This window comes from Gilliamella sp. wkB171 (assembly GCF_001693755.1).
GTDB lineage: Bacteria > Pseudomonadota > Gammaproteobacteria > Enterobacterales > Orbaceae > Gilliamella > Gilliamella apicola_F.
Genome location: NZ_LYST01000053.1, coordinates 57,672 through 115,342 on the forward strand (window position 1 = coordinate 57,672; position 57,671 = coordinate 115,342).

Here is a 57,671-nt window from a genome sequence, read left to right on the forward strand (position 1 = left end):
TTCACCAAAACCTTGATAAGCAATATCCATAAAGGGAATCAAATCTCGGTTTTTCAATACTGTTATAACTTTATCCCATTGATCGTGAGTTAAATCAGCACCTGTTGGGTTATGGCAGCAAGGATGCAGTAAAACAATGCTTTTAGCCGGTAATTGGTCTAAAGTTTGAAGCATAGCATCAAATTTTACGCCACAGGTTTTATCATCGAAATAAGGATATTGATTGACCTTAAAACCTGCCCCACTAAAAATGGCAATATGATTTTCCCAAGTAGGATCACTTACCCAAACCTGAGAATCTGGGAAATAGCGGTATAAGAAATCGGCACCAATTTTTAATGCACCCGATCCACCTAGTGTTTGAATAGTTGCAATTCGCTTATCTTTATAAGCACTGTGATTTTCACCAAAAAGCAAAACTTGAATAGCTTGACAATAAGCAGGCAATCCACTCATCGGTAAATAAAGTTGCGCACCTTGATTATGCTGATAGATATAATCGCGAGCAGCTTTAATACATGATAATTGTGGGACGACACTGTTTTCATCATAATAGTAGCCAATACTTAAATTGGTCTTGTTTTCTCTATTATCATTATTAAATTCTGCGACCAAAGATAAAATTGGATCGCCCGCATACGAATCGATTTTTTCAAACATATTGACTACCTACTAACACAATCAACACTGACTAATAGTTGTAGATTATTACATCAACTTAATTGTCAATCAATCACTAAATAAAAGTTTAACAACAAATAATTAGAGCGATATTTACTGGGTGAATAAAGGCAAAACATTCATTCTTAAACTATAAAAATAGACCAATCTATACTAAATTAGCTCAATCTATTAGTTATAGTTTATTTATCATAAACATTAGCACCTTAAGGTGCTAACAGAATATATCACGCCTATTTAACTGCAATCACTTCAATTTCTACTTTTGCATCTTTAGGTATTTTAGCTACTTGTACGCAAGAACGAGCTGGAAATGCCGCATTGTTCTCAGTAAAAAACGACTCATAAATAGCATTCACTGCGGCAAAATCATTCATATCAGCTAAAAATATAGTTGTCTTGACAATATTATTGATCTGATAACCCGCAGCTGTCACGATTGCTTTAACATTAGCTAAACTTTGTTTGGTTTGTTCCTCAATAGACGTTGCCATTTGACCAGTTACAGGATCGAGTGGAATTTGCCCAGATGCAAATAACATATTACCTAAATCAACCCCTTGAACATAAGGACCAATTGCAGCAGGCGCTTTATCGGTACTAATCACTTTTTTTACCATGTTTGATTTTCTCCTTTTTCATCTTGTCTGGTTAATCATTCGTCTCAATACATTCATTTATTTTATCTATTGCCATTTCAACAGTAACCTAATTTACTGTCAAGTTTGTACTAAATTATGATCGTGGGACTTCTTATAAATTTCTGATATGATAAACATAATTTTTTTATTTATTGAGAGTAAACATGTTTGAGAATTTAACCGACCGTTTATCACAGACATTTCGCAATATCAGTGGGCGTGGACGTCTGTCTGAAGATAATATTAAAGAAGCACTACGCGATGTGCGCATGGCACTACTAGAAGCCGATGTTGCTTTGCCTGTTGTTCGTGAGTTTATAAATCAAGTTAAACAAAAAGCTGTCGGCTTAGATGTTAGTAAAAGCTTAACACCAGGCCAAGAGTTTATCAAAATAGTCCAAGATGAACTCACCAGTGCCATGGGCGAAGTCAATAGCTCACTGAATTTGGCAACCCAACCCCCAGCAGTCATTTTAATGGCGGGTTTACAAGGTGCAGGTAAAACGACCAGCGTCGCAAAATTAGCGAAGTTTTTAAAAGAAAAACAGAAAAAGAAAGTACTCGTCGTTTCTGCCGATGTCTATCGTCCTGCTGCGATTAAACAATTAGAAACCTTAGCTAAAGCAATTGATGTTGAATTTTTTCCTTCCGATATTAACGAAAAACCAGTAAATATTGTTAATAAAGCAATTAGTCATGCTAAATTACAATTCTTTGATGTACTGATTGTCGATACTGCGGGTCGTTTACATGTCGATAATGACATGATGGACGAAATCAAAGCACTACATCAAGCAATTAATCCAATTGAAACCCTGTTTGTGGTTGACGCAATGACAGGTCAAGATGCGGCTAATACAGCTAAAGCTTTTGATGAGGCTCTGCCGTTAACCGGCGTTATTTTAACCAAAGTCGATGGTGACGCGCGTGGTGGTGCTGCGCTATCAATTCGGCATATTACAGGTAAACCAATTAAATTCTTAGGCATGGGTGAAAAAACTGATGCTTTAGAGCCATTTTATCCTGACCGTATAGCCTCTCGAATTTTAGGCATGGGTGATGTGATTTCTCTGATTGAAGAGTTGCAAAGCAATGTCGATCGAGAAAAAGCAGAAAAAATTGCTAAAAAACTTAAAAAGGGAGACAAATTCGATTTCAACGACTTCCAAGATCAACTCAAGCAGATGCGTAATATGGGTGGAATGGGCGCCATGTTGGCTAAACTACCGGGTGTTGGTCAATTACCAGACCATATTAAAGCTCAAATGGATGATAAGATTACTATCAAAATGGAAGCCATTATTGGATCGATGACACTAAAAGAACGAGCCAATCCTGAAATTATTAAAGGATCGCGTAAACGCCGTATTGCCAATGGTTCGGGCACGCAAGTGCAAGATGTCAACAAACTCTTGAAACAGTTTGAAGATATGCAAAAAATGATGAAGAAGATGAAAGGCGGTGGCATGATGAAAATGATGCGCCAAATGAAAGGATTAATGGGTGGAGGAATGGGCTTACCAAGACGCTAATGCGCAATTATTACAATATATAATTGCGTCTAATCTATTCAATTTTTCAATCTAAACACATCGCACCCAATATTAGTTTTGCGATGTGTTCTCTGTGCTAATGACTGACTTGATCGATTTAATCTTAGCCGGTCGATTCATCGCTAATACCGTTCCTATTGATGAGATAATTATTAAACCAATAGCAAACCATTGATAATGAGTTAATTGTTCATGTAACACAATTAAACCAGAAAATGCTGCAAATACTGGCGATAAACTCATTAACGTACTAAATGTTTGAGCTGGTAACCTTGGTAAAGCAACCATATCTAAGGCATAAGGTATAGCTGACGCTAACAAAGAAACCACAAAAACTAACGGTAATAATTCTATGGAAAACATAGTGCTACCACTTTGCCACACCCCAATTGGAAATAGCAAAAATGACGCAATAATGGATCCAATTGCAACACTTGATGAACCGTGAATAGCACCGGATTGACGCCCAAAGAGTATATAACATGCCCAACATGCTCCAGCAGATAATGCCAACAAAATACCCAGCGGATCTAAATCATTTGATGCTTGATGAATCGGTAATAACATAGCTAATCCGACAACCGCAATAGCTAACCAGACAAAATCAGTCAAACGACGACCAGAAAACATCGCCACCATAATAGGACCGGTTAATTCAATGGCAACGGCTATACCTAACGGAATACGAGCAATAGCATTATAAAAGCTCAAATTCATACAGCCCATTGCAACACCATAGAAAAAAATATATTTAAAAGCTTGTTTAGTAATTGGTTTTCGCCAAGGCTTGAAGATAATAGATAACATAACCGATGAAAAAGTCAGTCGCCAAGCAGTCATCCCTTCTGGACCAAGTACAGGAAACAAGTATTTCGCCATAGACGCACTACCTTGAACCGAAATCATCGAAATAAATATTAAAAAAACAGGCCAAGTACGGTTAAACATAAAGTATTACTCTAATAAAATTCGACAATGATTATTCAAATAGTGAATATCAAAAAGTTCAAAAAAACGATACTGCTAAGCATCAAACACAAACATGCTCAGCCAGCTTAGTTTTCTCTTTTAACAGATAGCAAAGCAAGATCTTGCAGCGCTTTTTTGTAAGGCGAATCAGGTAAAATTGCAATAACATCAAAAGCTTTTTGGGCCTCTTGCTGTGCAGTTTGTAACGTAAATTCAAGAGATCCACAGTCTTGCATAATCTGTAAAATACGATCTAATAAATGTCGGCCATTACCTTGTAAAATAGCTTGACGAATTAACTCAGCATCATCACTGTTGCTCGCATTATGCATAGCGTGTAACAACGGTAATGTTGGTTTACCTTCATTAAGATCATCACCTAAATTTTTACCCAATTTTTGATTACTATCAGCACTATAGTCCAATAGATCATCAATAATTTGAAATGCGGTACCTAAAAATTTACCATACTCTTGCAAGGCTAATTCTTGCTGCTCATTGGCGCCAGCCAATACCGCAGCTGAATGGGAGGTGGCTTCAAATAAACGCGCGGTTTTACGATAAATAACTTCCAAATATTGCTCTTTAGTAATGTTTGGATCATTACAATTAATTAACTGTTGTACTTCACCTTCAGCAATAACATTTGTTGCCGCTGACATGATAGTCAAAACTTTAAATGATTCGGTGCGTACCATCATTTGAAATGATCGTGTATAGATGTAATCGCCAACTAATACGCTAGCGGCATTACCAAAAAGTGCATTAGCGGTTGATTTTCCACGCCGTAAATCAGATTCATCAACCACATCGTCATGTAGCAACGTCGCTGTATGAATGAATTCAATAAAAGCAGCAGCAATAATGTGTTTATCGCCTTGATAGTTAAGCGCCTTAGCAATTAATAATGCAATAACAGGGCGAATACGTTTGCCTCCGCTACTAATAATATAATTACCTAATTGATTAATTAAAGCGACATCAGAGCTAAGCTCTGCTTGTATTGCTGCGTTAACTTTTACTAAGTCATCTTTTATAAGATCGAGAATTTGATTCATTGATGGATTATTCATCAGCCTAACCGCTAAAAACAATAGAAATTTATTGACTATTATCTGATAAATCTTTTTTCGCAACAAGTTATTGATATATCATATTTAAAAAAAAACTACAAATGATAAGCATTTTCATTTAAAATGCCCCCCTTAAGTAAAAAATGATAATTGTTATGAAGATTAACTTTGATATTGATATCAATACTGAAAAAGATCCACAAATAGTTGCTCACAAAAAGCCGAAAGGTACTTATTTATTTACCTCCCTTTCGGTCGCTTCACACTTATGCTTATTCGCATTATTATTTAGTTCTGCACTATTTGCCAAAGATATCATTGTTGAAGAAGGAGACAATTCAATAAAAGCTGTGATGGTTGATTTATCACAATTAGCAGCGCCTGAACAATCTTTAGTTGAAGACAAACCTGAAATAAAAGGTGACAATAACAGTGATGTTATCGACAATAAACCTATTGAAGAAACACCGGTAGAACCAGTTGTTGAGCCAGAAGTTATTGAAGAAAAAAAACCGGAGCCAGAACCCGTTAAAATACCTGATAAACCCGTTATCACACCTGAAAAAGAAGTGGTGAAACCACAACCCAAACCAAAGAAAAAACCGCAACCTACACAAAAATCATCGCAACAACAAGTTAGGCAAGAAGTTGCAAGTGAAAATATTGCTAGCACTTCGGTCGCACCTAAAATATCTGATAATCGCCAATATTCGGCAAGTGCTTCTCCAATTAGTCGAAATCAACCAGAATACCCTAGACGAGCACTCGATATGCGTTTAGAAGGATATGTGATTGCTATGTTTGATGTTAATAGCGAAGGACGTGTTGAAAATATCAGAATTATTGAGGCGCAACCCAATAATATTTTTAACCGATCGGTAATTAATGCCATGAAGACATGGAAATACAAACCTATTGCTGCACAAAATTTAAAAATTAAAATTGTATTTAATCGGGATAAATCAATTAATTTAGACTAATAATTGAAAACCAAACTATATAAATTCACTCATAATGATTAAAAAGCGCCATAATCTTTTTAAACAATGATTATGGCGCTTTTTATCACTCAATAACGGATACTTTATTGGCCATCAGCTTTTCAATTTCACTAGGCTCTTTAGGTACAGCAGAAGTGAGTACTTCGTTACCCGATGAAGTAATTAAAATATTATCTTCAATACGAATCCCAATGCCTTTATATTGATCAGGTACATCGGCATTTTGATTAATATATAATCCCGGTTCCACAGTCAACACCATACCTGGTTTTAAAAGATAAAGGCGATCACGTCCTACATCGTGAACATCAATACCTAACCAATGCCCTAAACCATGCATATAAAATTCAGTATACGCCTTATCAGCGATCAATTTATCTACATCGCCTTGCATAATACCTAATTTTACTAATCCCTCGACCATAATTTTAATCACGGTCTGATTAACTTGGTTAATTGAGTTTCCTGGTTTTAATAGCTTAATTGCTGCATATTGTGATGCCAGAACAATATCATAAATTTCACGTTGAGCCTGACTAAATTTACCGTTTATAGGGAAAGTTCGCGTAATATCTCCCGCATAATGATGATACTCACATCCGGCATCAATTAATACCAAATCACCCTCTTTCAATGGTGCACTATTATTTTCGTAGTGTAAGATACAGCCATTATTACCGCTTCCAACAATAGTATTATAAGCAGGATATCGGGCACCATTACACGCGAATTCATACAAAATTTCTGCCTCTAGGTGATACTCATACAAGTTTGGCTTACATTTCTGCATAGCCCTTCGGTGAGCTTGAGCACTAATATCACAAGCCTGTCGTAAAATATTTATCTCAAAATCTGATTTAAACATTCGCATTTTATGCACAACATGCCGCCAATCACTGATTGAAATTGGCTTTAAACCAGTGGATTTACCTTCTTTGATTACAGCTCGTAATGCTTTTTTAATAATTTTATCCGCGTATTCATACTGCTCATCAGCATAATAAACGATATCTTTTCCCTTCAAGATTTTAGGCAAATTAGCATTAATGCTGTCAAAACAATAAGCCTCATCGACCCAAACTGTGTCTAAAGCAAGCTCTTGTCCTAAACGATAACCGGTCCATGTTTCAGCTAAAGGATCTTTTTTTCGATTAAATAAGATATAACGAGCCTGATTATCATGTTGTTTAATTACTGCAAAAACCGCCTCTGGTTCATTAAAACAAGTGAAATACCAAAAATCACTATTTTGCCGATAAGGGTAATGCGTATCGTTACTACGAACAACTTCTGGCGCCGCAAAGAAAAGTGCCACACTATTGGTTGCCATTTTAGCGAGCAATTTTTCACGACGATTACACAGTTCAGTTTTAATATCTGTATCTATCATTTTAATGATCCTAAAAAGAAATTATTATTCCAATTAATGAATAGTCGGTACAATATCTGATTCATTAAATTCATCGTAGCACAACATTGAAGTGATACGTACATACTCTTTAATTTCTTCAAAAGCAAAACCAAGTTCTTGTTGATCCTCATTTTCATCATAACCAAGCTTGACTATTTGACGTAAATCATAAATCGCTTCACCAACATCACCTTTTAACCGATTAATCGTTGGTTGAACTAAACCAATTCCCAGTAAAAAATGATTAACCCAACCAACTAATTCATCGATCTGCGAAAACAGATCATGCTCACTAAGTAATAACTCAAACTCAAAATTTTCATTAGAAAATTGTTGTTTGGTTAAATCATAAAGCTTTTTAATTTGTTGCTCTAATGGTTCAGCAATGGCCTCTCCGTTATTCAACATATCTTTGACTAATGGACGCCAACTTTCATCATGATTACCACCGGCTAAAATTCCTGATATGAAACCATGTAGTTCAGCAGCATTAATCCCAATCTTACATTCGATTAATTGACGATTTAATTCGTCATAGTTAATAGTATCAGTCATTACCCCACCCTGATCTTGTCATGTCAATAAAATGCACCCTGCACTTTCACTAATAATTAGTATATAATTCATACCTAACTATAAATAATAAACAGGTTACCAAGCTTTATAAAGGAATTATTTTGAACATTGCAAGTTTATTCATCAAATTTCCCCTGCTATTTTTCATGTTTGCTTTAACATTAACTGCCTGTAGTTCATGGTCATCAAACCAAGGTGTCATTATTCTTGATCTACGCGATAAAACCCATACCTATGTAAAAAGCCAAGATTTACCAAACTATTATAAATTAGGAACAAGTGAACAAGAACTGCAACGATTTGAAACCTTTTGTGAGCAAGAAATTAAAATTTCAAAGCATGATGGTAGCGAAGAGGCCGTTTTTGAAAACATTAAACATGGTATTCATGGGCAAGTTGAATTCAAAAAGTGTAGTGATAGGATCACTCGAATTTACCAATATTGATAAAATATGACTTATCTTGAGATATTACTAAGAATAATATTAACTGTTTCAAAGTTCTATTAAATCTTACTAGCGTTTCTGACAGTTTTTATTTATATTGTTCGCGTAAATGATAATATTTTTGGGAGTAAAAATAACTATGTACAAGCAAGATGTCACAATTACTGCATCGAATGGTCTTCATACCCGTCCTGCTGCACAATTTGTCAAAGAAGCCAAAAACTTTAATTCTGAAATTACAGTTACATCCAATGGCAAGAGCGCAAGTGCTAAAAGTTTATTTAAATTACAAACTTTAGGTTTAACACAAGGAACAACAATTACAATTTCTGCTGAAGGCGAAGATGAAAAAGAAGCGGTACATCATCTAGTAAAATTAATTCCAGAATTAGAATAATAACTCCCAATTAGCTATGAACAGTTTTAAAATTGAATAAGGATCAAATGTTATGGTATCAGGTATACTTGTTTCTCCCGGTATCGCTTTTGCAAAAGCGTTATTATTAAAAGAAGAGCCTATTGTTATTAATAATAAACAAATTCTTGATAACAAAATCGATGCAGAAATTGAACGTTTTAAAGAAGCTCGTCAAAAGTCTAGCGAGCAACTTAACGCTATCATGGAGCGAGCTAAATCAACATTAGGTGAAGATAAAGCGGCTATTTTTGAAGGACATATTATGCTTCTTGAAGATGAAGATCTTGAGCAAGAAGTTATTTCACGAATCCAAAGTAAACACTCAAGTGCTGATGCCGCAGTACAATCTGTATTTGAAGCACAAGCAAAAGAGCTTGAAAATTTAGACGATGAATATCTCAAAGAACGTGCGGCAGACATTCGTGATATCGGTAAACGATTACTGAAAAATATTTTAGGCATCGAAATTGTCGATTTGAGTGCAATTAGTCAACCTTGTATTTTAGTTGCAACGGATCTTACACCGTCAGAAACCGCTCAATTAAATTTAGAAATGGTGTTAGGCTTCATCACTGATGCAGGTGGACGCACTTCACACACATCAATCATGGCTCGTTCATTAGAAATACCAGCAATCGTAGGGACATCTAATGCAACACAAGAAATTAAACAAGGTGATTTTGTTATTCTAGATGCCATCAATAACGCAATTTACATCAATCCGGATCATTCAACTCAAGAAAAACTAAAACAAGTTCAAGCAAAATATCTTGCCGACAAAGAAGAACTCGCTAAATTGAAAGATTTACCAGCTGTTACCCTTGATGGGCATCAAGTGGAAATTTGTGGCAATATTGGTACCGTACGCGATATCGCTGGTGCAGAACGTAATGGTTATGAGGGTGTTGGTCTTTATCGTACTGAATTTTTATTCATGGATCGTGAAAGTTATCCTGATGAAGAAGAACAATTTAAAGCGTATAAAGAAGTAGCACAAGCGACTAATGGTTTATCTGTCATTGTCCGTACTATGGATATTGGTGGTGATAAAGATGTTCCTTATATGCATCTTCCGAAAGAAGAGAATCCATTCCTAGGCTGGCGAGCGATTCGTATTTGCTTAGATAGAAAAGAAATACTCCATGCTCAGTTGCGCGCTATTTTACGTGCATCAGCATTTGGTAAACTTCGTATTATGTTCCCAATGATTATTTCTGTTGAAGAAATTCGTCTATTAAAATCAGAAATCAATATTCTAAAAGAACAATTAAATGCGGAAGGTAAAGCATTTGATAAAAATATCGAAATTGGTGTCATGATTGAAACGCCAGCTGCTGCGGTAATTGCACATCATTTAGCGAAAGAAGTTGATTTCTTTAGTATTGGTACTAATGATCTAACGCAATATACATTAGCTGTTGATCGTGGTAATGAGCTTATTTCACACCTTTATAATCCACTTTCACCATCGGTATTAACTTTAATTAAGAAAGTTATCGATGCGTCTCACCAAGAAGGTAAATGGACAGGTATGTGTGGTGAGCTTGCTGGTGATGAAAGAGCCACTATATTATTACTTGGTATGGGGCTTGATGAATTCAGTATGAGTGCGGTATCTATTCCGAAAATTAAAAAATTAATTCGTAATACTAATTACCAAGAAGCGAAAAAATTTGCAGATACAGCATTAGAAAAAGCAACAGCTAAAGAAATTCTTGATTTAATACAAACTTATACCGCTGAAAAGCAAATTTGTTAGGAGACAACGATGGGACTGTTCGATAAAATAAAGCAATTTGTGTCCGATGATAGTAAAAATAGCATCGAAATTATTGCGCCACTAAGTGGTGAAATTGTCAAAATCGAAGATGTACCTGATGTGGTTTTTGCTGAAAAAATTGTCGGTGATGGTGTTGCAATCAAACCTTCTGGGAATAAAATTGTTGCGCCATTAAGTGGTAAAATTGGCAAAATCTTCGAGACCAATCATGCTTTCGCCATCGAATCAGACGAAGGTATTGAGCTTTTTGTGCATTTTGGTATTGATACAGTAGAACTTAAAGGCGAAGGTTTTACACGTATAGCAGAAGAAGGTCAGCAAGTTAAAGTAGGTGATACAATTATAGAGATTGATTTACCATTACTGGAAAGTAAAGCAAAATCAGTCTTAACACCGGTTGTCATTTCCAACATGGAAACCATTGCCGAACTAACTAAATTATCGGGTACTGTCGAAGCAGGAAAAACACCAATAATGCGAGTTAAGAAGTAATTACTTATCTTGATTTAGCTATAAAAAAACCTTCAGTCCAAAAAACTGAAGGTTTTTTATTTATTCCACTATATTGAATCACTGAAATCAGATTAACGCCACTTTTTATACTGATTAATTAAGTTATTGGTTGATTGGTCGTGAGAACTTACCGGCTTATCATCAGCCAATTCAGGTAAAATTCGACCCGCTAACTGCTTGCCAAGTTCAACTCCCCATTGATCAAAACTAAATATATTAAGAATAACACCTTGTGTGAAGATTTTATGTTCATACATCGCAACTAAAGCACCGAGAGTATAAGGCGTAATTTTTTTCACTAAAATTGAATTAGTTGGTTTGTTACCTTCAAATACTTTAAATGGCACAACGGATTTAACTTCATCTAAACTTTTACCCGCTGCGATAAACTCTTGTTCAACTTGCTGCGCTGTTTTACCAAAAGCCAATGCTTCTGTTTGAGCAAAAAAGTTAGATAACAATTTTGGATGATGGTCCCCAACCGGATTATGGCTGATAGCTGGTGCGATAAAATCACAAGGGATGAGCTTGGTACCTTGATGAATGAGTTGATAAAACGCATGTTGCCCATTGGTTCCGGGTTCGCCCCAAATGATTGGACCAGTTGTATAAGTCGTTTTATTACCATTACGATCAACACTTTTACCATTTGACTCCATATTTCCTTGTTGAAAATAAGCAGCAAAGCGATGCATATATTGATCGTAAGGTAAAATAGCTTCGGTTTCAGCACCACAAAAGTTATTGTACCAAAGCCCTATTAACGCGAGTAATGCAGGAATATTTTTATCAATTGGCGCGCTTTGGAAATGTTTATCCATCGCATGACCGCCAGCTAAAAATTGTTTGAAATTATCAAATCCAATGGATAACACAATCGATAATCCGATTGCTGACCACGATGAGTATCGCCCACCGACCCAGTCCCAAAATTCAAACATATTAGCTGTATCAATGCCGAATTTTTCAACTTCTTTGGCATTAGTCGACAGCGCGACAAAATGTAATGCAACCGCTTTATCATCTTTTGCAGCATCAAGTAACCATTTACGTGCAGTTTGCGCATTAGTCATGGTCTCTTGCGTGGTAAACGTTTTAGATGCAACTAAAAATAAGGTAGTTTCAGGATTTAATCCTTTAAGAGCTTCAACAATATGCGTACCGTCAACATTAGAGACAAAATGCATTGTTAAATGATTTTTATAAGGACGCAATGCTTCAGTAATCATGACCGGACCAAGATCCGAACCTCCAATTCCGATATTCACCACATCGGTTATCGCTTTACCGGTATAACCTTTCCACTCACCACTAATCACTTTTTTACTGAATGACTCCATTTTAGCCAGTACAGCATTAACGTCATCCATGACATTTTTTCCGTCAACATAAATCGGAGTATTTTCTACATTACGCAATGCTACATGTAAAACAGCACGGTTTTCAGTACGGTTAATTTTTTCACCACTATACATCGCTTTAATTGCGCTATTTAAATCACATTCTTGTGCCAATTTGTAAAGAATGTCCAATGTCTCTTGTGTTACACGATTTTTTGATAAATCGACCAAAAATTCATCTTCGAATGGAATGCTGAGTTTTTCAACACGATTAGGTTCATCTTTTAAGATCTGTGCAATGGTTTTATTGTGGTGTTTTTGGTAGCTTGTTTGCAGTGACTTCCAAGCGGAAGTAGTAGTTGGATCAATTGACTTTAACATAATAAATTCCTTAAATAATATAGCATTACTAACCATAATATAACTATGACTAACATGATGCAAGATAAGGATCTTTTATCTTTTATTTTTAAATTAATCACGCTAAAAATTTGTCGAAAGAACCATCTAATATTCCTTTCAAACAATTTTTTAATTTTCCTTCTGCAACATTATCATTGGCTTACCAAATATTAAGTTTTTGGGTTGTGAAGTTTGAGAAATTCTTGTACTAAGTTTGATGGCGTTATTAATGGGGGATTAAATACCAAACAATCGGTGACACCGCCGGCTATCTATCATCCCTTTGCTCAACAAGCCGACTTTTTGCAGTATTTTAATAAATTTACTTGCCTTCACTACAGATATAGACAAGATAACAAATTGATTAACACCTATAGCTAAAGCCCCATCGATGAAACTTTAGTGAGTTGTATAGGAATTGAGCGTTTCGCCAATCGGTTTATCATTGATAATTTCTGCATAAACCTGAAGTAAAAAATGGAAATACACAATTAATTAAGGTGTTATCTCATAAAACTATGTACCTCGTATACAGCCTTATGACGGTAAAAATTTACTTTATAAAACAGACATCAAACTACATTTAGATAGATAGTGAATGATTAACACCAGAACAGTTAATTTATTACTATTTCTTTAATTGAAGATAAGATTTATTTTCAATTAATCATCAATAGTTAAATTACGTGTAGTTAAATCATATGGTGTTAATTGATAAACGTAATAGTTCAGCCAATTACTAAATAATAAATAAGCATGACTACGCCATGTCGCTTTAGGTGCTAAATCAGGATTATTGTCAGGAAAATAGTTATAAGGTATTTGTGGATTAATACCGGCTTTTAAATCACGAAAATATTCATTAGCTAACGTGAAAGAATCATATTCCGGATGGCCTGTTACAAACGCCATACGTTTATCTGCTGTTGCCATTAAATAAGGTCCGGTTACCTCAGATTCTGCCAAAATGGTTAAATCAGTATAATTTTTAATTTTATCAACCGGAAAATCAGCATAACGCGAATGCGGTGCTAAAAAAGTATCGTCAAAACCGCGTGTTAAAATGGCATTAGGCTGAGTGATTTGGTGCTGATAAACCCCAGATAGTTTTTGCGTGCGTGTAAATTTTGGCAAATCATATAAAGCATTTAACGCTGCTTGTACCCCCCAACAAACAAATAGGGTGGAAGTAACATGATCTTTTGCCCATTTGATAATTTCTGTCAATTTAGGCCAATAAACAACATCTGAAAATGCAACTTTGCCTAATGGCGCACCGGTAATAATAAGCCCATCAAAATTCTGATCTTTTATATTATCAAAATCACAATAAAAACTATTTAAATGCTCAGCCGGCGTATTTTTTGATTCGCGTTGATCAATACGTAATAGCTGGATATTGACTTGTAAAGATGAGTTGGAAAGTAATCGTAAAAATTGATTTTCAGTCTCGATTTTTTTAGGCATTAAATTAAGAAAAAGAAGCTTGAGTGGACGAATTTCTTGAGTATTGGCTCGAGATGAAGTCATAACAAATACATTTTCATTACGTAATACATCAACCGCAGGTAATGAGTCAGGAATACAAATTGGCATAACAAAAGCTCCTAAAAACAATAAGTTATTTTTAAACACCTAAAATAGACGTCTAGAAATCCATATAGCTAAATATAGAGTGTTTTATATCATTTGTCGAGAGTTTTATTTAATCAATGAGATAACATAATTCACAAAAAATCATGGGAATAGTTAACAGGTATTATAGGATAGATGAAAGCTTAGCAAGCTAAAAATAATATAATAAAAATCAATACGCGTTAAAAAGCTCGGGTATCGGTGCGCCAGCTATCTGCGGTTAACGCTTCACCAAAATAACTATTAATTAATTTTTGGGTAATATCGCTTAACGGCGATGCTAACACTTCTGCTGTGTTACCATACTCAACAACATCTCCATTATGCATGACTAAAATTTCATCACTAATATGCTTCATCATACCAATATCTTGTGTGACATAAACATAAGAAATATTATGCTCGGCTTGTAGTGATAACATTAAGTTAACAATTTGAGAACGCATTGAAATATCTAACGCCGCTAAAGCTTCATCAAGAATAATGACTTTGGGTTTTAATATTAATGCTCTAGCTAATGCGACTCGCTGCTTTTGCCCCGCTGCCATAACCGAAGGATAATAAGCCGCATGCTCAGGTAATAGCCCAACTTGTTTTAATACATCACTAATTAATTTTTCACGTTCATGAGCATTATATTTAGTATTATGTTTTAAAGGTATTTCTAACAATTGACCAATGCGTAATCTTGGATCAAACGAACTTTCAACATGTTGAAATATCATGCGAATAAGTTGACAGCGATAATGATAATCACCATATTCAACCTTATTACCATCAAGCCAAATATCGCCACTATCTGGTTTTATCATACCAACCAACATTTTAGCCAATGTTGATTTTCCCGATCCATTTTGCCCAATAATGGCTAACGTTTTTCCTTCATTTAATGAAAAAGATACTGGATTAACAGCATTAATTAGCAGCGTACCCAACAATCCCTTAGGTATTTTAAAACGCTTAGATAAATTACGCACTTTCAGTATTGGATTCATGACCTGTTCCTATTTTATATAACTACTCATCCATATTTAACGGAAAATGACAAGCAACAGAATGATCTTTTATCGAGATAAGGTCAGGTGCTTGAATACATTTTTTTTGAGCATAAGGACATCGTGGACCTAAACGACAACCGATAGGTAAGTGTTCGAGTGATGGAATTACCCCCGGAAGTGTATTTAATGGGCTTTTATGTGGCATAGCTTTACCAAAATCAGGAATAGCATAAATTAAAGCTTGAGTATAAGGATGATAAGGCGATTTAATTAAATCTTCGCTGTCAGCAATTTCGACCGTTTGCCCACAATAAAGTACATTAATCCGGTCGGTCCATCTGGTGACCATCTGTAAATCATGACTAATAAGTAAAATCGTCGTACCAATATTTTGATTCATACTAGCAAGTAATCTAAATATTTGCGCTTCTGTTGTTGCTTCCATCGCATTAGTTGGTTCATCTGCAATTAATAGTTTAGGTTGATTGGCTAACGCAATGGCAATCATGACTTTTTGACACTCACCTTCGGTTAATTCAAACGGGTAAGATTTTAATATCTCTTTGTGGTGTTTAATACCTACTCGGTGCAATAATTCAACCGCGCGATTTTTGCGCCAAAATAACCGTTGCCACCAATGTCCTTTAAAGGTTCTTCTTGGAATTGCATCAATTAATTGCTGGCCAATTTTCATAGACGGATCTAAACAAGATTGTGGTTCTTGAAATATCATCGAAATATGTGCGCTAATGACCTTCCGACGTTGCTTTGTCGTTAGTTTAAGTAAATCAATATCATTAAAATAAAAACGATCGGCTGAAATCTTCCAATTATGATTGGTCACACCCAAAATAGCTTTAGCAATCAGACTTTTACCTGAACCTGATTCACCCACTAATCCACGAATTTCACCTTCTGATAATTTCAAATTAACACGATCTATTGCGCGTAATCGCCCATCAGGGGTGATGAATTCAATGGTTAAATTGCGAATATCTAACAAAGCCATAATTAATGTCCTGCTCGACGACCATATAAACCAAAATTGAATAGATAAACAAAAGTAATTGTTGCAGACACCGCTAAACCAGGAGCTAGAAATGCTAAATAATTACTATCAATAATATCTTTCATCTTAAACATCATCATACCTAAATCCGGTCGTGAAAGATCGTTGGCAAAACCTAAAAAAGTGATAGTCGTTATAGCTAAAATAATTGAACCAAATAACGAAACAATTTCAGTCAAATATACAGGTAAAATATTAGGTAAAATATAATGATTTAAAATTGTAAATGGCGATAAGCCATCAAGACGATATGCCGTAATATAAGTTTTATTCCATTCATTAATTGCCCGTTGATGAATATTATAAATAAAACGTGGCGTATAAGATAAACCAACGACAAATAACATATTGGTTATATCATCTTTCCATAATAAGCTAATGACAATCACACCTAATAGTGGTGGAACAACCATACAAAATCGAAAAATAAATATGATAAATGGGCGTATAAACGAAACAAAAAACATGAGGTAATTAATTAAACCACCAATCACTACCACATAAAATACCGCTTTTAGTGTCATTGATATTGTGGAACGATATCCAATAAGCAGATAATCAAAAATATCTTGCCCATTAGCATTGGTACCTAAAATATGATTCAAATCTCCATTTGCCCACCAAGCTGGCGGTAATAATGTTGGATAAATAGGGTTTAAATTGGCATGAAAAAACCACTTCGTTGATAACGCCACAAAAGCTATAGCTAATATGCCATAAAATCCGACAATTGAATAAAGATTACTATGCAGTCGATTAAAGCATAACTTTATGTTTTTAAATAATTGTGCAAGCTTAGACATAGTGTTCCTTATGGCGCAAAGGATAGATAGCCATTGCCGTAATATCGCCTAATAAGGTGAGTAGACTTATTACAGTACCACAAGCAAGAATCGCAATAGAAATAATAAAATAATTATGGTGATGGTAAGCAATCATCACCCATTGCCCTAATCCAACTCGATTGAATAGAATTTCAATCACCATTGTTGAAAATAATAGTGTTGTTGTATTGTAAGTCAATTGTGGAATTGTCGCAGGAATCGAATTAGGTAACAAATGGCGACGTAAAATTTTAAAAGGTGATCGCTCTCGAATAATAGCCATTTTGATATAATTTTGTCGTGAAGTACTTTTAACATTTTGACTGACTAACTGAATTGTCATAATACTCGGTTGAATGGCTAAAATAATGATAGGCAATAACAAATAATGCAACTGATCAAGCAGAGCGGGTAATTTGGCTTTTTTAGATGAAATTAATATATCCAACAAAGAGGTACCAGTAGTAGATGGTGATACATTAAAATTCATTGATACCGACCAAGTAGGCGATAACAAATACATAATAATGATAACCAGCATAACGATTGGGCAAGAATATAGCAATAAGCTACCTAAACGAATGGTGGTATTTAACCAGTTAATATTGCTTAAACCCAGAAAGATACCTAAAGGTAATCCAACAAACAAAGCGACCAATAAAGCCAAAATACAAAGTTCAAATGTGGCCAACAGTGTATGAAAAAACGGCACTGTTTCACCTGTCATCAATTTAAACTGCCCTTGAAGCAATTGCTTAAAAAAAGCACTGTAGGCATCAGCAAAACTTAGACTATTGAAATTAAACATTGAATTAGGCGCAAAATAGACTAAACAGAAGCTAATCTGAGCCAATACGCAGATAATAAATAAAAACGTCACTATTTTTTTGAAAATATAGATAATCATTGTTTATCTTTATCGCTAGTATAAATAAAACACGGTAGTAGCTATTACCGTGTTTTATTTGGTTGATTGATTAATCTGGTATAACCGGTTTACTTGCTGCGGCATAAGCATGATCTTGTGCACTTAAACCGCCAGCATTACCTTTTCCTTGATAATGATAATCAGCATCTTGACGTGATTTTATACCCATTTCCGATATCACATAATCAGGTGCAGGAGCTTTTGTCATCACTGACGAAGAGTAGCCGGTTGAATGCGTGATTGTATGATCCAATTTACTTTCATTGGTATTTTGTTCGACATCATTAAAATCAAACTGCAAATTACCTTCAGTTTGATTTGATACTGACACCGTATCATTAACCACTGCAACATGACTTGCTACTTGATCTTCTTTAATAATAATTGGTAATAATAATGAAGGTATCACCGGCACAGCAGTATTAGGTTCATCCTGAGTCAATTGACTATAATCAATCGATACGCGTCCTAAAGCTAATTCTAATGATGCCGCAGCAAACGGTAATGGCATTGGTGACTGCTTAAGTTCAGTATTTTTAACTCGTCGCTTATTACGTTGACCATTCATACGTAAATGCCTTGATGTACGTCGTTGGCGTTTAGGTTGTACATCAGCAATAACATTATTATCCGTTGGTTCAGCGGCGATAACTGGCAACAATAAAGTTGGAATAATTACTCTTTCATTGGTTATTCCACTTTCAATTTGATGTTGAGTAATTGTCTCAGTATTTTTCACGCGAACGCTTTTGGTTAATGTGCGCTGTTGTCGTCTTGGTTTAACCTCTTTTGGTTTACTTGGTGCTGTTTCGTTCGCAACTTTATCTGCTTTCGTTGCATTAACAGCCGTTGCCGAATTTGCATTGCTATTTTGTTTACTTCGACGATTATTATTTTTATTACTCGCTTCTTTTACTACAGCATCAGAAGAAGATGGCGTTGTCACTAACTCATTATTGGTGTTATTGACAGTATTATTTTGACGATTATTACGTTGACGTCTGTTATTTGAACGCTGATTATCGCGTCGTTTGGTCGGTTGAGGTTTGACTTCTGGCTGTGGCTTTTCTTTTTCACCTACAAATAATTGGCGTATTTTACCGAATAACCCACCGAAAAAGCTTCCTGAATTTTCAGCTTTTTTAGTTTCAACCTTAACTTTTGTAATAGTACTAGCTTCGACTTTAGGACCTGATAAGACCGCTTGTTCAACAACCACTTCCGTTGCTTGATCTTCTTCCTCTTCTTCAAGTTCACGAATCAATTTTGGCAGATTATAACTTAGTACATCAGTCTCTTCACCACTTCGTTTACGAATCACTTTATAAAGTGGTGTTTCCATCTCTTCATCACCGGCTATGACAATTTTCACATCGGGATGCATTCTTTCAATATTAGTGATGGCGCGACGTTTTTCATTAAGTAAGTAACTGGCAATAGGAACGGGAACAATTACATCAATCTGAACAGTATTATCCTTCATTGCCTCTTCTTGGATTAATCGCAAGATAGAAAGTGATAATGAATTATTATCACGAACCGTACCCGTCCCTTGACAACGAGGACAGATATGATGCGTGGCTTCTCGTAATGAAGGACTTAAACGTTGACGTGACATTTCAAGTAAACCAAAGCGCGAAATACGAGTGGTTTGAATCCTTGCACGGTCAGTTTTCATCGCTTCTTTTAAACGATTTTCAACTTCGCGTTGGTTACGAATCGGAGTCATATCAATAAAATCGATAACAATTAACCCACCTAAATCGCGCAAACGTAACTGACGGGCGATTTCCTCTGCGGCTTCAAGGTTAGTATTAAACGCGGTTTCTTCAATATCACTACCACGAATTGATTTGGCTGAGTTAATATCTATCGCAGTTAAAGCTTCGGTTGCATCAATAACAATCGAACCACCAGAAGGTAAGCGCACTTCTCGCTGGAATGCTGATTCAATTTGTCCTTCGATTTGGAAATGATTAAATAATGGCACATCACCATCATAAAGTTTTAACCGGCTAACATATTCTACTCGCCCTAAATCAACAAGTCGTTTTTTAGCAATCTCAAGCACTTTAGGGTTATCAATTAAGATATCACCCACATCATCACGCAAATAATCACGAAATGCTCGAGTAATAATGTCACTTTCTTTATGAATTAGGCTCGGCGCCGGATGATTTTTCGATTCGTTTTGAATCGCTGTCCAATAGTTAACTAATGCATCTAAATCTTGCTGTAACTCTTCTTGGCTTTTACCTACACCAGCAGTTCTAGCAATAACGCCCATACCTTTAGGTTTTTCAATCGCATCAATAATGCGTTTTAAATCAGCACGCTCTTCACCTTCTATTCGTCGTGAAACCCCACCTGCACGAGGATCGTTTGGCATTAAAACTAAATAACTTCCGGCTAAACTAATGTAAGTGGTGAGCGCTGCACCTTTTTTGCCGCGAATTTCTTTTTCGATTTGAATTAAAACTTCTTGGCCTTCTTGTAAATTTTTAATACTTCGACGACCAGTCACATTAGAGGGGAAATAGCTATCAGCAATCTCTTTTAGGGGTAAAAATCCATCACGTTCACCACCATAAGAAACAAAAGCAGCTTCCAAACTTGGATTAATTTTAGTAATTTTGCCTTTATAAATATTGGCCTTTTTTTGCTCATGCCCAAGACTTTCGATATCTAAATCATATAAGCGTTGGCCATCAACAAGAGCAACACGCAGCTCTTCTTGCTGGGTCGCGTTGATTAGCATTCTTTTCATTATTCTACACTCTTAATTAATCTTAATTAATTGTAGGTAGAACCTTACTATTAATAAGTGCTTATTTTCACAATGATCATTAATGGTACTTAACTAAATATTTTGATACAGTATTCATTATTTTAGTTGTGTTATTTTTGTTATTATTTTATGTGAATCCAATATCATTTACACAATATCTATACAAAATTTTAGGCATCATTAGAATTCAAAAATCTTGTATACTTTTTGAACCACTCCTAAACATATAATTCATCGATATTATTACTTTGGTTAATTTGCAAACCGCAGTGAGGTTATCAACCTTGGCTAACAAACTAAATCTTTATGTGATTGTTTAAAATAAACATATTATTTAATTATAATGATTCTACTTACGCTATTTTATTTTTGATAAATTGTAATGTCTAACGCCATTGCTGCATTACAAGGATAAAAAAATCCTGTCTTATTATTAACGTTTCAGCAAAGGATAGCAAGTAAATTAAACTTCAAATTTTATAAACAGTTAGCAATTTATTTTAAATGCTTTATAAATACTGTTGAGTCAATAGTCAAAAACTAAGCTTATCCCCAATATACTTTATACTAAAACATCATATTAACCTGAAATATTTTTACAGTTTTTTTATTCTGTGATTAATAGCTCAAAATTAAAATCAAAGTTCACTCGCTTAGTGCATATCTAAATCGATTGAGTATAATGACTGCCAAACAATGGTTAAAGAGAACACCTTAATTTATGGATAATTGTGAAAAAAATGCATTGGTCGAATTTACTTCACGTTGGATACAGCAATTTGATGACGCACCGCATAATGACGAACTCCACGCTCTGCCCTCTCCTTGTATTATAAAAACCCAAAATTTATCAGTTTATTGGCAACCTTTTTTATTACAGCCGCCTAAAAATCTAATGATTATTGAACAAGTCGTTGGTCTTAAATTACACGCAAGTGCTCATCTTTTTTATGGTAGCCAATATGCTGGCAATATGAGCGCAATATTTGACAATATTGAATTGCTCTTAATACAAGCTTGGAATGATGATGATTTTTCGATTCTGGAACAAAATTTAATTGCGCATTTAACCCAACAAAAAAAATTAAAAAGGATCCCCACTATTTTTATTGCGTCAACCAATGACAGTACCGAAATTATTGCAATAAATAATTTAACAGGTGAGGTCGTCAAAGAAGATTTGATTAGTGGTGAATTAACAACGTTAAGTCAGGATTTAACCGCTTTTTTAAATAAATTAATTGTTACTTGTTAAACAATAATTGTATACCAATGACGCATTAATTATATAGATAATATACAAAATTAACTATTATCGAAATTGTATCTTACAAAATAATGTGTATATAATGCATTGAAAGTCATTAGATCAGATAGGTGAATTATGTTTGAAAATTTAACAGCAGCTCCCGCCGATCCCATTTTAGGATTAGCAGATCTTTATAATAAAGATGAACGCACTAACAAAATTAATCTTAGCGTTGGTGTTTACAAAGATGAAACCACTAAAACACCTATTTTAGAAAGTGTAAAAAAAGCAGAACACTTTTTATTAACTGATGAAACGACCAAAAGTTATTTACCTATTGATGGTGTCAATGCTTTTAACGTAGCAACCCAAAAACTTCTGTTTGGTCGTGAAAATGAACGTGCAAGAACCGCACAAGCGCCTGGTGGCACCGGTGCATTACGAATTATGGCCGACTTTTTAGCACGTCGAACTAAAGTAAAACGAGTTTGGGTCAGTAATCCATCTTGGCCAAATCATCGCAGTGTTTTCCAAACAGCAGGTCTTGAAGTGCGTGAATATCATTACTATGACCCGCAAAACCATGGACTTAATTTTGATGCAATGATGAGTGATTTAAGCCTTGTTGCAGCTGGTGAAGCTGTGCTATTTCATGGTTGTTGTCATAATCCGACAGGCATTGATCCGACCACAGAACAATGGCAAGCCATTGCCGATTTAGCCTTAAAAAATGGTTGGTTACCACTTTTTGATCTAGCCTATCAAGGTTTTGGTCAAGGCATTGAAGAAGATGTTTACGGATTAAAGTTATTTGTCGAAAGTCAACCAGAACTACTAATTGCTAGTTCTTATTCAAAAAACTTTGGCCTGTATAACGAACGCGTTGGCGCATTTACCTTAATTGCCGCCGATAGTGAAATTGCCGATCGCGCTTTTAGCCAAGTCAAAACCATTATTCGAGCAAATTACTCAAACCCACCTGCGCATGGTGCAAAAATTGTTTCTTATATTTTAAACAATGATGAATTAAAAGAAGAATGGATAGATGAACTAACTAATATGCGACAACGTATTCACCGTATGCGTCAATTATTTGTCAAAACCTTACAAGAAAAAGGTGCTAACCAAGATTTTAGTTTCATCGCTAAACAAAATGGTATGTTCTCATTTAGTGGTTTAAGTGAAGAACAAGTACTAAAATTACGCAACGATTATGGTATTTATATTGTCAATTCTGGACGAATCAATGTTGCAGGCATGACGTTAGATAACATGTCCAGACTGTGTGAATCAATAGTTGAAGTGTTATAAAAATATTATTAGTAAAATTTTGGACGATTTAATTTCTAGTTAAACAAGTTTAATTAACGTTATTTCGTGTAAATTAAAAAAATAAAAAATTTGTTAGCTACCTGCATACTTTAAATTGTAGTTGTAAGGGCGGTATCATGATATATAGGCATTTTTTATTTAAAGCATCAAGGATTGTAAAATGATTAGTAAAGATTTGCGCTCGGTTTTAAATGCGGGTTCGCTAATTGTTGGTTTAATTAACGCAACATTTTTTTATTTTTTTATCTCTCTAATTATATTATTCGTTAATCTTTTTATTAGTTCAAATATACTAAGGGATATCGGTTATCTTTTCTTTGTGATTTTTGTCGTGACTTTCATACTTAGTATTTATATAAAACTAAAAAACTCAAATAAAATAAAATCGCTAGCAAGAAATTTAAATATGAGTTGGACGCGTGATCTTACTATAGGAAAAATAAATGCAACTTCTGTTATATATTATCCCAATAGTAAGACTTTTTATTTTGTGAATCCAGTAGCAAATATATATGCTAGCGTTCCTCATGATTTTTTCAGAAATGTTGAACTGGAAGTAACGACAAAAACGGTAGCTAAAACAGAGGGCAATAAAAATTCAGCAAAAACGCATTATAAAGAAAAAGAAAATTGTAGTTTAATACTTTTTACCAATGATTTTAATATGCCAAGAATTTCAATTCCGATAAAAAATGGTCATGATGCCAGAAACTGGAAAGCAAAATTAGAATTGCATATTGCACCATAATTCCTCGATAGGAGCTAAGTATGACAGCAATATCGTCAATTCTATTGCTGTCAAGAATCATCATCAAAAACAGTGAATCATACTATTTACCGATTCATCAAGCAGTAGCCAGAATATGATCCGCGCTAAATTATTTTAATGCAAAGATAAATAAGTATAACAAAATGAAGTTAAACATACTGAGCTAACACAAATAATTATCGATTATCCTTTAATTATATAAAGTCTAATTCTTATTTTTATTCACTTTTATAAATCCCCACTTAAGTAGTCGTCTGATAGCAAATATATAAATTGAACTGGAGTATCAACCCAAAATCCAATCAGTTCATCAATGATTGGCAATAATGGTTCCATTGAAACCAAAATGAGCTAAAACTCAATGTTTTTATTCCATTTTGTTATATCAATAGACAAACTGATTATTAGACGATGATTGAATTATTATGAATAATTATTAAACAGAGTAGAGAATAATTATTGAGGGTGATTTAGTGGCATCACACGTTATAGATTTTTTGATTTTAGGTAATAATTTTGGCACGAGTGAAATGCGTGCCATTTGGTCAGAACAACACCGTTTAGAAAAACAAGTACAAGTTGAGGTCGCCCTAGCGCAAGCACAAGGTGAACTGGGTGTGATTCCACGCGAGGTTGCCGATGCAATTATTGAAAAAGCCGATGCCTCTCAACTATCTATTGAGCAAATAGCCGATGAAGCAGCTAAAGCCAAACACTCCTTAATGTCAACCATTAATGCACTACAAAAACAAGTGGGTGAAGCGGGTCAATTTATTCATTATGGTGCAACGACCCAAGATATTGTTGATACGGCGACAGTCTTACAACTAAAACAATCATTTGCAATAATTGAACGTGACACCAAACTGATCGCGAACGAACTCAAACGGTTAGCAAAAAAATATCAATTTTTACCTATGGTTGGGCGTACTCATGGTATGCAAGCACTCCCAACAACGTTTGGCTTTAAGCTTGCAGTTTGGTTAGATGAGTTTGTTCGCCACTTACAACGGTTAAATGAGATCAAACAACGAGTATTAGTCGGTAATATCAGTGGCGCAATTTGTACCTATGCATCAATGGGTGAGCTAGGGCCAAAAATTGAACAGCACGCATTAACCTTACTCGGTCTTAATACCCCCAATATTGGCTGGCAAGCCGCTCGTGACCGTTTTTCAGAATACGCATCAGTCATCGCGTTAATCAGTGGCACACTCGGTAAAATTGGCAATGAATTTTATAATTTAATGCGTACTGAAATTAATGAGGTAGAAGAGCCTTTTTCAGACGGAAAAATTGGCTCAACCACCATGCCACATAAACGCAATCCAGCAGCATTAGAAGGTCTTGCCAGCTTAACGGCGCCATTATTAAAAAGTGTGGCGCTAATTCATGAATCGATGAAAGTTGAACATGAACGTGATGCCATGAGCTGGCGAGCTGAGTGGATCGCCCTACCTGAAATTAACCTTTATATTTCTGCACAATTACAAACAGCATTAGCTGTTTTGAAAGGTTTAAAAGTCAATGCCAAACAAATGCTCACCAATTTGTCATTACAAAATGGCTTATTACTGTCAGAGAAAGTTATGTTTGAAATCGGTAAACGGTTAGGCAAACAGACAGCACATCATTTAGTTTATCAAAATGCAATGAAGGCTTTTGAACAGCATCGCCCCTTTAAAGCGGTATTATTAGAAGATCCCAACTTGAATCAAGAATTTACCGATGCAGAACTTGAAAACTGGTTAAATCCAATTAATTACTTAGGATCATCATCTGAAAAAGTCCAACAAGTGATTGATTATGCGGATAAAAGCGGAGTGTTAATATGAATTTTCGCTTGATGACTTATGATGATATTCCTGCTTATCAAACGTTATTGCACAATGCCTATCAGGCAGTCAGTCAATTAGGCATTCATTTTGCCGCTGCGACTGTTGACCAATTTACCATTGCCGATCACATTGAATCGAATGCGGTGTATGTTTCTGAAAAAGATAGTGAGTTAGTATCAACGTTGAGTATTCGCTTTCCTTGGGGTAATAATCCTGGACCTTATGGCTTACCCCATTTAGGCTGGTTTGCAACCAATCCCCAATATAAAGGTCAAGGCTATGGCAATGCATTATGGGACTGGGTAGAAAATCAAATTTTAATAAATCAATTAAAATTACCTGCGGTTACATTAGGTACTGCACAAAATCATCCTTGGTTAGCACAAATTTATATCAATAAAGGTTATCGCCCAATTGGTCAAGCTGACTTAACACCAGACCACACTACACTTTATTTTGAAAAAATACTTAATCATAAAAATTATACTCAATGGAAATCAAGGAGTAATTAACGATGAGAACAATAAAAACGATAGTATCGACAGTATTATTCGTGTGCTTGACGCTACTAGTTGGTTGTGATGATAAAGCGACCAATCAAGCAACAGAACAAAAAGTCATTAAAGTTGGCTCAACAGGACAAAGCTATCCAAATGGATTCAAACAAGACGGCAAGTTAATTGGTTTTGATGTTGAAGTGACACAAGCGATTGCTAACGAGTTAGGCTATCAAATTGAATGGGTCATTGCTGAATTCGGTGGCTTAATGGGGCAGTTTGATTCAGGGCGATTAGATACCATTGCCAATGCTGTTGCAATAACGCCAGCCCGCCAAGCCAAATACGATTTTTCCAATGCTTACAGCTTTTATGGTAGCCAAATAGTTACACATAAAGATAATCAAACTATTAATACTCTATCTGATTTTAAGGGTAAAACTATTGCTGGCGTGCTAGGTTCAAATCACATTAACAATTTGAAAAAAGCATTCCCAAATAATGAAGTCACAATTAAAACTTACGAAACAAGAGATGGCGCAATGTATGACACTGAATACCAGCGTGTTGACGGTTATGTAAATTCTAAACCTATTTTACTTGCTGAAATCAAACGAAAAAATTTACCGTTTAAATTAGTCGGTGAACCAATAACTATCGAACAAGTAGCGTTTCCATTTAGTAAAGATGAAAAAGGTAAAGCACTACGTGAAAAATTTAATCAAGCTTTAGAAAAGTTACGTGCAAATGGTACATTGAAAAATCTATCAATTAAATATTTTGGCGAAGATATTACCTCATGAATTTTAACATAGACTATTTTTTAAGTGTGTTCCCGCAGATTTTACCTTATTTGCCGGTGACACTCTTTATTTCTATCGTGTCGATTATTTTCGCCATTGTTTTAGGACTAGCTATCGCACTGGTAAGAAACAATAACATTGTTATTGTCGATTCGATTTTTTCGCTGTTTATTTCTTTATTTCGAGGGATCCCTTCAGTTGTTTTACTATTTATTATCTATTACGGATTGCCACAAATTTTTCCAGTATTAAAACAGATGGGTGCAACTACAGCGGACATTATCTGCTTTAGTCTAAAATATTCAGCCTATTTAGCCGAAATTTTTCGGGCAGGATTAGCATCGGTCGATATTGGTCAAAAAGAGGCTGGACTTACATCAGGTTTAAGTATTTTTCAAGTTTATCGAGGCATAATATTGCCACAAGCTATGATCAACGCACTGCCAAATACTGGTAATATGTTTATCTCATTACTTAAAGATTCATCCGTGGCTTTTTTTGTTGGTGTGCAAGAATTACTTGCCGCAGGGAAGATGTTAACGGCAAACTCTTTTCTTTATTTTGAAACCTACTTAGCGGTGGGTATTGTCTATTGGCTAACTGTTGTTGCTTATTCTTGGATACAAAAACAGTTAGAACGTAAACTCACCAAGCCTTATCATCGTTAAGGAGCAAAGGAATGATTTCTGTATCTCATTTATCTAAACGGTTTGCTGATAATGAAGTGCTAAAAGATATTAACTTGCAGGTAAAACAAGGCGAAGTTGTCGCTATTATTGGTCCTTCTGGTTCAGGAAAATCAACATTATTACGTTGTTTGAATTTACTGGAAAAACCTAATACAGGTACAATTCGTATCGGTGAGGTTGTTCTTAATTGTAATCAGTACAGCCATAAAGATGAGAACAATTTACGTAAACAATCTTCCATGGTATTTCAACACTATAATTTATTTAAAAATAAAACAGCGTTAGAAAATATTACCTACCCACTTAGAGTGGGTAAAAAAATGAATAAATATCAGGCTAAAGAGCTTGGCATATCACTATTAACCCATGTAGGCATGCTCGAATATGCAAATCAGTACCCAAGTACTTTATCCGGAGGTCAACAACAGCGGGTTGCCATTGCTCGAGCATTAGCGGTGAGGCCCAAAGTGCTATTATTCGATGAACCTACATCAGCGCTCGATCCTGAGCGGGTACACGAAGTATTACAAGTCATGTTACAACTTGCTAAAGAAAACATTACAATGATCATTGTCACTCACGAAATGGAATTCGCCAAATATGTTGCTGATCGTATCATTTTTATGGCTAATGGTATCATTATAGAAGAAGGTGTGGCTAAATCTGTTATCGATAATCCACAACATGCACTCACGCAACGCTTCTTGCGTCAATTAAGCGACGATATTAATTTCGAAATTTAGTGAATACCTTGTTCATTCAATAAAAGTAAGAAATCATTCTATCGCTTAGAGGTTTAAAGCGTTAACCAATGTCGTTTAACAAATTGGTCAACGCTTAGTCCTGTAGCCAATTGATAGATATCTTTCACTAAATTATCGGCTTGTTGTTCGTTTCCTACTGCTTTTTTTAATTTTAACTGCATCTCAAGCTTGGTATAAGGATTGTTTGGGGAACCTTTAGGGTTATCAATCCGCTGACAAATTGTATTTCCAGAATTAAAATGAATCTCTACCACAACATAGCGTCCAGTATAAGCTTCTGGTTGTGCGGTAACATCAATCTGACAACTATCTTGAATTTGATAAGTACGTTGCATTTTTTGCATCAATTTATGAATATTCTCTGGTATGCGATTTGAGGAAAATTGGTCAAAATCAAGAGGGATCCCCAATAGCGTTAACGCTAAAATATATTCAGCAGAAAATCGCCCCTGTTCCGCTAGGGTTGGTGATGAATAAATTAGCGCAGCATCACTGTTGGGTGGTGCAAAAAAAATTGTGATATGAGTAATATCATGACAATTAAATTTTGGATGCTGAAACAGTAATTGTCCCGCATCGGCTATATATGCAGCCGCAGAGCAGTAAGAATAAGTCTTAAACCATAATCCAGGGTTAGCAATCTTCCAACTTTTGCCCCATTGATTTAAACTAAAATTACCATTACCTTGCCCATAAACCGCTAGAAACCCTAACTTTTCATCGAGAAAATCTTTATCAGCCGATATACCAATGCTTAACCATTCAATAGACTGGATCGCCTGTTGAGCCGCTAGCCCTGCATGTAAAAATTTAATCGGCGTGCCCATGAGTAAGCGCATTCCTGACGCTTGGGTTGCCGCTAACGCTAATGCTTGAGATAAAAAAGGCATATCATATAAATAACAAATTGCTGCCGTTGCCGCCATTGCCCCGAGCGTAATAGTTGTATGCCAACCTTTTTCATAATGCTGTGGATTGACGCTTTTACCTAATAAAGCCATAACTTCAACGCCAATAATATACGCCGTTAAAAACCGTTGTCCATTCAGATCAATCGCATTTCGGTTGTCTAACCGAATACTGGCAAACAGTGCCGATAAAATAACAGCCGAAGGATGTCCTCGCACATCAGCATGCACATCATCATAATCTAAACAGTGCGCTTGATAGCCATTAAATAAGGCAGCTTGGCGTGCTGTTGCCAATTTTTTTTGCCCAACAAGCCAAGATCGGGCATGTCCACCTTCATCCGCTATCCACGCCAAAAGCTTTTGTGCATCACTATCATCATGCGCTTGTAAACTACACGCAAAATAATCAATCACACCATTAATCGCACACTCAATTGTGTGAGGATCAGTAATTAACGGTGTATTTTTTATTAAACAACTTAACTGTTTGCCTAAATTCATTCGCTGCTCATTGAAACGGTTTGATTCACCTACTGATTAAAATAACCGATAATAAGTAATAAATTAAAGATTATAAAATTATATTTTTATAACTAAAAATCATTAGATTATACAGTTGTATTAATATAGGCTTTCTTGACTAAAATTTTATATGTTAAACTAAATCACCTTTGAGTTATCTATATCAGAAACTAGCAAGTTTTATTATGTCAATTTGTTATATCGCCTTAGGAAGTAATTTACAAGATCCCCTTGCGCAAGCAAAACAGGCTATTGCAGCTTTAAAACAATTACCCGATACTGATGTCGTTGATGTTTCACCTTTTTACCGGAGTAAACCGCTAGGTCCTCAGGATCAAAATGATTATCTTAATGCCGTAATTAAGTTATCAACGTCCTTATCACCCATTGAATTGTTGGATCACTTACAATCGATTGAACAATCACAAGGGCGCGTTCGCAAAGAGAATCGTTGGGGAGCAAGAACGTTAGATCTTGATATATTGTTGTATGATGAGTTAATCATGAACACTGAACGATTAACTATTCCACATTACCATATGAAAAAAAGAGAATTTGTTCTTTATCCCTTATTTGATATCGCTCCAGACTTAGTCTTACCTGATAACGATAACTTGTATGACTTAGTCAAGAAATGTCCCGAAAATGGATTAAAAAAGTGGGATAATTAATTATCTTGATTAATAACATAGAGTTGTCACATTTTATTTCGATTTAAGCAAAAAAATATTAAAAAAAATTTGCCAACGGCTAATTTATTGCTATAGTTTACCGCTTGCAAATAATCTGTACTTAAGGGGATTGCTGTGAAAAAGGAACAAAAAGTAAATACATCTTCTCTAAGCCTGCTTTCAATTGCGGGACTTGAGCCTTATAAAGAGGCTAAAGACGAGGAGTATATGAATCCTAAGCAATTGAAGCATTTCAAACTCATCTTAGAAGCGTGGCTTGCTCAATTACAAGGTGAAATGGGAAAAACTGTTTCACACATGCAAGATGAAGCTGCAAATTTTCCAGATCCAGCCGACCGAGCAACTCAAGAAGAAGAATTTAGCTTAGAATTACGCGCTCGGGATAGAGAACGAAAACTGATCAAGAAGATTGAGAAAACATTAAAGAAAATCGAAACTGATGATTTTGGTTATTGTGAATCTTGTGGCGTAGAAATTGGCATTCGTCGCTTAGAAGCAAGACCTACGGCTGATTTATGTATCGATTGTAAAACACTTGCTGAACTTCGCGAAAAACAGATGGGTATGTAATACCTATTTGTTCACACATTCACATATTTAACAAATATGTCTAAGCGCTATATTGGTCGCTTTGCACCGTCACCATCGGGACCTTTACATTTTGGTTCGTTGGTGACCGCCTTAGGAAGCTATTTACAAGCAAAATCAAAGCATGGTAAGTGGCTCGTTCGAATAGAAGATATCGATCCGCCAAGAGAAGTAAAAGGTGCATCATCCTTAATATTAAAAACGTTAGAGGCACTCAACTTATATTGGGATGACCACGTCCTTTATCAGTCCGCATGTAGTGAACGCTATCGAGCTACATTAAACCAGTTACTACAAAATCAACAAGCCTACTATTGTAATTGCACAAGACAACGAATACAGCTATTACCTAACGGATTTTATGATGGTTTTTGCCGCCAACAACATTTAACACTAAAAGATGATCAACCATATGCAATACGTTTAAAGCAAAATCACCCTATTTTTGAGTTCACTGATAAAATTCTAGGTTTACAAAAAATTGCAGCAATAAATGCGAATGAAGATTTCATTATTCATCGCAAAGATGGTTTATTTGCTTATAATTTAGTAGTGGTACTCGATGACCATCAACAAGGCATCACCGAAATTGTACGCGGCGCAGATTTATTGCCCGTTACCGGTAAACAAATATCACTTTATCAACTTTTTGGTTTTAACGTTCTCAGCTACTGCCACCTGCCTTTAGTGCTGGATAATAATGGCAATAAATTATCTAAACAAAATCACGCTAAAGCCATTGAACTTAGCAATATTCAATCAATCACTGCGCAAGCATTACAATTTTTAGGTCAACCCCTACCGCGTGATTGGCAAGATGCAACTCAGCAACAGCTACTTGATTGGGCAATCAGCCATTGGAATCTCGCATTAATACCGAAACAAAATAAGCCATTATCCACCGATATAAGATAAATTTGGCGTAATACCAACTTTATGTTGGTGTAATAGATGTTTTTCAGGTTTTATCATTAACGAGGCTAAAATTCGTGCTTTCAATTGTGCTTTTTGTTCAGAACTAACCAGTAAATCACGCAAATCTACCGCAGCATCACCAAATAAACAATAATGCAGTTTACCTATTGAAGAGACCCTTAAGCGATTACAACTTTTACAAAAATCTTTTGAATAAGGCATAATCAAACCAATTTTACCTAAGTATTGGGGGTGATAATAAACTTTAGCTGGACCAGATAAAGCTTGTTTAGGTTGTAATTGCCAACCTTGTTCAATGAGCTGTAATTCCATGGAGTGACCCGCTAAATGATAACGATTAAAAAGGTCTTGGCTTTCACCGGTTTCCATAAGTTCAATAAAGCGTAACTCTATCGGACGGTACTTTATCCAAGCTAAATAATCGTTCAATTTATCATTCATATTTTTCATTAATACAGTATTAATTTTAACTTTTTTAATACCTACTTCTAATGATTTTTCCACCCCTTGCAATAGTTCTTTAAGTTTATCTTGGCCTGTAATTAATTTAAATAAATGGGGAGAAAAACTATCAATACTAATATTAATCGAACTCAGTCCAGCTTGATGCCAATGATGCACATTTTTCAATAAACGTGAACCATTAGTTGTCACCGCCACATCGCGAACACTAGGATAAGAGGAAATCATTGATAAAATATCGATAAAATCTCGACGTAAGGTCGGCTCTCCACCGGTTAATCGAATTTTATGCACACCAAGTTCAGTAAAGGTCGATACAATATTATCGATCTCATTAAGCGTTAAGAAGTGATGATCTTTATTAGGGCGATAACCATTGGGTAAACAGTATTGACACTGAAAATTACACAGCTCGGTAATCGACAAGCGTAGATACTGAAATCGACGCTGATAATTATCCATTAATTGCATATATAACAAACACCTTATCCAAATCGGGAAGCATAGCCATTTCTGCGCTATACCGCGGCTAAGTTACCATATGAAACTAAAAATTCACTTAGGTAAAATAGCTTCAGAGTTTGTTTTAGTCTAGCATAGACTCGATTTTTTGACCATGAACAATTAATCAATATCAACATAATAAATAACAATTTAGGACTTAAATTATTGATTCAAGTTTGTCATTGCCATTTTAAGTATTGATAACTGTAATGTAATTTGGAATAGATGGAGCATGGCGATAAAGATAAACCCACCGCATATCATCTTTATGAAGTTTTAGATAGTGCTTAACTAATTTATCAATTTCAGTATCGTCAGCTGATTGTTGATTTTTATATTGATCAATAAATTCTTGCACAATATCTTCACCCTCGGTTAAAGGACCTTGATATGCTACCAAATAATCTTGACTTAACTGCTCTAATTTATTAAAGAAAAGATAATGCTCTTTTTCGATATCAAACTGTTTAGGATTGTTATAACCTAAAGTGGTAAAAATCCTGTCTGCTATAGCAGACCCTGCATTTATTTCCTTTTTTAAGCCATAAAATATTTTTAAAGGAATAAGTAACATTGCACCAAAAAAAACGAGTAACAACGGCACCCATGAACTTTTTAAATAGGCTTGTATCACGCCAAAAATGCCGCTTAAAATAGCTATTAGTCCAATTACCTTTACAATTAGCGGTGTATGAATGCTAGGTTCATTAAGTTTCGCTTCTGTTCCCTCTGTGGCATAAGGATGTAACCATAGTAGATGATCAATGGGGCGACGTAGCGCGTAGGCAAAATAAGTCCCACCTGCAATTTGATCAACGACAACTTCAACATAGTCACCTTCAGCAAAAGCTACTCGACAACATACCCCTTCAATTATATTATTGCCTAATTTAAAACGAAAATATTGTTCAATATCGGAGGTCGGACAATCTAATTCATTCCTTGTAGCGTACATAGCTAATCGTTTATTTGCCGTAAAAACTAAGCTTAAATGTCCAATCATGTATAGATTAAGGTCAGAACAACCAGCTAATTTCCGAGCATGAGTAAAACTCTCTACTGTATCGTATACCTCAAGATTGGTTATATGACCGGTGATTATTTGAAAACATTCACTATTTGTTGTTAAACTCGATTGCATATCAGTGCCTTTTTTATCTAATTTATCCATGGTTACTAATCAATAATTTTAAGCCAATTGGGTAATATCGGTGTTGTGCAATAGTAATTGTATCCACCTTTGAACTGTTGTAATTTTTTAAACTGAGGTGTTTGTGGATCATTAAATAGTTCAGAAGCGCCAGCACGATGTAATTTTTTAAAGTGTTCTGTTTCTTTATTAACACTATGCTTCCAAACCTCAGAATAACCAAAACAGGTTAAAATCTGATTACAAAAAAATGTATATCCGCCACCGGCAGCATAAAAAAAGAAAACTGTTGAAATAATCAAACCATAAAAACTAAATTTGAAAACATTAAGATAATAATCTAATGATTCACCACAAAAAATGCCGATGATTGAGACCATAATGCAGATTATAACAACAAAAAATGTCAACAAAATAAAGTTTACTTTCACGCATTCAAATGCAGTTTCCTCCATAAAACTAGGAAAAATTAACGCATGTTGCTCGGGAATTCGAACTGCATAACATTCATAAACATCATCATCCCGCGTTGGTTTTACAAGCATTTCAACATAATCACCATCATTAAAACCGACTTGTTTAAGTCGCCCTTCAACTTGATGACTGCCAACATAACAATTAAAGTATTTTCCTTTTAAAAACGGACGCCAATTAAATAAATAGCAAAAAAAGGCGAATATAGATGAAGCGAGTATCAATCCTTTTTCATCAATTTCTCCCTTTCTCAATTTACTTACAGTGCCTTTAAGTAAACAAAAATCATTTTTCATAATTGTCACATTTCCTTATGGCTTAATCTATGTAATTGATAATTTAATCATCATAGTATAAAAATCTAATTTATATCAATATTACTTATACCTTTTAGGATAAATCAATTTATTAGAATATTATATTATTCTTAACTTTACTTATTAAAAGTTCTGGTTGAATATATAATGATTTTTTGTCGATAAAACCGTCAAATGGAGGTGGTAATGATTACCCATATTAGCCCATTAGGATCAATGGATTTGCTTGCACAAGCTGAAGTTGATATGTTAAAAAAATCTGCTAATAGTGAGCTTTATCAATTATTTAGAAATTGTTCTTTAGCAACCCTTAACGCGGGTAGTAAAACCGATAGTACCAAAGAGTTATTAGATAGATTTAAATCGTTCGAAATTAATGTAATTAGTAAAGAACGCGGGGTGAAATTAGAGTTGATTGATGCACCCGAAAGCGCTTTTGTCGATAAACGAATGATTCGTTCTATTCAAGCCAATCTTTTTGCTGTACTGCGCGATATTCTCTTTTTAAATAGCCAAATCAGTGCCGTTAAACAATTAGTTTCTAATGTTAAATTGGATAGAGATCACTCATTTTATATAACCAATCTGGTTTTCTCTATTTTACGTAATGCTAACGCATTGCATGTCGGCGAAGAGCCCAATCTGGTTGTTTGTTGGGGTGGCCATTCAATTAACGAAAGTGAATATTACTATGCCAGACAAGTAGGAATGCAACTTGGTTTGCGTGAGCTTAATATCTGCACTGGCTGTGGACCAGGCATTATGGAAGCGCCAATGAAAGGGGCTGCTGTTGGTCATGCTCAACAACGTTATAAAGACAGCCGTTTTATCGGTCTAACCGAACCATCAATTATCGCGGCAGAACCGCCAAATGCGTTAGTTAACGAACTCATTATCATGCCGGATATTGAAAAACGACTCGAAGCCTTTGTACGTATTGCTCACGGTATTATTATTTTTCCAGGTGGGCCTGGCACCGCTGAAGAATTGCTTTATATTTTAGGTATTATGCTAAATCCTGAAAATAAACATCAAGCACTTCCTCTTATTTTAACCGGTCCCAAAGAGTGTGAAGACTACTTTGCTGCGATTGATAGTTTTATTCGCAATACCTTAGGTGATGAAGCGACTAAACTTTATCAAATTGTCATTGATTCGCCAGAACAAGTGGCTCGTATAATGAAGGAAGGGGTAAAACAAGTGAAAGCTTCGCGTTTAGCCACTGGCGATGCTTACGGTTTTAACTGGCTATTAAAAATAGATGAATCGTTACAACACCCATTTGAACCAATACACGAAAACATGGCTTCACTCAATTTACATAAAGATCAGCCAGTTGAATTATTAGCTGCTGATTTGCGCCGAGCGTTTTCTGGTATTGTTGCAGGTAATGTTAAAGAGTTTGGTATGAAACAGATTGCCGAGCATGGTCCCTATAAATTGCAAGGCGATAAAGAGATCATGACGCAACTTGATAATTTACTGCGTAGTTTTGTTAAACAAGACCGTATGAAGTTACCTGGTGGTACTGCTTATAAACCTTGTTACGAAATCTGTTATTAACTGAGCCAATAAAAGTAAAAAAACATAATTTGTAGGTCACTTTAACGTTCAAAAAGAGTAATCATTACAACTGGGGAATTAGCTGTTGACGTTAAAGTGACTAATTGATTAGCTCGATAATTGCTTATTAATAATCAATAAGCCTACCAACAACTATAGATTGTTATCTAATTAAGATGTCGGTAGACCATTGTTTTAATTAACCTAACGGTCAAAAATCATTTAAAATATCTAACGCTTCTGAGACTTTTTTTACGCCAAAAACTTGCATATTTTCAGGCCTCTTTTTAGGCATATTGGCAAAAGGTACAATCGCTTTTTTAAAACCATGTTTTGCAGCCTCAGCAATTCGTTCTTGTCCACTCGGTACTGGGCGTATTTCACCGCCTAAGCCAATCTCGCCAAAAATCACCACATCTTGCGGTAATGGGCGATTACGAAAACTCGATACCAATGCAGCAATTAATGCTAAATCGGCACTAGTTTCGGTCACTTTTACCCCACCAACAACGTTAACAAAAATATCCTGATCGGCCATTTGTAACCCACCATGACGATGTAAAACAGCAAGTAATAGTGCTAATCGGTTTTGCTCTAAACCGACAGTAACGCGTCTTGGATTACCATACATTGAGTGATCAACAAGAGCTTGAATTTCAACTAATAATGGTCTTGTTCCTTCCCATAGCACCATAACAGAGCTACCAGGTAACATTTCATCACCACGACTTAAAAAGATTGCTGATGGATTACTCACCTCTTTTAGGCCTTGTTCTGTCATGGCAAATACACCTAACTCGTTCACTGCACCAAAACGATTTTTATGACTACGTAGTGTTCTAAAGCGGGAATCGGCATCACCATCTAATAAAACTGAGCAGTCGATACAGTGTTCAAGCACTTTTGGTCCAGCCAATGATCCATCTTTAGTCACATGACCAACCATAATAATGGCAATACCTTTAGTTTTGGCAAAACGAGTTAAATAAGCAGCGGTTTCACGCACTTGGGCGACGCTACCGGGTGAAGATTGAATATCAGCAAGATGCATAACTTGAATAGAGTCAATAACCATTAATTTAGGTTGTGACTGTTCTGCCAGTAAACAAATTTGTTCAATGCTGGTTTCAGACAGCATATTGATATTATCGGTGGGTAATCCTAATCGATGTGCACGCATCGCAACTTGTTGCAATGATTCTTCACCAGTTACATACAGCGTGTTCATTAGCGTAGAAAGCTTGCTCATGGTTTGCAGTAATAACGTACTTTTGCCTGCTCCGGGATTACCGCCAATCAAAATAGCACTGCCAGGGACAACCCCACCACCAAGTACGCGGTCAAATTCAGAAAAGCCAGTCGAAAACCTTGGTAGCGCTTCTAAACTAATTTCAGATAATTTTTGGATTTTAGTTTGTCCTGCACCACCGGCATAACCGGATAATCGATCATTACGTGATGAAGTACTGGCTAATCTAACTTCCGTAATAGTATTCCATGCATGACAAGCGCTACATTGACCTTGCCAACGAGGATACTCAGCACCACAATCATTACAGACATAAGCACGCTTTACTGTTTTTGCCAAACTTTTCTCCTAACCTTCACTTAATAAACTGGTTGATAAAATACACCACAATCCGGTTAAATCCGCATAATTAATGCTAATCCGTGCTTTTTCCACCACTTTGGGTTTACCATGATAAGCTACGCCAAGACCCGCTATACGAAGCATCATTAAATCATTAGCACCATCACCGATAGCAACAGTTTGCTCTATTGGAATATCTAGTGATGTCGCTAAATGCTGTAAGGTTCTGGCTTTGTATTTTGCATCAACTATCGGCCCGATAACCTTACCGGTTAATTTACCGTTTTTAATTTCTAACTCATTGGCATAAGCATCAACTAACTTTAACTTTTGTTTTAGATGATCAGCAAAATAGGTAAAGCCGCCTGAAGCGATTGCAACATGCCAATTTTTTTTATGTAATTCTCTCACTAAATAAGATAAGCCAGGCGTAAGAGGTAACGTATCTTTCACTTGTTGTAAAATATTTTGCTGCGCACCTTTAAGTGTTGCCACTCTTTTACGTAAACTTGTAGCAAAATCAAGTTCGCCGCGCATGGCTTGTTCCGTCACAGCGGCCACTTGTTCACCAACACCCTGTAATTTAGCCAGCTCATCAATACATTCAATGCCAATTGCGGTCGAATCCATATCCATAACAAGTAGTCCCGGTGAATGTAATGATGGCAAATTATCAATGGGCGCAACATCAATACTTAAAGCCAATGAAATGGATTTAGCTTTTTTAGGCATGACGCCAGCAATTCTAACAATCTGATATGTTTTAATTTTCCACGACGACACAATTACCATTGGCATAGCTAGTTGGTTTTGGAATTTTGATAAAACAGTTTTATTTAATTTTTTGCCATAAATAATCCAACCTGTTTTACCCGCATTATAGTCAAGGGGTACCACTTCGCATCCATTTAAAGATAGCGGTAAACCTTGCCAAGATTGAATATTTTCAGGTAAATCATTGTAGGTAAGTGTGTAAGCCATATCAGAAAATCTTTATAACGTGAAACGAAGCCAAAATTTATCATATCTACAAAAGATTGTCCAAATGGGTAAGGTGTTTTATATTCAGTATCTAAACATAAATTGAATTCGTCAAAGTGTCTTTGCCGTTTTAATTTTGATAATTGTATTTGGTTAAAATTCAATTTATCAAACCCATTTTAATACTTACCCATATCATTATAGATATGTCATAGCGTTAATGCCCACAAGCAAAGTTGTTCTAATGCAGGACGTATCCGTTCACCCTGTGGGGTCAATCTATATAACACTTTTAATGGCGGTTTATCCCCAAAAACCGTGCGCGTAATTAAGCCATCCTCTTCAAGCTTTTTAAGTTGAAGACTTAATGTCATATCGGTAATTTCTGGGATGATGGTTTTTAATTCACTAAAGCGTTTTTCGCCAGAAAGTAAATAATGAAGTATCACCCCTTTCCATTTTCCACCAACTAAATCCATCGCTAAGCTGATAGGGCAATAATATGTTTTATTGTTATACGTTTTTACAGTGCTTTGCTTGTCTAGTTCCATTTAACTACCTAACGCTTTAAGTTTATAACTATCTAATTTGATAGATATTGCCATAAACCTATTAAGGCATAAACTAATAATAGTCACTCACATTTTTATAGTATAAATCCAAAAGGAATCATCATGGCATTAATTATTTTAGGTCATCCCAATATTGAACAATCTATTGCAAACAAAACCATTATAGAATCATTGCAAAAACAGATTACGAATTTAGAAATTCGTAATATTCACCAACTTTATCCAGATTACAAAATCAATGTACAAGAGGAACAAGCCGCGTTACTTAGGCATGATCTTATCGTTCTACAATACCCTATGTATTGGTTTAACATGCCAGCAATACTTAAAATATGGTTTGATCAGGTATTAACCTACCAATTTGCTTATGGCTCACAAGGCGATAAATTAAAAGGTAAAAAGTTATTACCAAGTTTAACAATTGGGCAAGCTGAGCAAAATTTTCAAGAATATAGCGCCGATTTAATCAAAAATTTACTTGAATCGGTTAAGATTTCAGCACGCTACACACAAATGGAATATCTTCCACCGGCATTACTCTATGGTGTTTCTCCAATTATGAAAGGTGAAAGTGAAATAAAAGCAAATGCCTTAGAACATTCAAAACAGTTAGCTCAAAGAATAAAAAAATACAGCTAATCGGTAAAGGATGATATGTATTAATAATATATATCATCCTATTTGATGCGTTAATCAGTTTGATTTAATTAATACTACAAAAAACTATCAATCCCAGCTTGATTAATAAAAATAGTTTAACCTTGCCTTGTTATTTAGCTCAAAATTCTTTTACTCAGGTATTTTTACTAAAAAAATCCCAATAGAAATAACGATCACAATTTGCTATATCTAAAAGCAAAAAATCCTTTTTAAAAATAGAAAAAACAATCATCTACCATCACCTTGCTAAACGGTTCACATCTGTTAAAATTAACGTTTAGCACAATTTACGCTTTGATCTCGTCGTTATTATTAAATGGTGAGTTCACTTTAATTGTTTTAAATGATGCAAAATTTACATACGAATAATATCAATATGATAACATCAAACCAACCTAAAAAACGCTTACCATCGATTCTCGTATTCATAGTGATCTATCTTATCTGTCAAGCAGTGGTTTTTTTGTCAAAACCAATATTTCGTTTGCTCGAAAAGCTTGCTTACGCGATTGATGATTTTCTTAATTATACGGGTATTGCTTTAGCCGACGGTGAATTTGATCCTGCTGGGTTGTGGGTAATTTTTGGTGTGCCATTTTTGTGTGCGATTGTGATCTTTTATCTCCTCAAAAAATTAACCGATAAGATAAAGCCTTCCTCGTCAATAAAATAGGAAATAAATCACTATGCTCAGTTGAGCATAATAAGTTATAAAAAGGCTTTATTTATTATAATAAACTTTAAAGGCCTATCTAGGAGCAAAAAACAGCGCTCACCTTTAGGCGTTAAATTTTCTGCAATACCGCATAGAAGAAGCCGTCACCGCCATGTTCACTCGGTAGTAGTTGTTTAATTTCACCTTGTAATTGGGCGTCACGATATTCATTGAGAAAACGCGTGATCTGTGCACTGTTTTCATCAGGTAAGATTGAACAGGTAGCATAGACTAAAGTTCCCCCTATTTTCAAATAGGGCCAAATTTGAGTTAAAATAGCGTACTGTAACTCAACTAATTGAGCAATATCGGCATCACGACGTAACCACTTGATATCAGGATGTCGCCGAATCACCCCTGTTGCCGAACAAGGTGCATCAAGCAAAATGCGATCAAAAATTCGACCTTTGCACCATTTTTCAGGCGTTAAACCATCACCTACTTTGACTTCGGCGTGCTGTTTTAAACGCGTCAAATTTTGTTCAATACGTTTTGCTCGATTAGCATCAACATCAACAGCCAATACTTGTGCTTGTGGTGCTATTTCTAAAATATGCGTAGTTTTACCGCCTGGTGCAGCACACATATCTAATATCTGTTCACCATTTTGAGGTGCCAATAAGTAAGCGGCATATTGGGCAGATAAATCCTGTACCGTTACCGCACCATCTTCAAAATAAGGTAATTTGTTCACATTAACCGGTGTAATTACCTGTAATGCACTTGGCATTGATGGATAAACTTGTGATTCAATTTTTACGTCAGCTAATTGTTGCTGGTAATCAGTTACACAATAGTGGTTTTGATTGACACGCAACCACATGGGCGGTTTTTGATTATTAGCAGCAATAATTGCTTGCCATTTATCAGGATAAGCTTGCTTTAAACGGTTAACTAACCAACTTGGGTGTAATGTTCGGCTTGTTTGCTCTTTGCTGCTTTGACTAAAAGCTTGTTGTAACGATGCTTGTTGGCGTAAAAATTCACGTAATACACCATTAATCAAACCTTTTAGTGACGATTTTTTTAAAACATTAACCGCACTGACCGTTTCACCAACCGCGGCATGTTCAGGAATACGGGTATAAAGAATCTGGTAAATCCCGACTAATAATAGATAATGCAGAACTCTATTTTTACCAGTCATGACTTTAGCCATAAGATGATGAATATAAAAATTGAGCTCCGGTAATACTCGCATTACCCCAAAACAAATCTCTTGAACTAAGCTACGATCTTTATCGGCTATTTTGTCATGTTCAGCAGTTAACGCTGTATTGAGTGATTGTCCATCTTCCAATACATTAAAAATGACCTGTGCACAAACTGCACGAATGTTAGGGTGTAATTTTTTATTCATACAAGATAATAACCTTGCTCAATTAGAGAGCGACTTATTATAAAATTAATGATCCCACCCAACCCGCAATAAATAAGGGGATATTAAAATGAGTGAAAGTTGGAATAACACTATCACGAATATGGTCGTGCTGCCCGTCACTATTAAGCCCAGCTGAGGTTGCTAAGATAGTATCAGATGGCGGTGAACCAGCATCGCCAATCGCACCTGATGCACCAATTAAACAGACTGTTGCAATCGGTGAAAAACCAAGTTGAACACAAAGTGGTACATAAATCGCGGCAATAATTGGCACAGTTGAGAATGAAGAGCCAATACCTAATGTAATCACTAATCCTACTAACATCATCATAAATGAGGCTATCACTTTATTGCCAGCAAATAAAGCTGCACTATTAATCACTAAAGGCTCAATTTCGTGAGTTTGTTTTAAAACTTCGGCAAAACCTTGTGCAGAAATCATTACAAAACCAATCATTGCCATCATTTTTATACCATCAGTAAAAACACCGTCGGCTTCACCCCATTTAATTGTGCCTGATACAATAAAACAAATAAAACCAATTAAGGCGCCTAAAATCATTGAGCCAGTATAAAGTTGGATACTAAACGATAGCACTATCGCTAAAAGTGAAACAAAAAGTGAACGCTTATTAACATTATTTAACGCTGATAAGTTGGTCTCTTGGCGAATAATTTTATATTCACGAGGTTTTCGGTAACTGATAAAAATTGCCCATAATAAACCAATAAACATACCTAAAGCAGGTATAGCCATAGCATGCATCACGTTGACATGGCTGACATCCATACCTGATGAGATAATATTTTTTAATAAAATCTGATTTAAAAAGATGTTGCCAAAACCTATGGGTAAAAACATATAAGGAGTGATAAGACCAAATGTCATAATACAAGCAATCATTCGTCTATCTAATTGCAAACGTGACATAACATATAAAAGCGGTGGAATTAAAAGTGGTATAAAGGCAATATGAATAGGAATAACATTTTGTGAGGAAATACTTACTAATGCAATAATGATGATTAATAACCATTTTATTCTGGTTTTCGCACTGCTTGATGTCAGCTGCTCAATAGCTTTATCGGCCAATAACTCTGGTAAGCCTGATTTTGATATTGCAACCGCAAAGGCACCGAGCATGGCATAAGATAGTGCAATATTAGCGCCATTACTGATACCGGTATTAAAGGCATCAATGGTTTCTTTCAATGATAAATGACTGAATAGCCCACCTATAAATGCCCCAATAATTAAACTAATCACAACATGAACACGGCAGAGCGATAAAATTAACATGCAAACTACCGCGACAACAACAGCATTTATGGACGAGAACAAATCAAGCACTATATTCATAAAAAGATTTTCGGTTAATCAGTAAAGCTTAGCATTTTAGGTGATCGATACTGAAAGTGCAATTGATAGTGTACACTCACTAATTAGCAGATTTAACAGTAGCATTTTAGATTTATGCTTAGTTTTAACGATTTGTTATAGGCTTAACTTAAAAAGACCAGCTTAATTGATCAACGATTTTTTTTCAATTTGGTTAATTTAACTCTTTGATTTTAGCCATCGGCTATCAAACTTATACGATTATTGATAATATTCTACACGTTACAGAATCAACTAGATAAAGGATTGTTGAGTTTCGATAATAATGCCTAAACGTTAAAATAACCGGTATAGGCTCGGCGCAATAATTTCATAAAATTGATAATTTATATAAATTAACTTTTCAATATAAAGTACAATACATTAAATTGGTTATTAGCACACAATAAGATACCAATTATTCAATGTGTTATAAAATAACTTTCTTATCATTGTCGCTCAATCCAGTTATAATGATGTTTTATGCAGTTTTAATCATGCAAGATAAAAATCTAGGTAATAGAATTGATTGCTTACCTTATTTAAAAATTAAGTTTTGCGATCTATAAAAGTTTGTTATGGAGTGTTATTAATGAGAAGTAATATAGACGGTCATTTTTTACTGATTGGTTTAATGGCATATCCTATTCGTCACAGCTTATCCCCTCAGATGCAAAATACCATTTATTCTAAATTGAATATTCCTTATGTCTATTTAGCTTTTGAAGTCGATCAAGAAAAGTTACCCGATGCCATAAAAGGGCTTCGTGCATTAGGTTTACGTGGTAGCGCAGTTTCGATGCCAAATAAACAATTGGTTTGTAACTATTTGGATAAGTTGACCCCTGCTGTTGAAATGAGTGGTGCTTGTAATACTATATCTAATGATAATGGTGTGTTGACCGGTTATAACACAGATGGTATTGGTTATATGCGCATGCTCAAAGAAGCTGGCGTTGATGTTATTGGCAAAAAAATGACGATACTAGGGGCTGGTGGTGCAGCAACAGCAATTGTGGTTCAAGCAGCACTCGACGGAGTAAATGAGATTGCTATCTTCAATCAAAAAGATGACTGCTACGCTAAAATTGAAACTGTTGCTAAAAAATTGAATGAAAACACAAATTGTAAAGTTCAGGTTTTTGATCTTGCCAATGAAACGCAACTACGTAAAGCAATAGCTGATAGTACCGTACTATGTAATGCAACCGGAGTTGGCATGAAACCCTTAGAAGGACAAAGTTTAATAACCGATCCCACCCTACTAAGGCCTGAGCTTGTCGTCACTGATTGTATCTATAGCCCTCGCAAAACCAAATTATTAGAAATTGCCGAAAAGCAAGGTTGTAAAACCTTAAATGGTATCGGCATGATGTTATGGCAAGGTGCTGCTCAAATAAAAATTTGGACAGGTGAAGATGCACCCATTGAGTATGTAAAAGAGAAAATGGGATTTAACGATTAATAGATAGCAAGATTTTTTTGAATTGGAATGACTATCTAATTATAACGATTTAAATGACTAAAAAAAGATAGTATCAATTTATTGCTAACAGGATATAACATGAAAACAATTACTATAAAAAATATAGAGATAGGTAAAGGCGCCCCTAAAATCATTGTGCCACTAGTTGGTAAAACTGAAGAAGAACTGCTTGAAGAAATTACCTATCTACAAGATATCGATTTTGATGTTTTAGAATGGCGTGCCGATCATTATTGTCAAGTTGATAATCTCGACTCGGTAAAAGCCATGGCAAAAAAAATGGCTGATTTATTACCAAATAAACCGATTTTATTTACCTTTCGAACAGCAAATGAAGGTGGTGTAAAACCTTGGCCGTTAAGCGCTTATATTGAGTTAAATAAAACGATGGCATCAAGCGGTTTAATTGATTTAATTGATGTTGAGGTCTTTATTGGTGATAGCTATGTTAAAGAAATTATTGATGTTGCCCATAAAAATAATGTCTTTGTTGTAGCTTCAAATCACGATTTTGAAAAAACACCGACTAAAAGCGGTATTATTTATCGATTACGTAAAATGCAAGATTTAGGCGCTGATATCCCTAAAATTGCGGTTATGCCTAAAAAGACAGAAGATGTATTAACGCTTCTTGCTGCTACCACCGAAATGAATGAAATGTATGCCACTAAACCAATTATCACCATGTCAATGGCTGGTCTTGGCACAATTAGTCGAATAGCTGGCACAATATTTGGTTCAGCAATGACATTTGGTGCGGCTAAAAATGCCTCAGCTCCCGGACAGCTAGATGTTAAACAATTACGTTATATTTTAGATGTGTTATATCGCTGTAAACAATAGAACCATTTTGCAATAATATGTAAGATTAAATCCTATAAATAGCAGATACTTAGAATAACCATCTTCATAAAGATATTGGCAAATTTTACATTGTTTTTGATAAGTAATAACAAAAAATCAATTTATTCGTAGTGTCATGATTAATAAATATTTATAATACTAGGCCATATCGTTATAGCTTATCTTTCTAAGTTATTTAAATAATACGGTCTAAAGATTGTGCAAATTAACTAACGATAAAATGCTAACAAGTATATACTCAATACATTGCTCTTTTCTGGTGTTAAAGATGCATTATTTAGCTTTACCAACAAAATACTTATTTTAAGTTTGGTTGATAAGTTAAAAATTAAAGAGATTAAAGTATATCAATAACACAAAAGTATGAGGTTTATTTTTTTATGTTCTCTTGGTGGACAAAAGCTTATTTTTTTCTTATCCAGATCCTAGTGAAACTTTTTGTCAAAAGTAAACCGATTCCAACTGATCCAATTACAGAACTAGGTTTAGATACGCACCGACCTGTTTTATATGTACTACCGTATAATTCACAAATCGACTTAATGGTAGTTCAGTCACTATGCTTACAATATAAGCTACCCGATCCTCTAGATAGTATAGAGGTTAATGGTAAAACTGTACCAGCCTATATTTATATCGATAAAGGTCCTGGTATTTTTGCATCCAATCGCCAACAAAATAAAACTATCGAAATTTTAAAAGATTATATTTCGGCTCATCAACAAAATCCTAATCTTGATATACAAATGTTGCCCGTTTCGGTTATGTTTGGGCGCCGACCAGACAAAGAAGGCAAGAAAATGCCCTCACTACAAGTATTAGGTGCTACCTATAAATTGTTTAAGATTATTATTTCTGGGCGTGATTGTTATACTCGTTTTTCTAAAACAGTTTCACTTAAGACTATCGAATTTGATGATAAACAAGATATTTCTGTTTTAGCACATAAGCTATCTCGGGTAGCACGTATTCATTTTGCAAAATTACGAATGGCATCAGTTGGCCCCAAATTACCCGTTCGGCAACAGATGCTAAATAAGTTATTAAATAGTCCAAGACTGGCCGAAGCGATACAAGAAGAAGCAAAAAGTAAAAATATTAGCTTAGATAAAGCTAAAAAAAATGCATTAGCCAATTTAAACGAAATTGCCGCTAATTTCTCTTATCGTATGCTAAGAGTGACAGACTTTGTTCTTACTTGGGCTTGGCATAAACTTTACCAAGGGCTGAAAGTCACCAATGCAGATCCAGTGCGTGAACTGGCACAAAATGGGCATGAGATTGTTTATGCACCTTGTCATCGTAGTCATATGGATTATTTATTACTCTCCTACGTACTTTACCGACAAGGATTAGTCCCGCCTCACATAGCTGCGGGTATAAACCTGAATTTCTGGCCGGCAGGTCCAATATTTAGACGACTTGGCGCTTTTTTTATTCGTCGTTCATTTAGGGGAAATAAGTTATATACAGCAGTATTTAGAGAATACTTAGCTGAACTGTTTATCCGTGGTTATGCTGTTGAATATTTTATTGAAGGTGGACGCTCACGTACAGGTAGATTACTTGATCCTAAAACAGGCATGTTAATGATGACAGTACAAACATTGTTACGTGGTGATGCAAGACCAATTACGGTTGTGCCGGTGTATATAGGTTATGAACATGTTTTAGAGGTCGCAACTTACGCCAATGAACTACGCGGCGCAAAAAAAGAAAAGGAAAGCTTATGGCATACACTTAAAGCTTTCCTAAAATTGAAAAAGCTAGGTTTTGGCTATGTCAACTTTGGTCACCCTATTTTGCTGAATCAATTTTTAAATCAACAGATACCTGAGTGGCGTGACGCAATAGAACCAACAGGCACAGTTCGCCCTAACTGGTTAACGCCTACAACCAATTTACTCGCCAAGCAAATCATGGAACGGATTAATGCGTCAGCAGCAATTAATGCGATGAATTTATGTTGTTCAATACTATTGGCCGCAGATCAACGAGCGTTAACTAAAGTCAGACTACTTGAACACATCGACTATCTTCTAAAATTATTGAAGAAAATCCCTTATTCCGATCTGATAACTATTCCCGATAAAACGCCAGAAGAGCTGTTTGAACACGCTAAAGAAATGGGCAAATTTGTTATTACAACAGATGAAGTGGGTGAAATGGTTGGCTTAACAACAGATCAAGCTGTGCTAATGACGTATTATCGTAATAACATCCAGCATTTGCTAATCATCCCAGCGTTAGTTGCCAGAATTTTAATAAAGCATAATCGCATTTCTTCAGAAGAAGTGATTAATCAAATCAAATTGTTATTTCCATTAATCAAATCAGAGCTATTTCTTTATCATGATGATGAACAACTTACTCAATATGTGAATAAAATCATTGAAACTTATGCTGAGTTAAATTTAATTAGTTATTCACCTGATAAATTAACCTTAAATTATTTAAAAATGTCAGGATTACAATTACTTGCTTCATCCTCAAAAGATACTTTGCAGCGTTATATGATTGCGTTTTCTTTGTTACAAAAAGATCCGTCTATTAGTCGTGCTACTTTAGAAAAAGAAGGGCGACTTATTGCCGAAAGATTATCGGTTTTACATGGTATTAATGCTCCAGAGTTTTTTGATAAAGGCGTATTTGCTACATTAGTCAGCTCACTACGTGAACAAGGTTATTTAGATGATGAAGGTGGTGCTAATTTAGCTAAAATTGCCACTATGCATGAAACGCTTAAACCTTTGATTACGGCAAGAGTGATGCAAACTATTGATGAGATAAATCCTTTAGTAACGCAATAAAATAGTTGATAAGTTTCAGAAAATCAATGATTACGATTAAGTAAAAATAAAGATTTATATCGCATAATTTTCTGAAACTTATTTCAAAAAAAATTTTTTTATATCTTTTTTACTAAGCTTAAAACCTTTATTTTTGTCTTTTTTGACCTATATCAAACTTTGTCAATTCATTTCCGTTTTTCCCTTTATTTCTATTAAATAAACGATTATTATTAGTATAAATAGGGATGTTTATAGCCTCAAACATAATAAATCAAATAATGTAATGTCAGCTTTTTTAAGGAGTTCATATGCTATTGAACCGTAGACAGTTCTTTAAGATCTGTGCTGGTGGTATGGCAGGAACAACGGTAGCTACACTAGGATTAGCGCCAAATGTAGCACTCGCACAAACTCGCCAATTTAAATTAATCAAATCAAAAGAAACGCGTAATAATTGTACCTACTGTTCGGTAGGATGTGGAATGTTACTCTACAGCCGTGGAGATGGCGCCAAAAATGCCGAATCGTCTATTTTTCATATCGAAGGCGATCCTGATCATCCTGTTAGTCGTGGTTCACTGTGCCCAAAAGGTGCCGGTGTCCTTGATTATATTAAGAGTGAGCAACGGGTTAAATATCCGGAATATCGCGCACCGGGCTCAGATAAATGGCAACGTATTAGTTGGGATGAAGCAATTGATCGCATTGCGCGTTTGATGAAAGCTGACCGAGATAAAAATTTTATTGAAAAAAATGAGAAAGGCACAACAGTTAATCGCTGGACAACTACCGGTTGGCTTGTCACTTCGGCAGCAAGTAATGAAACGGGTTGGTTAGCTTTTAAAGTGGCGCGTGCGTTAGGTATGTTAAGTCTTGAAACACAAGCAAGGGTTTGTCATGGTCCTTCAGTATCAAGTCTAGCAGCCACTTTTGGACGCGGCGCAATGACAAATAACTGGAATGATATCAAAAACGCGAATGTCGTTATTGTCATGGGGGGAAATGCAGCTGAAGCCCACCCTGTTGGATTTAAATGGGCTATTGAAGCTAAAATTACTAACGGAGCAGAACTGATCGCCATCGATCCACGTTTTCATCGAACTGCTTCTGTTGCTGACCATTATGTCCCAATTCGTTCAGGATCGGATATCACATTTTTACTGGGTGTTATTAATTATCTAATTACCCACAATGAAGTCAACTTTGAATATTTGGTAACCCACAGTAATGCAAGTTTACTTGTACGCGATGATTTCAATTTTGATACCAATACGGGGTTATTTAGTGGTTATGATTCATCTAGCCGCCAATACGATCAAACAACATGGGCTTATCAAAAAGATGAAAATGGTTATGCCCTCAGGGATAAAACACTGAGTCATCCTCGTTGTGTATGGAACCTATTAAAACAACATGTTAGTCGTTATACACCTGAAATGGTCAATAAAGTAACGGGTAGCCCTGTGGAAAGTTTTTTACATGTTTGCCGATCTTTAGCCAGTACTAAAACTAATGATAGAGCTGCGACGTTCTTATATGCTTTAGGGTGGACTCAGCATACTTATGGTTCACAAATTATCCGCACTGCGGCTATGATACAGCTAATTTTAGGTAATATTGGTGTAATGGGTGGCGGAATTAACGCCTTACGTGGTCACTCAAATATTCAAGGTTTAACTGATGTCGGTTTATTATCTAACCGTTTACCTGCTTATCTTGATTTACCAAAAGAATCACAAATTACGCTCGCACAATATTTAGAAGAAAAAACACCCAAACCGCTTGGTCCGAGCGAAGTTAACTTTTGGGGCAATTATCCAAAATTCTTTGTCAGTTTTATGAAGTCAATGTACGGCGATAAATCAACAAAAGAGAACGATTGGGGGTTTGATTGGTTACCTAAATGGGACAAAACGTATGATGTTTTAAGATTTAGCAAAATGATGCGTGATAAGCAAGCTAATGGCTTTATTTGTCAAGGTTTTAACCCACTTGCCGCGCTACCCGATAAAAATAGTATTCGCGAAGGTTTATCCAATCTAAAATTTTTGGTAAGCATTGATCCAATGCCAACAGAGACAGCCGAATTTTGGAAAAACCACGGTGAATCTAATGATGTCGATCCAAGTAAAATCCAAACAGAAGTCTTTAGATTACCCTCAAACTGCTTTGCAGAAGAAAATGGTACCATTGTTAACTCTTCTCGATGGTTACAATGGCACTGGGCAGCGGCAAGACCACCTTATGAAGCAATATATGATCCAGAAATTATTGCTCGTATCTTCTTAAGAATAAAAGAGCTATATGCCGAAGAAGGTGGAGCTTACCATGAAGCTATCGATAATTTAACTTGGGATTATCAAGACCCTGAAGGTCCGGCTGCCGAAGAGTTATCCAAAGAGTGTAATGGTCGAGCATTAGCAGATTTAACCGATGCTAATGGCAATGTCATACTTAAAAAAGGTCAGCTATTAAGCGGTTTTTCCCAATTAAAAGCCGACGGAACTACGTCTTCAGGTATTTGGATCTTTTGTGGTTCTTGGACAGAACAAGGTAACCAAATGGCAAGACGTGATCCTAGCGATCCATCAGGTAAAGGCGTTCATGCTGGTTGGGCTTGGGCGTGGCCAATGAATAGACGAGTATTGTATAACCGCGCATCAGCAGATGAAAATGGTAAGCCTTACGATCCTAAACGCGTTTTAGTCAAATGGAATGGTTCTAGTTGGGTAGGAAACGATGTACCTGACTTTACCGCAACCTTATCACCAAGCACTGGCGCGGGTGCCTTTATCATGAATAATGATGGTTTAGGTGGACTATTTTGCTTGAATCGACTCGTTGATGGACCATTCCCTGAACATTATGAACCATTTGAAACACCTATTACGACTAATCCTCTGCACCCAAGTCAAATTAGTAGTCCTGTGGCTCGAGCATTTAAAGAGGATTTAGCGCGATTAGGTAATGCTGAACAATTTCCTTATGTTGGTACGACTTATAGTATTACCGAACATTTTCATTTTTGGACTCAGCATGCAAGACTAGCATCAATTACTCAACCTGAACAATTTATTGAACTGAGTGAAAATCTAGCCAATAAAAAAGGGATTAAACTTGGCGATACCGTAAAAGTTACTTCATACCGCGGCTATATTAAGGCTAAAGCAGTTGTGACTAAGCGCCTTCCAACATTGACTGTTGATGGTAAAGAAATCGAAACCATTGGAATTCCGATCGTTTGGGGATTCACAGGTCAGACTAAGAAAGGATTTTTAGTGAATGAATTAACGCCACATTTAGGTGACGCTAATTCACAAACTCCAGAATATAAATCATTTTTAGTCAATATCGAGAAAGTTACCACTGCGGCATAAAAGGAGGGAAGAGAAATTATGTCATTACAAACTCAAGATATTATTCGCCGCTCTGCAACAAATGCATTAACGCCGGCTCCACGAGCTCGAGATTATCAACAAGAAGTGGCTAAATTAATTGATGTAACTACGTGTATTGGTTGCAAAGCATGTCAAGTTGCTTGTAGCGAATGGAATGATTTGCGAGCCGAAATTGGCCATACTGTCGGCGTATATGATAATCCAGCAGATTTAGAACCTAAAGCATGGACGGTAATGCGCTATTCAGAAGTTGAAGTCAATGGTAAATTTGAATGGCTTATTCGTAAAGATGGTTGTATGCACTGCGCCGATCCTGGTTGTTTAAAAGCTTGCCCATCTGAAGGTGCAATCATACAGTATGCGAATGGAATTGTTGATTTTCAATCAGAGCATTGCATTGGTTGTGGCTACTGTGTGGCGGGTTGTCCATTTAATATTCCTCGGGTCAGTAAAGAGGATAATCATTCTTACAAATGCACTTTATGTGTCGATCGCGTAGCGGTTGGTCAAGAACCAGCTTGTGTTAAAACCTGCCCTACTGGCGCTATCCATTTTGGTACAAAACAAGATATGATTCGCCATGCAGAACATCGAATTGAAGATTTGAAAAAACGCGGTTTTGAACATGCCGGGCTTTATGATCCTCAAGGTGTAGGGGGAACTCATGTCATGTACGTCTTACATCATGCTGATCAACCTGAGCTATACCATGGTTTACCAAAAGATCCACACATTAGCGAAGTTGTTAAATTCTGGAAAGGTGCGTGGAAGCCGCTTTCAGCTGCTGCGTTTGTTGCAACATTTGGTGGTTTATTGTTCCATTATATGGGTGTTGGTGCAATTGAAGTGGATGAAGAAGACATTGAACATGAAAAACAGGCTGATGCGCAAGCCCGAAAACGATTAGGTTTGCCAGTTTTTTCACGAAAAAATACGACAAACTCATCACAACAGGAGAACCATCATGAATAAGAAAGGCATGATACTTAGAACACCACTTATTGTTCGCTTCTGTCACTGGTGTATGGTTTGTCTGTTTATTTTAACTGCACTATCGGGGCTGTCATTATTTTTTCCTTCAATAAAATTATTTGGATTAGTGCTTGGTACCCCGCAATTAGTTAGGGCATTACACCCAATTATTGGCTGTATTGTGTTTGTCCTTTTAATGTTTATGTTTGTAAAACTGGCTCACCATAATATTCCTAATAAGAATGATCTTATCTGGATAAAAAACTTTAAAAAAGTGATTATGGGTAAAGAGGAAGGCATTCCAATTGGTAAATATAATGTGGGTCAAAAGTTTCTGTTTTGGTGCATTATGAGTTTAATTTTTGTGTTATTTGTGACAGGAATGATCATGTGGCGCCGATACGTTTCTGATTACTTTCCAATACCAATTGTTCGTTTAGCTATCTTTTTCCACTCTTTTGCGGCAATTTGTTTAATCTTACTTGCTATTGGTCATGCTTATATGGCAATTTGGGTTAAAGGTTCGATTAAAGGAATGATAACAGGCTACGTTTCACGTGCTTGGGCACGAAAAAATCATTCATCTTGGTATGAAGAAGAAATGTCAAAAATATACCAAGAAGAACTTAAAACAAGTAACGAATCTAAAGAAACTCAATCAACTAAAATAGAACAAAAGCCCGCTTAATAAAACTTAGTAGATTAAACGCTTAATATCCGCTGATACTCATCAGCGGAATAAGCTAATTTGACATTACGTTTTAGATAAAATAATAATTATGGTAATTAATAATGAGTATTAAGATCATCCCTCAGCAGCAACTTGAACAACAAACTATAAACTCTGTTATTAGGCAAATTCCATTATTATTTTATCCTTTACCTAAAACACTGTATATTCGTCGTGCCAAACGACTAAAAGAGTTAGCAACAAAAAGTACGTTTAGTGATTATCTTAACTTCTGTGCAACAATAGCTGAGCAACAAGCTAATTTAGTTAAACACAATCCAATTAATATTGATATTGTAAACATCGAAAACAGTGAATACCCGCCATTAAGTTTAGCTAATCTTCCTTTATCGACCTTTTGGCAAGATTATCTAAGCCAGTTATTAACGCTAATGACCAATACAACAGAACAAGTTATGTCAGTTATACACCAGCTGAAACAAAATAATACGCAACAATTACAAGAAAAAGCACTTCATTTACTCAATGGTGAGTTTAAATGTGTAGCAGGTAATGAAGCAGTATTTATCTGGTCTGCTTTATCGGTTTATTACTGCCAACTTGCCAGCCAAGTTAAAGGTAAAGCGATAGCAGAAAGCACTGATAAAAATTGGTTATGTCCAGTCTGTAATAGTATGCCTGTTGCCAGTGTTATCCAATTGGGTAGTAATAATGGTTTACGGTATTTACATTGTAGTCTGTGTGAAAGTGAATGGTATGTACCTAGAATAAAATGTACTAGCTGTGACAATATGAAAGATATTCAATACTTTTCATTAGATAATCAATTAGCTGCAATAAAAACAGAGTGTTGTGATGCTTGTCACAGTTACTTAAAAATTTTAGATCAAGATAAAGATCCTCACATTGAAATCGTTGCCGACGATATAGCTTCCTTAATATTAGATATTAAAACTGAAGAAGAAGGATATGCAAAAAGTGGGATAAACCCATTTATATTTGCCCAATAAAAACCGAATTACTATATCAAAAAATCAATCTATAAAATCGTTATTGATTGAAGTTATCTAAGCTAGATTTCTAATATAACTTACATTTTTGAGGATTTTATAAATACAACTTAACTTTTTTTATTAATAACGCTAGAATGACACTATTGTACTAGTTGATGAGTGTATTTTATGAAGCGCTTTATTTTATTGATAATAATGGTGTTGCTTACGCCCTTTTTTAGTTTTGCCGATTCCATTAAAAATGTGGCTATTACCGCGATAGTTGAACATCCCTCATTAGATCAAATTCGTGATGGTGTAAAAGATGAATTGACTAATAGTGGCTTTAAATTAAATGAGAATTTAACTGTGCAATACAAAAGTGCACAGGGTAGTAGTGCAACAGCTGCTCAAATAGCACGGCAATTTGTCGCGGCAAAACCTGATGTGATTGTTGCTATTGCCACACCAAGTGCTCAAGCAACTGCGGCAGCGACTAAACAGATCCCAATCGTTTTTGCTGGTATTACCGATCCGATTGCTGCTAAATTAGTCAAAAATTGGCAGCCTACAGGTACCAATATTACTGGTGTTTCTGATTATCAAGAAATCGGACCACAAATTGATTTTATGAAGAAGATCGTTCCAAACATGAAGTCAGTTGGTTATATTTACAGCCCAAGTGAAATTAACTCAACTGTTGTATTAAAAAATCTACAAACACAGCTAGCTGCACAAAATATTATACTTTTCGCAGTTCCTGCACAACGAACAGCGGATATTTCAACAGCAGCAAATACGTTAAAAGGTAAGGTTGATTTAATCTATACAACTACTGATAACAATGTTGTTTCAGCCTATGAGTCGTTAGTTAAATTTGCGAATGAAAATAAAATTCCACTTTTAGCATCATTTCCTGATGCCATAGAGCGAGGAGCCGTCGCCGCTTATGGTATGAGTTATTACGATGTTGGTCGACAATCGGGAAAACTTGTGGTCAGAATATTAAAAGGCGAAAAACCAGGTAACATAGCGCCCGAAATAGGGCAAGCATTGCAGTTAGTGATTAACCTTGATGCGGCTAAAAAACAAGGCATTACGCTACCACCCGAAGTTATCCAATCTGCTTATAAAGTTATTGGGCAATAGATCCATACAATAAATTTCTTCACAATATTGCTCACTATAACTATAGTGGGCAATAATCATACAAAAACTCATTGATATTCAATATAAAATGTAGCATATATAATTAATCATCATCTATAGAAAATAACTAAGATTAGAAAAAATAATTAAGTTAAAACTCGACTTGTAATGAAATATTTACACATGTAATTGTTTTTCATTGTAGATATTTATTCAGTTTTGCTTTATAGTAAGTCAATATTAAGTTTGGTTGTAAAAAAAATATTACAGGAGTACTCGTATGCGTAATTCTATTATAAAAATTTGTATGCTACTCGGTTTATCGGCAGTCGCTTTTTTATCTTCGGCAGAGCCACAAAATGAACAAAAATACGTTGCTATCACCGCAATTGTTGAACACCCAGCATTAGACAATGTTCGCAAAGGGGTTGAAGATGAATTAAAAGATAGTGGTTATATTGCTGGTAAAAACTTGAAATTACAATTTGCCAGCGCACAAGGTAGTAGTGCTAATGCGGCCCAAATTGCTAAACAGTTTGCAGCAAGTAAACCCGATGCTATTGTCGCAATTGCCACACCAAGTTCGCAAGCATTAGTTGCAACGACTAAAACTATTCCGATTGTTTTCACAGCAGTTACTGATCCTGTCGCCGCGAAATTAACGCCAAGTTGGGAAGCGTCAAAAACAAATGTTACTGGTGTATCTGATGCGCTATCATTAGATTCTCAAATAGAAATGATGTTAAAGATTAAACCTGATGCAAAAAATATTGGCTACGTTTATAGCCCAAGTGAAGTCAACTCAACAATTATTCTTAAAGCATTGCAAGTGGCTTTAGATAAACGCGGAATGAAAATTATTGCAGCGCCAGCTCAGCGTACTTCTGATATCTCAACTGCGGCTAGAAGCTTAAAGGGCAAAGTTGATATGATTTATACAACA

50 protein-coding genes, 1 pseudogene and 1 riboswitch (2 of these 52 cut by a window edge) are annotated in these 57,671 nt (G+C 35.5%); of the genes and pseudogenes, 29 read left to right on the forward strand and 22 right to left on the reverse strand.

Translation table 11 applies throughout. The features are described from left to right. Window positions 1-660: the 5' portion of an amino acid aminotransferase gene (locus A9G03_RS10845; protein WP_065634105.1), read on the reverse strand. 534 nt of this gene lie to the left of the window's left edge; the window shows 660 of its 1,194 coding nt (coding positions 1-660); its start codon is at window positions 658-660; the stop codon falls past the left edge of the window. Between the two features lie 254 nt (window positions 661-914). Then, window positions 915-1,301 (reverse strand): RidA family protein, encoded by a 387-nt coding sequence (locus tag A9G03_RS10850; RefSeq protein WP_065634104.1) that lies wholly within the window; start codon window positions 1,299-1,301, stop codon window positions 915-917. A 185-nt stretch (window positions 1,302-1,486) separates the two neighbouring features. On the opposite strand from A9G03_RS10850, the gene ffh reads away from it, so the two are divergent. Beyond that, the gene (gene ffh / locus A9G03_RS10855) at window positions 1,487-2,854 is read left to right on the forward strand and encodes a signal recognition particle protein (RefSeq protein ID WP_065634103.1); all 1,368 of its coding nucleotides are present in this window, start codon (window positions 1,487-1,489) and stop codon (window positions 2,852-2,854) included. Between the two features lie 72 nt (window positions 2,855-2,926). On the opposite strand, the gene A9G03_RS10860 is transcribed toward ffh, so the two are convergent. Then, on the reverse strand, window positions 2,927-3,823 hold the full coding sequence (locus A9G03_RS10860; protein ID WP_065634102.1) for an EamA family transporter: 897 nt from the start codon (window positions 3,821-3,823) through the stop codon (window positions 2,927-2,929). Between the two features lie 107 nt (window positions 3,824-3,930). Beyond that, window positions 3,931-4,917, reverse strand: coding sequence for an octaprenyl diphosphate synthase (gene ispB / locus A9G03_RS10865; RefSeq protein ID WP_065799216.1), 987 nt, complete (start codon window positions 4,915-4,917; stop codon window positions 3,931-3,933). Window positions 4,918-5,072: 155 nt separating this feature from the next. Here ispB and A9G03_RS10870 point away from each other — a divergent pair, with 155 nt between their 5' ends. Further along, on the forward strand, window positions 5,073-5,897 hold the full coding sequence (locus A9G03_RS10870; protein WP_065634100.1) for a TonB family protein: 825 nt from the start codon (window positions 5,073-5,075) through the stop codon (window positions 5,895-5,897). Window positions 5,898-5,982: 85 nt separating this feature from the next. On the opposite strand, the gene pepP is transcribed toward A9G03_RS10870, so the two are convergent. Beyond that, window positions 5,983-7,308 carry a Xaa-Pro aminopeptidase gene (pepP, locus tag A9G03_RS10875; RefSeq protein ID WP_065799217.1) on the reverse strand — a complete coding sequence of 442 codons (1,326 nt, stop codon included), beginning with the start codon at window positions 7,306-7,308 and terminating at the stop codon, window positions 5,983-5,985. Between the two features lie 33 nt (window positions 7,309-7,341). Further along, window positions 7,342-7,884 (reverse strand): UPF0149 family protein, encoded by a 543-nt coding sequence (locus A9G03_RS10880; RefSeq protein ID WP_065799218.1) that lies wholly within the window; start codon window positions 7,882-7,884, stop codon window positions 7,342-7,344. 122 nt (window positions 7,885-8,006) lie between these two features. On the opposite strand from A9G03_RS10880, the gene A9G03_RS10885 reads away from it, so the two are divergent. The 4 genes from A9G03_RS10885 (at window position 8,007) to crr (ending at window position 11,041) form a co-directional block, all read left to right on the forward strand. Continuing rightward, complete coding sequence (locus A9G03_RS10885; RefSeq protein WP_065799219.1) at window positions 8,007-8,351, forward strand: hypothetical protein; 345 nt, start codon at window positions 8,007-8,009, stop codon at window positions 8,349-8,351. A gap of 139 nt (window positions 8,352-8,490) precedes the next feature. After that, the gene (ptsH, locus tag A9G03_RS10890) at window positions 8,491-8,748 is read left to right on the forward strand and encodes a phosphocarrier protein Hpr (RefSeq protein WP_065634096.1); all 258 of its coding nucleotides are present in this window, start codon (window positions 8,491-8,493) and stop codon (window positions 8,746-8,748) included. Between the two features lie 52 nt (window positions 8,749-8,800). Continuing rightward, entirely contained in the window at window positions 8,801-10,528 is a 1,728-nt protein-coding gene (gene ptsI, locus A9G03_RS10895) for a phosphoenolpyruvate-protein phosphotransferase PtsI (RefSeq protein ID WP_065634095.1), read from the forward strand. A 9-nt stretch (window positions 10,529-10,537) separates the two neighbouring features. Then, the gene (crr, locus tag A9G03_RS10900) at window positions 10,538-11,041 is read left to right on the forward strand and encodes a PTS glucose transporter subunit IIA (protein ID WP_065634094.1); all 504 of its coding nucleotides are present in this window, start codon (window positions 10,538-10,540) and stop codon (window positions 11,039-11,041) included. Window positions 11,042-11,133: 92 nt separating this feature from the next. Here the strand turns inward: crr and pgi are convergent, their stop codons facing one another. The 7 genes and pseudogenes from pgi to rne all read right to left on the reverse strand — a co-directional run bounded on the left by pgi (window position 11,134) and on the right by rne (window position 21,025). After that, entirely contained in the window at window positions 11,134-12,783 is a 1,650-nt protein-coding gene (pgi, locus tag A9G03_RS10905; RefSeq protein WP_065799220.1) for a glucose-6-phosphate isomerase, read from the reverse strand. A 684-nt stretch (window positions 12,784-13,467) separates the two neighbouring features. Further along, the gene (metA, locus tag A9G03_RS10910) at window positions 13,468-14,400 is read right to left on the reverse strand and encodes a homoserine O-acetyltransferase MetA (RefSeq protein ID WP_065799221.1); all 933 of its coding nucleotides are present in this window, start codon (window positions 14,398-14,400) and stop codon (window positions 13,468-13,470) included. Window positions 14,401-14,621: 221 nt separating this feature from the next. After that, window positions 14,622-15,368 (reverse strand): annotated as a pseudogene (locus tag A9G03_RS10915) (peptide ABC transporter ATP-binding protein); the annotation flags it as partial. 88 nt (window positions 15,369-15,456) lie between these two features. Continuing rightward, window positions 15,457-16,446, reverse strand: a complete 990-nt coding sequence (locus tag A9G03_RS10920; RefSeq protein ID WP_065634090.1) for a peptide ABC transporter ATP-binding protein — start codon at window positions 16,444-16,446, stop codon at window positions 15,457-15,459. Between the two features lie 2 nt (window positions 16,447-16,448). After that, on the reverse strand, window positions 16,449-17,309 hold the full coding sequence (locus A9G03_RS10925; protein ID WP_065634089.1) for an ABC transporter permease subunit: 861 nt from the start codon (window positions 17,307-17,309) through the stop codon (window positions 16,449-16,451). Continuing rightward, window positions 17,302-18,237: an ABC transporter permease subunit gene (locus A9G03_RS10930; protein WP_065634088.1), complete on the reverse strand. Its 936-nt coding sequence runs from the start codon at window positions 18,235-18,237 to the stop codon at window positions 17,302-17,304. The genes A9G03_RS10925 and A9G03_RS10930 overlap by 8 nt, the downstream gene beginning before the upstream one ends. A 70-nt stretch (window positions 18,238-18,307) precedes the next feature. Further along, window positions 18,308-21,025, reverse strand: coding sequence for a ribonuclease E (rne, locus tag A9G03_RS10935; protein ID WP_065799222.1), 2,718 nt, complete (start codon window positions 21,023-21,025; stop codon window positions 18,308-18,310). A gap of 742 nt (window positions 21,026-21,767) precedes the next feature. On the opposite strand from rne, the gene syd reads away from it, so the two are divergent. The 8 genes from syd to A9G03_RS10975 all read left to right on the forward strand — a co-directional run bounded on the left by syd (window position 21,768) and on the right by A9G03_RS10975 (window position 28,966). Then, on the forward strand, window positions 21,768-22,301 hold the full coding sequence (gene syd, locus A9G03_RS10940) for a SecY-interacting protein (RefSeq protein WP_065799223.1): 534 nt from the start codon (window positions 21,768-21,770) through the stop codon (window positions 22,299-22,301). Between the two features lie 129 nt (window positions 22,302-22,430). Next, a complete protein-coding gene (locus A9G03_RS10945) occupies window positions 22,431-23,606 on the forward strand; it encodes an amino acid aminotransferase (RefSeq protein WP_065634085.1) in 1,176 nt (391 codons plus the stop codon). Between the two features lie 181 nt (window positions 23,607-23,787). Beyond that, window positions 23,788-24,375 (forward strand): hypothetical protein, encoded by a 588-nt coding sequence (locus tag A9G03_RS10950; RefSeq protein WP_065634084.1) that lies wholly within the window; start codon window positions 23,788-23,790, stop codon window positions 24,373-24,375. 494 nt (window positions 24,376-24,869) lie between these two features. Next, entirely contained in the window at window positions 24,870-26,231 is a 1,362-nt protein-coding gene (purB, locus tag A9G03_RS10955; RefSeq protein WP_065799224.1) for an adenylosuccinate lyase, read from the forward strand. Further along, a complete protein-coding gene (locus tag A9G03_RS10960; protein WP_065799225.1) occupies window positions 26,228-26,746 on the forward strand; it encodes a GNAT family N-acetyltransferase in 519 nt (172 codons plus the stop codon). Before purB ends, A9G03_RS10960 begins: the two co-directional genes overlap by 4 nt. A gap of 2 nt (window positions 26,747-26,748) precedes the next feature. Beyond that, on the forward strand, window positions 26,749-27,534 hold the full coding sequence (locus tag A9G03_RS10965; protein ID WP_065799226.1) for an amino acid ABC transporter substrate-binding protein: 786 nt from the start codon (window positions 26,749-26,751) through the stop codon (window positions 27,532-27,534). Next, window positions 27,531-28,202, forward strand: coding sequence for an amino acid ABC transporter permease (locus A9G03_RS10970; protein WP_065799227.1), 672 nt, complete (start codon window positions 27,531-27,533; stop codon window positions 28,200-28,202). Before A9G03_RS10965 ends, A9G03_RS10970 begins: the two co-directional genes overlap by 4 nt. Window positions 28,203-28,213: 11 nt before the next feature. Next, window positions 28,214-28,966, forward strand: a complete 753-nt coding sequence (locus A9G03_RS10975; protein WP_065799228.1) for an amino acid ABC transporter ATP-binding protein — start codon at window positions 28,214-28,216, stop codon at window positions 28,964-28,966. Between the two features lie 53 nt (window positions 28,967-29,019). Here the strand turns inward: A9G03_RS10975 and A9G03_RS10980 are convergent, their stop codons facing one another. Further along, window positions 29,020-30,399, reverse strand: a complete 1,380-nt coding sequence (locus A9G03_RS10980; protein WP_065799229.1) for an MmgE/PrpD family protein — start codon at window positions 30,397-30,399, stop codon at window positions 29,020-29,022. 206 nt (window positions 30,400-30,605) lie between these two features. Between A9G03_RS10980 and folK the strand changes: the two genes are divergently transcribed. From folK to gluQRS, 3 genes are all read left to right on the forward strand, one after another. Next, window positions 30,606-31,091 (forward strand): 2-amino-4-hydroxy-6-hydroxymethyldihydropteridine diphosphokinase, encoded by a 486-nt coding sequence (folK, locus tag A9G03_RS10985; RefSeq protein ID WP_065634077.1) that lies wholly within the window; start codon window positions 30,606-30,608, stop codon window positions 31,089-31,091. A gap of 135 nt (window positions 31,092-31,226) precedes the next feature. After that, window positions 31,227-31,682 (forward strand): RNA polymerase-binding protein DksA, encoded by a 456-nt coding sequence (dksA, locus tag A9G03_RS10990; protein ID WP_065634076.1) that lies wholly within the window; start codon window positions 31,227-31,229, stop codon window positions 31,680-31,682. A gap of 36 nt (window positions 31,683-31,718) precedes the next feature. Next, the gene (gene gluQRS, locus A9G03_RS10995) at window positions 31,719-32,615 is read left to right on the forward strand and encodes a tRNA glutamyl-Q(34) synthetase GluQRS (RefSeq protein WP_065799230.1); all 897 of its coding nucleotides are present in this window, start codon (window positions 31,719-31,721) and stop codon (window positions 32,613-32,615) included. Here the strand turns inward: gluQRS and moaA are convergent. From moaA to A9G03_RS11010, 3 genes are all read right to left on the reverse strand, one after another. Beyond that, window positions 32,595-33,569, reverse strand: a complete 975-nt coding sequence (gene moaA, locus A9G03_RS11000) for a GTP 3',8-cyclase MoaA (protein ID WP_065634074.1) — start codon at window positions 33,567-33,569, stop codon at window positions 32,595-32,597. The genes gluQRS and moaA overlap by 21 nt on opposite strands. Then, window positions 33,565-33,689: riboswitch (molybdenum cofactor riboswitch) on the reverse strand. Its footprint overlaps the gene before it by 5 nt. Before the next feature lie 103 nt (window positions 33,690-33,792). Then, entirely contained in the window at window positions 33,793-34,773 is a 981-nt protein-coding gene (locus tag A9G03_RS11005; protein ID WP_065799231.1) for a hypothetical protein, read from the reverse strand. 5 nt (window positions 34,774-34,778) lie between these two features. Continuing rightward, on the reverse strand, window positions 34,779-35,522 hold the full coding sequence (locus A9G03_RS11010) for a hypothetical protein (protein ID WP_065799232.1): 744 nt from the start codon (window positions 35,520-35,522) through the stop codon (window positions 34,779-34,781). Window positions 35,523-35,729: 207 nt separating this feature from the next. Between A9G03_RS11010 and ppnN the strand changes: the two genes are divergently transcribed. After that, window positions 35,730-37,106, forward strand: a complete 1,377-nt coding sequence (ppnN, locus tag A9G03_RS11015) for a nucleotide 5'-monophosphate nucleosidase PpnN (RefSeq protein ID WP_065634073.1) — start codon at window positions 35,730-35,732, stop codon at window positions 37,104-37,106. A 211-nt stretch (window positions 37,107-37,317) separates the two neighbouring features. Here ppnN and radA read toward each other — a convergent pair whose 3' ends face one another. The 3 genes from radA to A9G03_RS11030 form a co-directional block, all read right to left on the reverse strand. Continuing rightward, the gene (gene radA / locus A9G03_RS11020; protein ID WP_065634072.1) at window positions 37,318-38,694 is read right to left on the reverse strand and encodes a DNA repair protein RadA; all 1,377 of its coding nucleotides are present in this window, start codon (window positions 38,692-38,694) and stop codon (window positions 37,318-37,320) included. 9 nt (window positions 38,695-38,703) lie between these two features. Then, window positions 38,704-39,678, reverse strand: coding sequence for a phosphoserine phosphatase (serB, locus tag A9G03_RS11025; protein ID WP_065634071.1), 975 nt, complete (start codon window positions 39,676-39,678; stop codon window positions 38,704-38,706). 209 nt (window positions 39,679-39,887) lie between these two features. Next, window positions 39,888-40,229 carry a winged helix-turn-helix transcriptional regulator gene (locus A9G03_RS11030; RefSeq protein ID WP_065799233.1) on the reverse strand — a complete coding sequence of 114 codons (342 nt, stop codon included), beginning with the start codon at window positions 40,227-40,229 and terminating at the stop codon, window positions 39,888-39,890. A 123-nt stretch (window positions 40,230-40,352) separates the two neighbouring features. Between A9G03_RS11030 and A9G03_RS11035 the strand changes: the two genes are divergently transcribed. Together A9G03_RS11035 and A9G03_RS12475 are read left to right on the forward strand one after the other, a co-directional pair. Then, window positions 40,353-40,889, forward strand: a complete 537-nt coding sequence (locus tag A9G03_RS11035) for an NAD(P)H-dependent oxidoreductase (RefSeq protein ID WP_065799234.1) — start codon at window positions 40,353-40,355, stop codon at window positions 40,887-40,889. Between the two features lie 484 nt (window positions 40,890-41,373). Then, window positions 41,374-41,583 (forward strand): hypothetical protein, encoded by a 210-nt coding sequence (locus tag A9G03_RS12475; RefSeq protein ID WP_143425856.1) that lies wholly within the window; start codon window positions 41,374-41,376, stop codon window positions 41,581-41,583. Between the two features lie 112 nt (window positions 41,584-41,695). On the opposite strand, the gene rsmB is transcribed toward A9G03_RS12475, so the two are convergent. Continuing rightward, the gene (gene rsmB / locus A9G03_RS11045) at window positions 41,696-42,985 is read right to left on the reverse strand and encodes a 16S rRNA (cytosine(967)-C(5))-methyltransferase RsmB (protein WP_065799236.1); all 1,290 of its coding nucleotides are present in this window, start codon (window positions 42,983-42,985) and stop codon (window positions 41,696-41,698) included. A gap of 37 nt (window positions 42,986-43,022) precedes the next feature. Beyond that, window positions 43,023-44,366 carry a Na+/H+ antiporter family protein gene (locus A9G03_RS11050; protein WP_065634066.1) on the reverse strand — a complete coding sequence of 448 codons (1,344 nt, stop codon included), beginning with the start codon at window positions 44,364-44,366 and terminating at the stop codon, window positions 43,023-43,025. 610 nt (window positions 44,367-44,976) lie between these two features. Here A9G03_RS11050 and A9G03_RS11055 point away from each other — a divergent pair. The 9 genes from A9G03_RS11055 to A9G03_RS11095 form a co-directional block, all read left to right on the forward strand. Continuing rightward, a complete protein-coding gene (locus tag A9G03_RS11055) occupies window positions 44,977-45,849 on the forward strand; it encodes a shikimate dehydrogenase (RefSeq protein WP_065634065.1) in 873 nt (290 codons plus the stop codon). 99 nt (window positions 45,850-45,948) lie between these two features. After that, window positions 45,949-46,713 (forward strand): type I 3-dehydroquinate dehydratase, encoded by a 765-nt coding sequence (gene aroD, locus A9G03_RS11060; RefSeq protein WP_065634064.1) that lies wholly within the window; start codon window positions 45,949-45,951, stop codon window positions 46,711-46,713. Window positions 46,714-47,114: 401 nt separating this feature from the next. Continuing rightward, window positions 47,115-49,544, forward strand: a complete 2,430-nt coding sequence (gene plsB / locus A9G03_RS11065; protein ID WP_065799237.1) for a glycerol-3-phosphate 1-O-acyltransferase PlsB — start codon at window positions 47,115-47,117, stop codon at window positions 49,542-49,544. 290 nt (window positions 49,545-49,834) lie between these two features. Continuing rightward, the gene (gene fdnG, locus A9G03_RS11070; RefSeq protein ID WP_081297503.1) at window positions 49,835-52,903 is read left to right on the forward strand and encodes a formate dehydrogenase-N subunit alpha; all 3,069 of its coding nucleotides are present in this window, start codon (window positions 49,835-49,837) and stop codon (window positions 52,901-52,903) included. 18 nt (window positions 52,904-52,921) lie between these two features. Next, window positions 52,922-53,896, forward strand: coding sequence for a formate dehydrogenase subunit beta (gene fdxH / locus A9G03_RS11075; protein ID WP_081297502.1), 975 nt, complete (start codon window positions 52,922-52,924; stop codon window positions 53,894-53,896). Then, window positions 53,889-54,584, forward strand: a complete 696-nt coding sequence (locus A9G03_RS11080; RefSeq protein ID WP_065634062.1) for a formate dehydrogenase subunit gamma — start codon at window positions 53,889-53,891, stop codon at window positions 54,582-54,584. Before fdxH ends, A9G03_RS11080 begins: the two co-directional genes overlap by 8 nt. A gap of 104 nt (window positions 54,585-54,688) precedes the next feature. Beyond that, a complete protein-coding gene (fdhE, locus tag A9G03_RS11085; protein WP_065799238.1) occupies window positions 54,689-55,597 on the forward strand; it encodes a formate dehydrogenase accessory protein FdhE in 909 nt (302 codons plus the stop codon). Between the two features lie 171 nt (window positions 55,598-55,768). Then, entirely contained in the window at window positions 55,769-56,728 is a 960-nt protein-coding gene (locus tag A9G03_RS11090; RefSeq protein WP_065634060.1) for an ABC transporter substrate-binding protein, read from the forward strand. Window positions 56,729-57,008: 280 nt separating this feature from the next. Then, window positions 57,009-57,671, forward strand: partial view of an ABC transporter substrate-binding protein gene (locus A9G03_RS11095; protein WP_218056858.1) — the 5' portion only. Its footprint extends 315 nt past the window's final position; only the first 663 of its 978 coding nucleotides appear in the window; it begins with the start codon at window positions 57,009-57,011; its stop codon lies beyond the right edge, outside the window.

What these genes read in the sequence shown, in the direction of transcription:
- A9G03_RS10850 (WP_065634104.1), bottom strand. Translation starts at nt 1,301, where the DNA reads ATGGTAAAAAAAGTGATTAGTACCGATAAAGCGCCTGCTGCAATTGGT.
- ffh (WP_065634103.1), top strand. Translation starts at nt 1,487, where the DNA reads ATGTTTGAGAATTTAACCGACCGTTTATCACAGACATTTCGCAATATC.
- A9G03_RS10860 (WP_065634102.1), bottom strand. Translation starts at nt 3,823, where the DNA reads ATGTTTAACCGTACTTGGCCTGTTTTTTTAATATTTATTTCGATGATT.
- ispB (WP_065799216.1), bottom strand. Translation starts at nt 4,917, where the DNA reads ATGAATAATCCATCAATGAATCAAATTCTCGATCTTATAAAAGATGAC.
- A9G03_RS10870 (WP_065634100.1), top strand. Translation starts at nt 5,073, where the DNA reads ATGAAGATTAACTTTGATATTGATATCAATACTGAAAAAGATCCACAA.
- pepP (WP_065799217.1), bottom strand. Translation starts at nt 7,308, where the DNA reads ATGATAGATACAGATATTAAAACTGAACTGTGTAATCGTCGTGAAAAA.
- A9G03_RS10880 (WP_065799218.1), bottom strand. Translation starts at nt 7,884, where the DNA reads ATGACTGATACTATTAACTATGACGAATTAAATCGTCAATTAATCGAA.
- ptsH (WP_065634096.1), top strand. Translation starts at nt 8,491, where the DNA reads ATGTACAAGCAAGATGTCACAATTACTGCATCGAATGGTCTTCATACC.
- ptsI (WP_065634095.1), top strand. Translation starts at nt 8,801, where the DNA reads ATGGTATCAGGTATACTTGTTTCTCCCGGTATCGCTTTTGCAAAAGCG.
- crr (WP_065634094.1), top strand. Translation starts at nt 10,538, where the DNA reads ATGGGACTGTTCGATAAAATAAAGCAATTTGTGTCCGATGATAGTAAA.
- pgi (WP_065799220.1), bottom strand. Translation starts at nt 12,783, where the DNA reads ATGTTAAAGTCAATTGATCCAACTACTACTTCCGCTTGGAAGTCACTG.
- metA (WP_065799221.1), bottom strand. Translation starts at nt 14,400, where the DNA reads ATGCCAATTTGTATTCCTGACTCATTACCTGCGGTTGATGTATTACGT.
- A9G03_RS10920 (WP_065634090.1), bottom strand. Translation starts at nt 16,446, where the DNA reads ATGGCTTTGTTAGATATTCGCAATTTAACCATTGAATTCATCACCCCT.
- A9G03_RS10925 (WP_065634089.1), bottom strand. Translation starts at nt 17,309, where the DNA reads ATGTCTAAGCTTGCACAATTATTTAAAAACATAAAGTTATGCTTTAAT.
- A9G03_RS10930 (WP_065634088.1), bottom strand. Translation starts at nt 18,237, where the DNA reads ATGATTATCTATATTTTCAAAAAAATAGTGACGTTTTTATTTATTATC.
- rne (WP_065799222.1), bottom strand. Translation starts at nt 21,025, where the DNA reads ATGAAAAGAATGCTAATCAACGCGACCCAGCAAGAAGAGCTGCGTGTT.
- syd (WP_065799223.1), top strand. Translation starts at nt 21,768, where the DNA reads ATGGATAATTGTGAAAAAAATGCATTGGTCGAATTTACTTCACGTTGG.
- A9G03_RS10945 (WP_065634085.1), top strand. Translation starts at nt 22,431, where the DNA reads ATGTTTGAAAATTTAACAGCAGCTCCCGCCGATCCCATTTTAGGATTA.
- A9G03_RS10950 (WP_065634084.1), top strand. Translation starts at nt 23,788, where the DNA reads ATGATTAGTAAAGATTTGCGCTCGGTTTTAAATGCGGGTTCGCTAATT.
- A9G03_RS10960 (WP_065799225.1), top strand. Translation starts at nt 26,228, where the DNA reads ATGAATTTTCGCTTGATGACTTATGATGATATTCCTGCTTATCAAACG.
- A9G03_RS10965 (WP_065799226.1), top strand. Translation starts at nt 26,749, where the DNA reads ATGAGAACAATAAAAACGATAGTATCGACAGTATTATTCGTGTGCTTG.
- A9G03_RS10970 (WP_065799227.1), top strand. Translation starts at nt 27,531, where the DNA reads ATGAATTTTAACATAGACTATTTTTTAAGTGTGTTCCCGCAGATTTTA.
- A9G03_RS10975 (WP_065799228.1), top strand. Translation starts at nt 28,214, where the DNA reads ATGATTTCTGTATCTCATTTATCTAAACGGTTTGCTGATAATGAAGTG.
- A9G03_RS10980 (WP_065799229.1), bottom strand. Translation starts at nt 30,399, where the DNA reads ATGAATTTAGGCAAACAGTTAAGTTGTTTAATAAAAAATACACCGTTA.
- folK (WP_065634077.1), top strand. Translation starts at nt 30,606, where the DNA reads ATGTCAATTTGTTATATCGCCTTAGGAAGTAATTTACAAGATCCCCTT.
- gluQRS (WP_065799230.1), top strand. Translation starts at nt 31,719, where the DNA reads ATGTCTAAGCGCTATATTGGTCGCTTTGCACCGTCACCATCGGGACCT.
- moaA (WP_065634074.1), bottom strand. Translation starts at nt 33,569, where the DNA reads ATGCAATTAATGGATAATTATCAGCGTCGATTTCAGTATCTACGCTTG.
- A9G03_RS11005 (WP_065799231.1), bottom strand. Translation starts at nt 34,773, where the DNA reads ATGGATAAATTAGATAAAAAAGGCACTGATATGCAATCGAGTTTAACA.
- A9G03_RS11010 (WP_065799232.1), bottom strand. Translation starts at nt 35,522, where the DNA reads ATGAAAAATGATTTTTGTTTACTTAAAGGCACTGTAAGTAAATTGAGA.
- ppnN (WP_065634073.1), top strand. Translation starts at nt 35,730, where the DNA reads ATGATTACCCATATTAGCCCATTAGGATCAATGGATTTGCTTGCACAA.
- serB (WP_065634071.1), bottom strand. Translation starts at nt 39,678, where the DNA reads ATGGCTTACACACTTACCTACAATGATTTACCTGAAAATATTCAATCT.
- A9G03_RS11030 (WP_065799233.1), bottom strand. Translation starts at nt 40,229, where the DNA reads ATGGAACTAGACAAGCAAAGCACTGTAAAAACGTATAACAATAAAACA.
- A9G03_RS11035 (WP_065799234.1), top strand. Translation starts at nt 40,353, where the DNA reads ATGGCATTAATTATTTTAGGTCATCCCAATATTGAACAATCTATTGCA.
- rsmB (WP_065799236.1), bottom strand. Translation starts at nt 42,985, where the DNA reads ATGAATAAAAAATTACACCCTAACATTCGTGCAGTTTGTGCACAGGTC.
- A9G03_RS11050 (WP_065634066.1), bottom strand. Translation starts at nt 44,366, where the DNA reads ATGAATATAGTGCTTGATTTGTTCTCGTCCATAAATGCTGTTGTTGTC.
- A9G03_RS11055 (WP_065634065.1), top strand. Translation starts at nt 44,977, where the DNA reads ATGAGAAGTAATATAGACGGTCATTTTTTACTGATTGGTTTAATGGCA.
- aroD (WP_065634064.1), top strand. Translation starts at nt 45,949, where the DNA reads ATGAAAACAATTACTATAAAAAATATAGAGATAGGTAAAGGCGCCCCT.
- plsB (WP_065799237.1), top strand. Translation starts at nt 47,115, where the DNA reads ATGTTCTCTTGGTGGACAAAAGCTTATTTTTTTCTTATCCAGATCCTA.
- fdnG (WP_081297503.1), top strand. Translation starts at nt 49,835, where the DNA reads ATGCTATTGAACCGTAGACAGTTCTTTAAGATCTGTGCTGGTGGTATG.
- fdxH (WP_081297502.1), top strand. Translation starts at nt 52,922, where the DNA reads ATGTCATTACAAACTCAAGATATTATTCGCCGCTCTGCAACAAATGCA.
- A9G03_RS11080 (WP_065634062.1), top strand. Translation starts at nt 53,889, where the DNA reads ATGAATAAGAAAGGCATGATACTTAGAACACCACTTATTGTTCGCTTC.
- fdhE (WP_065799238.1), top strand. Translation starts at nt 54,689, where the DNA reads ATGAGTATTAAGATCATCCCTCAGCAGCAACTTGAACAACAAACTATA.
- A9G03_RS11090 (WP_065634060.1), top strand. Translation starts at nt 55,769, where the DNA reads ATGAAGCGCTTTATTTTATTGATAATAATGGTGTTGCTTACGCCCTTT.